The sequence below is a fragment of the Rathayibacter sp. AY1F9 genome, assembly GCF_002932155.1.
Lineage (GTDB): Bacteria > Actinomycetota > Actinomycetes > Actinomycetales > Microbacteriaceae > Rathayibacter.
On record NZ_PSVA01000004.1, the window covers coordinates 1 to 56,548 of the forward strand.

Genomic DNA, 56,548 nt, shown 5'->3' on the forward strand with positions numbered 1-56,548 from the left:
ATTGGCCTCTTTCGACCCTGTTTCGAGCAGGTTCTGAGAGGGCCCTCAACGGTAGAATTGGGGTGTCGGCGTCACGAGCTTGCCGCTACTCGATCGAGCAGATGCGGGCGCTGTCAGATGAGCAGCTGGTCCGTGAGCATGACGCGCACGCGGTGCACACAGTGGTAGGCACCGGCTACTACCTGGAGGAGCTGGAGCGACGGTCTCGAGATCGGGCGACAGAGGCGAGCAACAGACTTGCGGCCGACAGCGTGAAGCTGGCGCGCGCCACGTTCTGGCTGACGGTGGCGAGCACCATCGCCTCGGTCGCTGCTGTAGCGATTTCGGTGGTGGCGCTGGTGGTGTCCGGTAGCTGAGGGGCGGGCGACTGTCGGCGGTGGCACATATGGTGCGGCCATGCATGGTGTGAAGCGGATCGATCAGTGCCCGAGGTGCAACCAGTGGAGCGTCGAGGTGCGGCCGCCCCAGACATACGACGACCGCGGGATGGATCAGCGGAGGTGCGTCACCGTCGGCTGCGGGTGGAGCGAGGAGGCCGGCGAGGTCGTCAGCTAGACGCAGCTGCGCCCCCGTGCCGTAGTGACAGCGGGGGCGCAGTGTGTGCCGGGCTCGGCTCGGTGTGCGGTCGACGACCGAGCACGGCGTCTGGCGAGCTCGTGGCTCAGTCGGTGGGGTGCGGCCGGCGTCAATGCGAGGAGGCGGACGCCGGCCGCGGGGGAGTAGAAACCACCTCTGACCTACTCCCCGGTCTGTGGGGTCAGCGGCGGAGGCTGAGCTTCTCCTTCTCGGCGGCCGCGCGGGCCTTCACGGTCGCGGCGGTGTAGGCGCGGATGCCGTGCAGCTGCTGGTCGTACTCCGCCCGCGTCGGGACGATGAGGTGAGCGCCGTGCTCGATCAGCCACCGGAACTGCTCAGCAGCCGTGACGTGATCCAGCCACGGAGCGGTCTGCCGAGGCAGCTGCATGCCGACGTCGGTGCCGCTGCTGAGGTCGGCCCCGCCTGCGAGCCAGCAGTCGGGCCACACCTCGGCGTAGTTCGACACGACCCAGGACGCGGGGTAGAGCGAATGGACCGTGCCGAGCATCGCCGACGCGATCGCCGCGAGCTGCTCGTACCGACGAGCGAGCTGCCGAGCCCGCTTCCACTCGGCTTCTGCTCCCTCGCGGTCGTCGTCAGCGGAGCGGATGCCGAGGAGAGGCCCGTCGAACAGCCCACGTGCCTCCCCCTCCACCTCTCGAGCGAGCGCCGAAAGGCCGCGAGTGATACGACCCGCGTGCGTCCGATACCAGCTGTCCGCCTCCGCCGACAGGGTGCCCGAGATCTCCCGTCGCACCATCTCGCCCACCTCCGACACCTTCCGTGCGTCAGAGGCCAGCACAGCGGGCCGGAGAGCATCGTCGACGTTGGTGCCGTCCATGTACGCGCGGGCAGCAGTGACGACTGCTTCACCCGCCGATGGCACCGCGACCTTGTAGTCGAGGAAGCGGGCGGTGCGCTCGACGAGCTCGTCGTAGCCGGGCACCGTCCGGGCGACCTCGTGGAAGATGTCGTGCGATTGGAGCCCGTCGAGGGCGATCGGGGACTTGTACGGCTCGGTGACGATGAGGGTCGGATTGCTCACAGCTGGTTCTCCTTCTCGGTGACGGCGGGGGTGCGGCGGGCTGCTCGCTCGTCGGCTGCGAAGAGGCGGCGGTCCCGGTAGGTGTCGATGACCTGCTCCGCCTGATTCGGTCCTGACACCTCGGGCCGCTCGAACGCCGGCCCCTTCCTCTGCAGCTGCTCGGTCACCTCTCGGCGACGGTCGTTGATGGTGCTCATGGTCTTCCTCTCGTAGCTGGCTTCCTCTGTGTCTGCAGAGGTGAGCCGATAGGTGGTCTGCTCTTCATCTCGAAGAGAGAATCGCTAGCTCGACGTCGGTAGACGTTGAGCCTTCACTTGGGAGTTCTTCTAGGAGTTCTCTTGGGAGTTCATACGATCGGTCACCGTGACTACCCCCGGCGGTCAGGGTGACTACCCCCACCAGTCACCCTGACTACCCCGCCAGTCACGGTGACTACCCCTCGCAGATCTGGTCAGGGGTAGTCACCGTGACCACCCCTCCCTCTCGTCGAGCGTCTCGTCGTACTTGCCGTTGTGGTCGAAGGAGTTCGTCTCGGCCTCCCGCTCCCCCCAGTAGTCGAAGGTCGGCAGCCGGTACAGCAGTCCAACCTTCCGGCCGACGCTCGAGATGCGGGGCAGGACCTGAACCAGCCCGAGAGCCTCGAGCTCCTTCGTGTGCCGCTGGATCGACGACTCCGACAGGTGGGTCCGCTCGGCGATGTCGGAGCGTCCGGGCCACGCCTGCCCGCTCTTCGTGTTGAAACGGTCCGCGATGCACAGCAGCAGGTGGTGCGCGCCCGGACTCATCTCGGGGTAGGCCTTCGGCTGCCGCCAGGCCCACTTCATGGCCGTGCCGCTCATTCATCGCCGTCCTTCCGCTTGTAGCCGTGGAGCAGCGCGAGCAGGTCGTCGCAGGCCTGAACGGCAGCGTGAGCCGCAGTCTGAGCACGGCGCCACTCGATGATCGTGAGGACCAGGAGCAGCACCGTTGCGAACGACCCGATCGTGCGGCTGATGTCCATGGATAGGAGGATCGCTGCGATCAGCACGGCGGCTCCATCTCGTCGTGTCCCTCGTCGACGTGGTCCAGCGGAACGCTCTCGGGGTCCTCGGGGAGGATCTCGAACGCCCGCTTCCGCAACAACGCGACCAGCACCTCGAGTTCATCGGCGATGTGGACCAGACCCTCGCCGTTCGTCGTGATCTCGGTCGACGGGAACGACAGCACCGTCCCGGGTCCCTCCTCGTCGACGAAGTCCTGGCCGTAGACCACGTACTCGCCCATGAGCGACACGAGATCCCGGTCGGGGGCGTCGTGCCGGGTCGGGTTGAGGATCGTGCCGTCGGGCAGCAGGTCGTGGCCGGTGCACGCGTCGGGCTCGTAGACGGTGCAGGGGAACACCGAGGTCAACAAGCCGACGGCGACGCCGTTCTCGACGTTCATGATCTTGTAGAGCCCCAGGAACGTGACGATGTTCGCCCGTTCGTCGAGCCACAGCTTCCGGACATCGTCGGGCACGGGCCGGGTGGGGTCGCTGTCGCAGTCCCGCGTGCCGTCGGGGTACTCGAAGTAGGCGACGTAGCGGGTCTTCTCGGTGACCTTCCACGTGTCGTCGATCGGGAACTCGACGATCGGGTGCACGCCTTCCGGCATGACGGCGGTCTGGGGTACGGTCGTGTTGGACATGATGCGTTCCTCTTCCTGGCGGTTGGGGTGGGTGTCTTCGGGTCGGAGAGCCAGTAGTGATGGCGCTCCGACCCTTTCCCGTTGAGGGTGAGTATCTGGGTGGGTGGGCGGCGTTGTGGCCTCAGATCGGCTCACAGCGGCTCGCCCTTCGCGGGTTGCTCCTCCCGGCTGCGCATCCGCTCGAGGGTCTCGGTGAGATCTCGGACGAGCGCCGGGAGGAGCCGGAGTAACAAGGCGGCGGTGATGGTCTTGTTCCGGGTCAGCGCGACCGCCGAGACGGCCGTCGTCGTGCCCTCGATGAGGAGCTGAACGCGCATTTCGCCGAGCTTCGCGCCGGCCACTACGACGCCCTCGCGGTACTCGTGCGCTCGGAGGCGTCCAGCCACGCCTGTACGTCGGCCGGTCGGTACAGCACGGTCTTCGGGGTGGGCTTCAGGAACGTCGGTCCTCGTCCGGTGTACCGGAGCTGGCTGAGGGCGGCGACGCTGATCTGCGTCCACTCGCTCACCTGCTCGGGAGTCAGAAGACGCCTCTGCTCGGCGGAGACGTCAGGGTGGGTGATGGTCATGTGAACCTCTCTCGATCGTCGCTACACAATTTCACTGCCGTTGTGTCGTGAGTGACGGTACACGAAATCGGCCGTAGTGTGTAGCGCGTGCCTGCAGAGAACGAAATTCCCACAATCGGACGAACCGTCGCCAGGTACCGGAAGCTCGCGAAGCTCTCAGGTGAAGCCCTGGCTATCGCGGCTGGCGAGGGTCTGACGCGCTCGATCGTCGCCAACCTCGAGAACGGCCGGAAGCGCGACCTGACGGTCATGCAGTGGATCGCGATCGCGCGCGTCCTTGACGTTCCTCCGAGCGCGCTTCTCGTCGACTACGAGACTCCGAACGCCGCGCCAGACTTCGCCCTTCCTGCTCGGCGCGCGATGGTCTGGGATTCGCGCACGGGTATCGGCGCGGAACGAGACCAGCCCGTCGTGATGGCTGCCGCCCTAACTTGGCTGCATGGAGAGTCGCGAGGAGATGAGCGCGACCGGCCCGCGAGTGCTGCTTCCTACGGTCTGCTCCAGACGATCAACAGTTGGCGCCGCGCGCAGGCGCGCCTTGTCCGGACGGTTCTCGACATCCGGTCCGAACGCGAGAGTGGCGCGGAGGACGACGAACTCGCGGAGCTCTCTGAAATCTGTTCAGGCGAGGCGGATGGAGTGGCTGACTGGCTCCGCATCATGGAGCGGTACGGCGCCGACATCAGCGGGGAGATGAAGGCGCTCGGTCGCACGATGAGGCGCGCCGGAATCCCCTGGTCTGAACCGAACTGGGCGGAGCTCGAGCTGGACGTCTGATGGGCAGTGTCACCCCCTACGAGACCGCCGCGGGCAAGCGGTACCGGGTCCGCTACCGGAAGCCAGACCGGTCGCAGACCGACAAGCGCGGGTTCCGCACCAAGCGCGAGGCTGAGCTGTTCCTCGCATCCGTCGAGCTCGACAAGGTCCGCGGCGTCTACCTCGACCCGTCGAAGTCGCGCGTGACCGTCGCGGACTGGTTGGCGTCCTGGCTGGTCACCCGCACCGACCTCCGGGCGACGTCGCGGGAACGCGCCGAGGGCATCGTGCAAGGCCACATCGTGCCGGCGCTCGGCCGGTACCCGCTCGGAGAGCTCACTCACGGCACAGTCCAGGCGTGGGCGAGCCAGCTGCTCGCGACTCAGTCCCCCTCGAGCGTCCGGAAGATCGTGAACGTGCTCTCCGGGGCGCTGACGGCCGCACAGCGCGACGGGCGGATCCCGGCGAACCCCGCGCACGGGCTGAAGCTCCCGAAGGTCGTCGCCGCCGCGAAGGTCTACCTCTCGCACGACGAGGTCGCCCATCTCGCGGCCGCCGTCGACGCGATCGGCCGCGGCGCCGAGAGCGGCGCCCGGAACGGCTACGGGCTCCTCGTGCGCGTCCTCGCGTACTGCGGACTCCGCTGGGGCGAGCTGTCCGGCCTGCGCGTGCGCGACGTCGACCTGCGCCGCGGGCGGCTCGAGGTGTCGCACACCGTCGTCGAGGTCGGGGGAGTGCAGCACGAGTCGACCCCGAAGGACTACGAAGCGCGCTCAATCCCCGTGCCCGCGTCGATCGTTACGGAGCTGCGCGCGCACGTCGCCGGCCGCGCACCGGATGATCCGGTGTTCCCCGGAAGTCGCGGGAACGGGTGGCTGAGGGGCCGCGTGTTCCGCCGCGGGTGGCTCGACACAGCCGCGGATTCGATCGGCCGGCCAGGGCTCACACCTCACGAGCTGAGACACACCGCGGCGTCCCTCGCGATCAGCGCCGGCGCCAACGTGAAGGCCGTGCAGCGCATGCTCGGGCACGCCTCCGCGGCGGTCACCCTCGACGTCTACGCGGACCTGTTCGAGGACGACCTGGACGCCGTCTCAGCCGCCCTCGATCAGGCCATTCAGCAGGCGGTTGTGGGCAGAACGTGGGCAGAACTGGCGAACGAAGAAGGCCCGGAACCCGCTACTTCCGCGTGATTCCGGGCCTTTCGAGGTGGTGCCCCCAGTAGGATTCGAACCTACGCCCCTGCCTCCGGAGGGCAGTGCTCTATCCCCTGAGCTATGGGGGCCAGGAGTGCCTGACCACATTAGCACCCGGGCGGGGCGGGCCCCGACGCCGGGAGCGGTCCTCCCGCATGCCACGATGGAGCCATGCTGCGCACCGTCTCCGCCTCGCTGGATCTGCGTCTCAACGGCCCGACCGACCTGATCTTCCTGGTGGCGGCGACGCCCACGGGCGACTCGTTCGAGGACTCCTTCACCGTCCGGCTCGACGGGCAGGACGTGCCGGTGCGGGAGTTCCCGGCGCGGCACGGCGCCCGCGTGCACCGCGTCGCGGGGAACGAGGGCGACCTGCGGGTCGAGTACCGGGCGCGGGTCGCCGGGCACGGCGCTCCGGACGAGCCGAGCGAGCTCGAGCTCGTCGAGTACCTGCGGCCGAGCCGGTACGCCGAGGCGGACGTGCTCGGCGGGATAGCCCGGCGCGAATTCGGGCGGGCCCGGGGCTTCGAGGCGCTGACGGCCGTCGAGGAATGGGTGCACGGCCACCTGTCGTACGTCTACGGGTCGACGGTCGGCACCGGGGGAGCGGCGCAGGTCATCGAGAGCGGCCAGGGCGTGTGCCGGGACTTCGCGCACACGGTCGCCGGGCTGCTCCGCGCCCTCGACATCCCCGCCCGGGTGACGGCGGTCTACGCGCCGGGCCTCGAGCCGCGGGACTTCCACGCGGTCACGGAGGCCTGGGTGGGCGGCGCCTGGCACGTCGTGGACGCGACCCGGCTGGCTCCGCGCGGGTCGATGCTGCGCATCTCGTCCGGCCGGGACACGGCGGACACCGCGTTCCTCAGCAGCTACCTGACGGACCTGTGCCTGACCGGGATGAGCGTGGAGGCCGACTGCGACGCGGCGCTCGTCGACGACCACGTCTCGCCGGTGCGCCTGGGCTGACGCCGGGGCTCAGCCGGCGAGGACGCCGATCGCCGACCGCACGAGCGGCTCGGGGTCGCCCGGCTCGACGAAGGAGGCGCTGGACGCCTCGATCCAGTACTCGCCGACGAAGGCGTCCGCGACGCCCCGCCCCTCGGCCACCTGGTAGTAGCCCTCGATCTCCGGCGGCTTGCCGTAGGTGGGGACGGCCTTGCTGGTGGTGAAGAACTCGTTCTTGAGCGCCTCGATCACCGCGGGGTCGAGGTGGGCCACGGCCAGCTGCAGCTCGGCGCCCGAATCGTCGGACCATCCGCAGACCAGGCCGTCGTACTGGGCGATCTCCTCGGAGACGGCGGTGGTCCCGATGCCGTCGTCCGGGGAGAATCCGCCCCACAGGCCCGCGAGCGCCGAGGCCGGGACCAGCTGCTCGCAGGCGAGGGGGATCGGCGTGCCGCTGACGGCGCCGCTCGCGCTGGGCTCCGGGTCGGCCGCGGGGGAGCAGCCGGAGAGGGCCGCCGCGGCGAGGGCGACGAGGAGGAGGGCGGCGGGACGGCGCATGCGTCGCACCCTAGCAACGCCGCCCTGCCGAGCGGCCCCGCGGTGCAGGAGGGACGGGGGGCGCGGGCGCGGCGGCCGGTAGAATCGCTCCCCGTGACTCCCGAACAGCTCGCCGCCTCCCTGCACGCCCTCGTCCTCGACGCCGTGCAGCGACGGGGGAGCGATGCGGGCGTCGAGCTCTCGGACGTCGTGCTGGAGCGCCCGAAGAACCGCGACCACGGCGACTGGGCCTCGAACATCGCGATGAAGCTCGCGAAGCGGGTCGGCGCGAACCCGCGCGAGCTCGCCGCCGAGCTGGCCGAGGGGCTGGGCGCGGTCGAGGGCGTCGCCACGGTCGAGGTCGCCGGTCCCGGCTTCCTCAACGTCCGGCTCGAGGCCGCGGCCGCGGGTGCCCTGGCCGGCGCGATCGTCGAGGCGGGCGAGGCCTACGGCACCGGGTCCGCCTACGCCGGCGTCCGGATGAACCTCGAGTTCGTCTCCGCCAACCCCACCGGCCCCATCCACATCGGCGGGACGCGCTGGGCGGCGGTCGGCGACAGCCTGGCCCGGATGCTCCTCTCGCAGGGCGCCGAGGTGACCCGCGAGTACTACTTCAACGACCACGGCGCGCAGATCGACCGCTTCACGCGGAGCCTCCTCGCCGCCCACCGCGGCGAGCCGACCCCGGAGGACGGCTACGGCGGCGCCTACATCGGCGACATCGCCGAGCGCGTCGCGGCCGCCTACCCGGGCGACCTCGCCGTCCTGCCCGAGGAGGAGCTCGCCGAGACCTTCCGCTCGATCGGCGTCGAGCTGATGTTCGGCGAGATCAAGCAGAGCCTGCACGAGTTCGGCGTCGACTTCGACGTGTACTTCCACGAGAACTCCCTGCACGAGTCGCGCGCCGTCGACCGCGCGATCGAGCGCCTCCGCGAGCTCGGGCACATCTTCGAGGCGGACGGCGCCACCTGGCTGCGGACCACCTCGTTCGGCGACGACCGCGACCGCGTCATCATCAAGAGCGACGGGGAGGCGGCCTACATCGCGGGCGACCTCGCCTACTACCTCGACAAGCGCGAGCGCGGCTTCGATCGGGCGATCATCATGCTCGGCGCCGACCACCACGGCTACATCGGCCGGATGATGGCGATGTGCGCGGCGTTCGGCGACACCCCGGGCGTGAACCTCGAGATCCTGATCGGCCAGCTGGTCAACCTGCTCCGCGACGGCGAGGCGGTCCGGATGTCCAAGCGGGCGGGGACCGTCGTCACGATGGAGGACCTCACGGAGGCCGTCGGCGTGGACGCCGCGCGCTATTCGCTGGTGCGCTCCTCGGCCGACTCGACCCTCGACATCGACCTCGACCTGCTGACCAAGCGGAGCAACGACAACCCCGTCTACTACGTGCAGTACGCCCACGCGCGCACCCGCCAGGTCGCGGCGAAGGCCGCGGCGTCGGGCGTCCCCGTCGAGCCGTTCGCGCCCGAGACGCTGGTGCATCCGACCGAGTCGGCGCTGCTCGGCGGCCTGCAGGAGTTCCCGCGCATCGTGGCGCACGCCGCGGAGCTGCGCGAGCCGCACCGCGTCGCGCGGTACCTCGAGGAGGTCGCCGGCCTCTACCACCGCTGGTACGACAACTGCCGGGTCGTGCCGCAGGGCGAGGACCCGGTCGAGGCCGTGCACTCGACCCGGCTGCGCCTGAACGAGGCGACCGGGCAGGTGCTCCGCAACGGGCTCTCCCTGCTGGGCGTCACGGCCCCGGACCGGATGTGAGCGCGTCGGGGGCTGCGCCGCGGCGCCGGCGCGGGGGACGCGCGGCCGTGGTGGTCGTCGTGGTGCTGGTGCTGCTCGTGGTCGCGGCGGTGGTGGGCGACTCGCTCGCCCGCCGCGCCGTCGCGGACCGCGCCGCCGCGAGCCTCCGCGAGGCGCTCGCACTGCCCGCGGACCGGGCGGTGGACGTCGACGTCGCCGGCTGGGCCGTGCTCCCGCAGCTCGTCTCGGGGCGGCTGGACCGGCTCGACCTGCGCAGCTCGGACGTGACGTTCGGCGAGCTCGACGGCGACGTCGCTGCGACCCTGATCGGGGTGCCGGTGAGCGGCGTCGGAGCGGTCGAGTCCGGCAGCACCACGGTCGCGATCGACGCGGCCTCGGTCTCGCGGCTCGTCACCGAGCGCAGCACCGTTCCCGTCGACGAGGTGACCCTGGACGCTCCGCTCGTGCGCGTGACCGCCTCCGTCGAGGTGCTGGGCCTCCGGCTCGGCGCGGGCGTGGGGATGGAGCTCGCGGCCGTGGACGGCGCCATCCGGCTGACCCCGGCCGAGGTCTCCGCCGCCGGTGCGACCTTCTCGGCGACCGACTTCCGCGACCGCTTCGGCGCCGTCTCCGGCGACCTGCTCGCTCCGTCCTCCGTGTGCATCGCGGACTCGGTGCCGCGCGGACTGACGCTGACCGGAGTCGAGGTCGCCGACGAGTCGCTGAACGCGAGCTTCGCGCTCTCTCCGACGTTCCTCAGCGACCCCGCGGAGCAGGAACCGGGCACGTGCGCCTGAGCCCGCGCGGCGCCGCCGCCCCGGACCGGTAGGATCGGAGCCCTGTGCCGGCGTCTTCCGCGGGCCGAACACTGACATCGCTGGCTTCAGGGGTCAATCCGGACCCGCTCGCCCCGCAGTGACGCTCCCACTCTCTCCTGTGAGGTCTCACCCGTGGACACCGTCGACGCCCGCGCCCCCCGGCATCCGCTCGCGCCTGAGTGGCTGCACACGCCCGCCGACCCGAACGCCCTGGCCGACGGCGTGTGGCCGGACAGCGCCGAGCGCGGCGAGGACGGCGGGATCCGGATCGCCGGAGTGCCCGTCGCCGAGCTGGTGCGCGAGCACGGCACTCCTCTCTACGTGGTGGACGAGGCCGACGCCCGCCGCAGGGCCGTCGAGATGCGTGAGGTCTTCGCCCGCGAGCTCGGCCGGATCGGCACCGGCGTCACGGTCTACTACGCGGGCAAGGCGTTCCTCTCGACCGAGGTCGCCCGCTGGATGCGCGACGAGGGCCTGAACCTCGACCTCTCCAGCGGCGGCGAGATGGCAGTGGCCCTCGCCGCCGGGATCGAGCCCGAGCGCTTCGGCCTCCACGGCAACAACAAGTCGCTCCGCGAGATCGACAGGGCCGTCGAGGTGGGCGCGGGCACGATCGTGCTCGACAGCCTCGTCGAGATCGAGCGCGTCGCAGCCGCGGCCGAGCGGCACGGCCGCGTGCAGGCGGTGCGCCTCCGGGTCAACAGCGGAGTGCACGCGCACACCCACGAGTTCCTCGCCACGGCGCACGAGGACCAGAAGTTCGGCCTCGCACTCGCCGACTGCCCGGCCGCGGTCGCCCGCATCCGCTCCTTCTCCTCCCTGCGGTTCCTCGGGCTGCACTGCCACATCGGATCCCAGATCTTCGGCTCCGCCGGGTTCGCGGAGTCGGCGTCGCGCCTGCTCGACGTCCACGCGGCACTGCTCGCGGACGGGCCCGTGCCGGAGCTCAACCTCGGCGGCGGCTTCGGCATCGCGTACACCAGTGCCGACGACCCGACCCCGATCGCCGAGATCGCGGCCGCCGTCGCCGACGCGGTCGCCGAGCAGTGCTCCGCCCGCGGCGTCCCGGTGCCGCACATCGCGATCGAGCCCGGCCGCTCGCTGATCGGGCCCGCCGGCGTCACCCTCTACGAGGTGGGCACCGTGAAGGATGTGACGGTCGGCTCCGAGGGCTCGACCGCGGTCCGCCGCTACGTCAGCGTCGACGGCGGCATGAGCGACAACGCCCGTCCGGCGCTCTACGGCGCCGACTACACGGCGCGGATCGCCGACCGCTCCTCCTCGGCCGAGCCCGCCCTCGTGCGGGTGGCCGGGAAGCACTGCGAGTCGGGCGACATCGTCGTCCACGACGACTTCCTGCCCGCGGACGTGCGGCCGGGCGACCTGCTCGCCGTCGCCGCGACCGGCGCCTACTGCTGGTCGCTCGCCAGCAACTACAACTACCTCGGGCGCCCCCCGGTGATCGCCGTCCGCGACGGGCGCTCGCGCGTCCTCGTGCGCGGCGAGACCGAGGAGGACCTCCTCCGCCGCGACGCCGGCATCGAACGAAAGGCCACCTCCCGATGATCGAGTACCGCAGCCTCCGCGTCGCCCTGCTGGGCGCCGGGTCCGTCGGTGCCCAGGTGGCGCGCCTCCTGCTCGACCACGGCGACGAGCTCGCCCAGCGCGTGGGGGCGCCGCTGGAGCTCGTGGGCGTGGCCGTCAGGGACGTGGACGCGCCCCGCACCGCCGACATCCCGAAGCACCTGCTCACCACCGACGCCGAGTCGCTGATCCTGGGCGCCGACATCGTGGTCGAGCTGATCGGCGGGCTCGAGCCCGCCCGCAGCCACATCCTCACGGCGATCTCGTCGGGCGCGGACGTGATCACGGCCAACAAGGCGCTGCTCGCCGCCCACGGCAACGAGCTCTTCGAGGCCGCCGACCAGGTGGGCGCCCAGCTCAACTACGAGGCGGCCGTCGCCGGCGCGATCCCGATCATCCGGCCGCTGCGCGACAGCCTCGCCGGCGACCGGGTCCACCGCATCCTCGGCATCGTCAACGGCACGACCAACTACATCCTCGACCGGATGGACACCGAGCACGCGAGCCTCGAGGACGCGCTCGCCCGCGCGACCGAGCTCGGCTACGCCGAGTCCGACCCGACCGCCGACATCGAGGGCTACGACGCGGCGCAGAAGGCGGCGATCCTCGCCCGCCTCGCTTTCCACACCGACGTCCCGGTCACCCTGGTGCACCGCGAGGGCATCACCGGCATCACGAAGGCGCAGGTCGACCAGGCCCGCGACTCCGGCTACGTGATCAAGCTGCTCGCGATCTGCGAGCGGCTGACCGACGCCAAGACCGGCGTGGAGGGCGTGTCCGCGCGGGTCTACCCCGCGCTCGTGCACCGCTCCCACCCGCTCGCGGCCGTGCACGGGGCCAACAACGCGGTCTTCGTCGAGGCGGAGGCGGCCGGCGACCTGATGTTCTACGGCGCCGGCGCCGGCGGGATCGAGACGGCCTCCGCCGTCCTCGGCGACGTCGTGTCGGCCGCCCGCCGCCACGTCGTCGGCGGCCCCGGCCTGGTGACCAGCGCGAGCTCCGGGCTCGCGGTCCTCCCGATCGGCCACGTCACCACCCGGTACCAGGTCACCCTCGAGGTGCTCGACCGCCCCGGCGTGCTCGCGCAGATCGCGGGCGTCTTCGCCGATCACGGCGTCTCGGTCGAGACCCTGGTGCAGACCCCGCCCGGCGCCGACCCGCTGGAGGAGCAGGGCGGTGCGGAGCGGCGCGAGCCGACCGCTACCCTGGTCATCGGCACGCACGCCGCGGCGGAATCCGATCTGGCGGCCACCGTCACCGCCCTCCATTCCCATGGTTTCGTCGGCGCCGTGACGTCCGTTCTACGAGTTGAAGGAGCCTGAGATGGCCAAGCAGTGGCGCGGAGTCCTGCACGAGTACGCGGACCGCCTCGATGTCACCGAGGCGACCCCGGTCATCACTCTCGGCGAGGGCGGCACGCCGCTCATCCCCGCGGCGGCCCTCTCGGCGCGCACGGGCGCGAAGGTGTGGGTCAAGTACGAGGGCATGAACCCGACCGGCTCCTTCAAGGACCGCGGCATGACCATGGCGATCTCGAAGGCCGTCGAGCACGGCGCGAAGGCCGTCATCTGCGCCTCGACCGGCAACACCTCCGCGTCGGCCGCCGCCTACGCGACGCACGCCGGAATCACCGCGGCCGTCCTGGTGCCGGAGGGCAAGATCGCCCTGGGCAAGCTCAGCCAGGCGATCGCGCACAACGCGCAGCTGCTGCAGGTGCAGGGCAACTTCGACGACTGCCTCGACATCGCCCGCGACCTCGCGAAGAACTACCCGGTCCACCTGGTCAACTCGGTGAACCCGGACCGCATCGCCGGCCAGAAGACCGCGGCCTTCGAGGTCGTCGAGGTGCTGGGCGACGCGCCGGACTTCCACATCGTCCCGGTCGGCAACGCGGGCAACTACACCGCCTACTTCCGCGGCTACTCGGAGGAGCTGGAGCGCGGCGAGTCGACCCGCCTCCCGCGCATGTTCGGCTTCCAGGCCGAGGGCTCCGCTCCGATCGTGCACGGCGCCCCGGTCCGCCACCCCGAGACGATCGCCAGCGCGATCCGGATCGGCAACCCGGCCTCGTGGGAGCTCGCCCTGAACGCGCGCACCGTCAGCGACGGCTACTTCGGCGCGATCAGCGACGAGAAGATCCTCGAGGCGTACCGCATCCTCGCGGGCGAGGTCGGCGTCTTCGTCGAGCCGGCGTCGGCGATCAGCGTCGCGGGGCTCCTCGAGCGCGCCGAGGCCGGAGCGATCCCGAGGGACGCGACCGTCGTCCTGACGGTCACCGGCCACGGGCTCAAGGACCCGCAGTGGGCGCTCCGCACGGCCGACGGCGCGGACATCACGCCGACCGTCGTCCCGGTCGACACCGCCGCGATCGCGGATGTGCTGGGGCTGGCCGGCGCATGACCTCGGCGGTTCCCGTCGGCCGCACCGTCCACGTCAAGGTCCCCGCCACCTCGGCGAACCTGGGCCCCGGCTTCGACACGCTCGGCCTGGCGCTCTCGTTCTACGACGAGCTCGACGTGACGGCCGTCGCGGCCACGGGTGCGCGGGTCACCGTGCACGGGGTCGGCGAGGGAGAGGTGGCGACCGACGAGACGAACCTCGTCGTGCAGGCCATCGCGTACACGTTCGCCGACCAGCGGCAGGAGATGCCCGGCATCGAGGTGATCGCGCGCAACATCATCCCGCACGGCCGCGGGATGGGCTCGTCCGGCGCCGCGATCGTCTCCGGCATCATGGCCGCGAAGGGCCTGCTCGAGGGCGTCGTCGAGCTCGACTCGGACGACCTCCTCCGCATCGCCACCGAGATGGAGGGGCACCCCGACAACGTGGCGCCCGCGCTGTTCGGCGGCCTCACCATCGCATGGGTCGAGCCGCACGCCTCCGGCGCCGACGACTCGCCGCTGCGCCCGCGCTCCAAGAAGCTCATGGTCCACCGCGGCGTGTCCCCGGTCGTCTTCGTGCCCGAGCACACCATGTCGACGCGGCTGGCACGCTCGCTGCAGCCGCAGAGCGTGCCGCACGAGGACGCGGTGTTCAACGTCTCGCGCTCCTCGCTCCTGATCGCCGCTCTCATCCAGAGCCCGGAGCTGCTGTTCGCGGCGACCGAGGACAAGCTGCACCAGAACTACCGCGCGGCCGCCATGCCCGAGACCTCAGCGCTGATCGCGCTGCTGCGCTCGCACGGCTACGCGGCCGTCGTCTCGGGTGCCGGACCGAGCGTCCTGGTGCTCTGCAGCGACCCCGCACAGCGCCTCGCCGCCGCGGATCTGGTGGAGCGGGAGGCCCCCACGCCGTGGCGCGCGCACATGCTGGCCGTCGACTTCAAGGGTGCTACAGTGGGTACCGCATCCCGAGGAACCGCGTAACGAGCGGAATCTGTCCGACGGATCGTCCCGACAACCACGGCCATCACATCGTGTGAAGGGCGCCCCTGCTCCTCTTGCAGACCGGCGCCTGGTCTCCGGGCCCTCTCCTCGCTCTCTGCGGCAGTCGGTCCCGGCGGCCGAGAGCATCGCGTGGATCAGAACACGCGATGGCACCGCACGGTCGATGAGCTCTCCCGGTGAGCACTCGTTCCCGGGGGGAAGGAACCCTCTCCAGTGACAGACGTCAACACCCACGGCTCGACCGTGGACCTCACCGCCGACCTCTCCGGTCTGCGCGTCGCCGAGCTCCAGGCTCTCGCGACGCGGCTCGGCCTCGGCGGCGCCTCCAAGCTCCGCAAGGGCGAGCTGGTCCAGGCCATCTCGGACCTGCGCGCCGCCTCCGCCGAGGACGCGCCCGCCGCGATCGCCGACGCGGTCGGTCCGGACGACGCAGCGGTCGCCCCGGACGTCGACGCAACCGGCGTCGAGGCCGAGCCGGCCGATGTGGCCGAGCAGTCCGCTCCGCAGCCCGAGGCGCCGGCGGAGCTGCCGACGCCCGTCGAGAGCACCGAGGCCGACACGGCCGACGTCCTCGAGCAGGCCGCGCCCACCGTCGACGAGCCCTCCGCGACGGCCGCCGAGTCGGCCCCCGTCGAGCTCGAGCTCCCCGCGGCGGCCGAGCCGGTCGCCGAGCCCGCCGAGCGCGCGCCCCGCCGACGCAGCTCGCGCCGCGCCTCCAGCGGCACCGTCGCCGCCGGCGAGCACCTCAACATCCCCGGCGGGACCGGCGTCGAGTCGCTGATCCCCGACCTCCCCGTCATCGAGCAGGACCGCGACGCCGACCAGGCTGCGAAGCCCGTCATCGACATCGAGCTGCCCAACGGGCCGGAGTCGGACGACTCCTCCCGCGAGGGCGGCCAGCGCGAGCGCCGCGGACGCCGCCGCAGCCGCGGGGGCGCCTCCGAGCAGAGCGAGCAGGCCGAGCAGGCGCCCGCCGAGAACGACGCCGACTCCTCCGACTCCGGCGACCAGCAGGAGCAGCAGGGCGGCGACCAGCAGCAGAACGGCGACCAGCAGGGCACCGGCCGCGGTCGCAACCGCCGCAACCGGAACCGCAACCGCGGGGACGACCGCCAGAACGACGCTCAGCAGAGCCCCGCCTCGCAGTCCCAGCCGCAGAACGGTCAGGGCGCGCGCGCCGCGCAGTCCGAGGGCCAGCAGGCTCCTCAGCAGAACGGCTCCGGACAGCCCCAGAACGGCCAGCAGGCCGAGGGCGAGGACGGCCGCCGCAGCCGCTACCGCGACCGCAAGCGCCGCGGCGGAGCGATCGGCGACGACTTCGAGCCCGAGATCGGCGAGGACGACGTCCTCATCCCGGTCGCCGGCATCCTCGACGTCCTCGACAACTACGCCTTCGTGCGCACCACCGGGTACCTGCCCGGCGTCAGCGACGTCTACGTCTCCCTCGGCCAGGTCAAGAAGTACAACCTGCGCAAGGGCGACGCGGTCGTCGGCGCCATCCGCCAGCCCCGCGAGGGCGAGGGCGGCGGCCGCCAGAAGTACAACGCGATCGTCCGCGTCGACTCGATCAACGGCCAGACCGTCGAGGAGGCCGCTGCGCGCGTCGAGTTCCAGAAGCTCACGCCGCTCTACCCGACCGAGCGCCTGCGCCTCGAGACGGAGCCCGGCAAGCTGACCCAGCGGATCATCGACCTGGTCGCCCCGATCGGCAAGGGACAGCGCGGCCTGATCGTCGCGCCGCCCAAGGCCGGCAAGACCATCGTCCTGCAGCAGATCGCCAACGCGATCGTGCAGAACAACCCCGAGGTCCACCTGATGGTCGTCCTGGTCGACGAGCGTCCGGAGGAGGTCACCGACATGCAGCGCACCGTGCGCGGCGAGGTCGTCGCCTCCACCTTCGACCGCCCGGCCGAGGACCACACGACCGTCGCCGAGCTCGCGATCGAGCGCGCGAAGCGCCTGGTCGAGCTGGGCCACGACGTGGTCGTGCTGCTCGACTCCATAACCCGTCTCGGCCGCGCCTACAACGTGACCGCTCCTCCCTCGGGCCGCGTGCTCTCGGGCGGCGTGGACGCCTCGGCGCTGTACCCGCCGAAGAAGTTCTTCGGAGCGGCGCGCAACATCGAGAACGGCGGCTCGCTCACCATCCTCGCGACGGCGCTCATCGAGACCGGCTCGAAGATGGACGAGGTGATCTTCGAGGAGTTCAAGGGCACCGGCAACATGGAGCTCCGCCTCTCCCGTCACCTCGCCGACAAGCGGATCTTCCCCGCCGTCGACGTGAACGCCTCCGGCACGCGCCGCGAGGAGATGCTGCTCAGCGCCGACGAGGTCAAGATCACCTGGAAGCTGCGCCGCGCCCTCGCCGGGCTCGACCAGCAGCAGGCGCTCGAGATCATCCTGTCGCGCCTGAAGGAGACCTCGTCCAACGTCGAGTTCCTCATGCAGGTCTCGAAGTCGGCCGTCGGCCCGGCCACCGCCGGCCACGGCAACGGCCACCACTAGCGCCCCGACGTCCGCGGTCGCCCCTGTCACCGGGGGCGGCCGCGGACGTTTTCGCGTCCCCGGGCGATGAGCCCGACCCCGACCACCTCCGGAAGCCAGGACCCCATGTTCGAATCCGTCAGCGTCCTCCTCGCCGAGCACGAGGACCTGCAGACGCAGCTCTCCGACCCGGCACTCCACGCCGATGCCGCCCGCGCCAAGAAGGTCAACCGGCGCTACGCGGAGCTGAGCCAGATCAAGGCGGCCCACTCCGCCTGGATCCAGGCCGGCGAGGACCTCGAGGCCGCGCGCGAGCTCGCCCGCGAGGACGAGGCCTTCGCGGAGGAGGTCCCCGAGTTGGAGGAGTCGCTGCGGGTGGCGCAGGAGAAGCTGCGGCGCCTGCTCATCCCGCGCGACCCCGACGACGGCCGCGACGTCATCATGGAGATCAAGGGCGGCGAGGGCGGAGCCGAGAGCGCGCTGTTCGCGGCCGACCTCCTCCGGATGTACCTCCACTACGCCGAGGCGAAGGGCTGGAAGACGGAGATCCTCGACCGCGACGAGTCCGACCTCGGCGGCTACAAGAACGTGCAGGTCGCGATCAAGAGCAACGCCACCGATCCCTCGCAGGGCGTGTGGGCGCACCTCAAGTACGAGGGCGGCGTGCACCGGGTGCAGCGCGTCCCCGTGACCGAGTCGCAGGGGCGGATCCACACCTCGACCACGGGCGTGCTCGTGTTCCCCGAGGTGGACGCGCCCGAGGAGGTCGCGATCAATCAGAACGACCTGAAGATCGACGTCTACCGCTCCTCCGGTCCCGGCGGGCAGTCCGTCAACACGACCGACTCCGCCGTGCGGATCACCCACCTCCCGACCGGCATCGTCGTGTCGATGCAGAACGAGAAGAGCCAGCTGCAGAACCGCGAGGCGGGCATGCGCGTGCTCCGCGCTCGCATCCTGGCCCGCCAGCAGGAGGAGATCGCCGCGGCGGCCTCGGACGCGCGCAAGACGCAGATCCGCACGATGGACCGCTCCGAGCGCATCCGGACCTACAACTTCCCCGAGAACCGCATCGCCGACCACCGCACCGGCTACAAGGCGTACAACCTCGACGGCGTGATGAACGGCGCGCTCGACCCGGTGGTGGAGAGCGCCATCCAGGCCGACGAGGAGGCCCGCCTGGCCGACATCGGCTCCGAGGAGGCGTGACCCTCGTGACCACCGGTGTCGACGCGCGCACCCTCCTCGCGGACGCGGTCGCCCGCCTCGCCGCCGCCCGCGTCCCCACGCCGGACGTCGACGCGGAGCTGCTTCTCGGGCACCTGCTCGGGCTCGGCCGCGGCCGGCTGCAGGCGCGCCTCATCACGGGGTTGAGCGTCGACGAGGAGCACGCCGCGGCGTTCGCGAGCGCGATCGAGCGCCGGTCGGCTCGCGAGCCCCTGCAGCACATCACCGGGATCGCACCGTTCCGCTCGCTCGAGCTCGCGGTCGGACCCGGCGTGTTCGTCCCGCGCCCGGAGACCGAGGGCGTCGCGCAGATCGCGATCGACGCGCTCCGCGCGGTCGTCGACCCGGAGCCGATCGCCGTCGACCTCGGCACGGGCAGCGGAGCCCTGGCGCTCGCGCTCGCGCACGAGGTGCCGCACGCGCGCGTGATCGGGGTGGAGAACGCTCCCGAGGCGTTCATCTGGGCCCGTGGCAACCGCGAGCGGCTCGGGCTCGAGAACGCCCGCATCGTCTTCGACGACCTCGCCCGGGCGCTTCCCGAGCTGGACGGCACCGTCTCCGTCGTCGTCTCCAACCCGCCCTACATCCCGGCCGCCGCCGTCCCGCGCGACCCGGAGGTGCGCCTGTTCGACCCGCCCTCGGCGCTCTACGGCGGCGAGGACGGCCTGGACGTCGTCCGCTCGCTCTCGGCGACCGCCCTCCGCCTGCTCCGCTCCGGGGGAGTGCTGGTGATGGAGCACGGCGAGCTGCAGGGCGCCGAGATCCGCGCCCTGCTCACCGCCGACGGCTGGCGCGGAGCGACCACGCAGCGCGACCTCACCGGCCGCGACCGCGCGACGGTGGCGGTGCGCTGACGCGTCGCGGAGCTCTGCTAGCCTCAGCGGCGATCCGGTGGCCGCACCGGGCAGGCAGGCTCGGGAGGCTCGCATCGCCGCTGCACGCGATCGGCCGCGCCGTGGGCTCCGCCGCCCGCTGCTGATCGTCCTGGCCGTCGTGGTGGTCGCGGCCCTCGTCGTGGTCGCCGTGCGGCTCCTCGAGCGGAGCGACGGAACTGCTCCCGTGGCCTGCGCGCCGTCGTCCGCCTCCGCGTCGCCCGCGCCTGCCATCGGCTCGGTCGACGACTACCTGGGCGGCCGGTCCTACCTCCGCGGCGTGAACGTGTTCGACCTGCAGTCGCGCGTCGACGTCGGAGTCGACTGCACCGCCGGGAATCCGGCCGAGAGCTACGAGTTCCTGGCGGACCGCGGGCTCACCCTGGTCCGGCTCGCGGTGCCCTGGTCGCTCCTGCAGCCGCAGGCCGACGGGGAGAGCACCGACGACGCTCTGGCGAAGGGGCTCGATCCGGCGGCGGTCGCGCTGCTCCGGACCGAGATCGCCGCCATCGGCGCCGCCGGTATGCGGGCCGTGCTCGACCTGCACAACAACGGCACCTATCCGGCGAGCCAGGGCGATCTGCCCGAGGGGACCGTCTGGTTCGGATCCGGGCTCTCGGTATCCCAGGCGCAGCGGGTCTGGACCCTGCTCGCGGCGGAGTTCCAGGACGACGGACGCATCGCCGCCTACGACCTCTTCAACGAGGTGAAGCGGTCGCTGGTCCCCGTCGAGACCTACAAGGCCTACACGGAGGCCGTGGTGTCGGCCGTCCGGGGGACCGGCGATCGGCACACGATCTGGGTCGAGGGGATGCGGGAGGCGACGACGGGCACGGTCGCTGCGATCGCACCCGACGGGCCGTGGATCCAGGACCCGCTGGACCGGATCGTGTACTCGCAGCACTTCTACCCCGGCGGCACGGGCACGACCCTGCGCTCGGACAAGCAGGGCGGCACCGACGAGCAGGTCTTCGTGGCGGCGGTGACGACCTTCGGGCAGTGGTGCCGGCGGTACGGGGTGCACTGCTCGGTCGGGGAGGTCGGCTGGCCCAGCGATCAGAGCCTCTCTCTCACCGCGGGCGGCGCGGGCTCCTGGACGGACGTCGGCGAAGCCTTCTACACAGCACCGACTGGCTGTTCCCGCTGATCGAGAACGACGAGCCTCTGGTGGTGGTCGCCGTGGGCGGCACGCCGGAGTCCTCGGCCAAGGCGGCGGAGGCGGTCGCCGCCCGCACGTCCCGGATGACCTGGCTCGCGTACGACGGATTCGACCAGCAGTGGCACGGCATCGGCGAGGAGCGGCCGCTCGCCGAGTCGCTCGCCCGTGCCGATCTCGTCCTGGTCGGGATGGGCATGCCCCGCCAGGAGCGCTGGATCCTGGAGAACCGGGACCTCGCCCCGCGGGCGGCGTTCGCGAACGTGGGGGGCTGCCTCGACTACATCGCCGGCACGCAGGCGCTCGCCCCGCGGTGGATGGGCGCCCTGGGCGTGGAGTGGCTGTTCCGCCTGGCGCGCGACCCGCGCCGGCTCGCGGCCCGCTACCTCCTCGAGCCACTGCAGCTGCTCCGCATCGTCCTGTCCGGTCGGTCCCGCGCGAAGCGGACGCCCGGCCCGTGCGACTATCCGCGGCCCTCCGGCCGGGTGTCGACCGGAGTCGGTCCGCACTGATCCCCGCCGGCGGGCCGCCTCAGGCCTGAGCGGAGTACTTCTCCTCGGTGGCGGCCTTCGCGGGGCGCCACCAGTCCTCGTTGGCGCGGTACCAGTCGATGGTGGCGGCGAGTCCGGCGTCGAAGTCGGTATAGCGGGGGCGCCAGTCGAGTTCGGTGCGCAGGCGGGTGGAGTCGATGGCGTAGCGGAGGTCGTGTCCGGCGCGGTCGGTGACGTGGTCGAAGGCGTCCTCGGGTTGTCCGAAGGCGGTGAGGATGCGGGTGACGACGTCGAGGTTGCTCTTCTCGCCGTCGGCGCCGATGAGGTAGGTCTCGCCGATCTCGCCGCGGTCGATGATGGCCCAGACGCCGGTGTTGTGGTCGTCGACGTGGATCCAGTCTCGGACGTTGGCGCCGGTGCCGTAGAGCTTGGGGCGGATGCCGTCGATGGCGTTGGTGATCTGGCGGGGGATGAACTTCTCGACGTGCTGGTAGGGGCCGTAGTTGTTGGAGCAGTTGGAGATCGTGGCGCGCACGCCGAAGGAGCGCACCCAGGCGCGCACGAGGAGGTCGCTGGCGGCCTTGGTCGAGGAGTACGGGCTGGAGGGGTTGTACGGGGTGTGCTCGGTGAAGCGCGCGGGGTCCTCGAGCTCGAGGTCGCCGTACACCTCGTCCGTCGAGATGTGGTGGTACCGCACGTCGTGCGCGCGCACCGCCTGCAGGAGCGCGAAGGTGCCGATGACGTTCGTCGCGAGGAAGGGCGTCGGGTCGTGCAGGGAGTTGTCGTTGTGCGACTCCGCGGCGAAATGGACCACCAGATCCGCGTTGGCGACCAGCCGGTCCACCAGCTCGGCGTCGGCGACGTCGCCCTCGACCAGCCGCACTCGGTCGGCGACGGGGGCGAGGGAGTCGCGGCTGCCCGCGTAGGTGAGCTTGTCGAGCACTGTGATCCGCGCGTCGGGACGCTCGCGCAGGGTCAGGTGGACGAAGTTGCTGCCGATGAAGCCGGCACCGCCGGTGACGAGGATCCGCACGGGTTCTCCTGGAGGTCGGGAAGGTCGGGGGAGGCCGGGCTCAGCGGCCCGCGTTCACGCCTTCGAGGCTGAGCAGGCGGTGGAGGTAGGCGCCGTATCCGCTCTTGACCAGCGGTGCGGCGAGCTCGGCGAGGCGGGCGTCGTCGATCCAGGAGTTGCGCCAGGCGATCTCCTCGATGCAGCCGATCTTGAACCCCTGCCTCTGCTCGATCACGCGCACGAACTCCGTCGCCTCGATCATGGAATCGAAGGTCCCGGTGTCGAGCCAGGCCGTTCCCCGGTCGAGGACCTGGACGTTCAGCCGCCCCGCCTCGAGGTAGCGCTCGTTGATCGTCGAGATCTCGAGCTCGCCGCGGGCCGAGGGCGTGATCGTCTTCGCGATCGCCACGACGTCGTTGTCGTAGAAGTAGAGGCCGGGCACGGCGTAGTTGCTGCGCGGCTGCTCGGGCTTCTCCTCGATGGAGACGGCTCGGAAGTGCTCGTCGAACTCGACGACCCCGTAGGCGCGCGGGTCGGCGACCTGGTAGGCGAAGATGACGGCGCCCTCGATCGTGGTGTTCGCCGCGAGGGCGGTGCCCAGGGCGGTGCCGTGGAAGATGTTGTCGCCCAGGACCAGGGCGACCGACTCGTCGCCGATGAACTCCTCGCCGATCAGGAACGCCTGCGCGAGCCCGTCGGGGGAGGGCTGCACGGCGTACTCGATCCGCATGCCCAGGCTCGACCCGTCGCCCAGCAGGGCGCGGAACTGGTCGTTGTACTCGGGGGTCGTGATCACGAGGACCTCGTCGATCCCGGCCATCATCAGCGTCGACAGCGGGTAGTAGATCATCGGCTTGTCGTAGATCGGCATCAGCTGCTTCGAGATGCCCTTGGTGATCGGCCACAACCGCGACCCCGAACCACCCGCGAGGACGATGCCCCTCATCGGAGCAGCCCCGGGTGAGGAGCTGCGGCGGGGGTCCGCTGCACCGCCGAGGGGAGCGTGAAGATCTGCGGGGAGAGGGTCACGGAGCCGACTCTATCGGCGGCGCCGCGGTGCCTCCGCATGCCGGTGCGGCGGGCGCGGAACCCGTGGCGGGGACTGACGGTCGAGCGACCGCTGCCGACGCGATCCGACTCCGTGAGCGGCGCGCACGCCGCCCCCGCCTCCGTATCGCGCCTCCCACTCGGAGGCCGCCGGGCACGGGGATAACTTCTCCGACGTCCGCGGCTCCGCCTGCCGCGACGGAGAGAGGTACCGCCCTGTGCACGAGGTCATCGACCAGCGGGATTCCGCGCTCCTCCCGTCTCCCGGTCCCTGCCGCCGATCCCCCCTGACGGGGGGGAGTCCGCCCGTGCTGACCATCGGGATCGTCGCCCTCGACGCCTGGCACGCGGCTCCGCTCGAGCGCGCCTGGCGCCGCCAGGGGCACCGCGTGGTCGTGGTGACCGGTGACCCGGAGGGGTTCAGCGGGGCGGAGCTCCGCCCCAGCGTGCTCGCCCGCTTCCTCGAGCCCGCCCGCCGGAGGGGCGCCGGGTCCGTCGGGCTCGCCGTCGTCACGCGCCGGGCCCGCCGACTGCTCGCTCCGGAGCGGCCCGACCTCGTGGTGGCTCTCCCGGGGACGGCCGTGGAGCTCGCCGGGCTCGCTCCGACGACCGTCCTCCTGGCCGACGACCTCCCGGCACTCCCGCGCCTCCGGTTCGAGGAGGAGCGCCGCGGTGCTGTCGTCGTCACCCCGACGGAGCGGCTCGCGTCAGCCCTCGCGGGAACGGTCGTGCCCCTGGGCCTGCCCGACGCGTCGTTCCCGACGCCGTCCGCCCCCGACGGGCCCCTCCGCTTCGCCGCCGTGGGAGCCTCCGGTCTCGACCGGGGCACCGAGCGGCTCGATCTCCTCGCCCGGCTGGACGGCACCGAGTACGTCACCGTGATCGACGACGGCGGCGGCATCGCCGACGACCTCGCGTCGGGGCTGCGCTCCGTCGGCGAGCAGGACCGCGACGGCGTCGTCGAGGTGCTCCGCCACTCCCACGTGTACGCCCACCTGACGCCGACGACGACCGGCGCGGCCGCCGGACTCGACGCGCTGGCGAGCGGGCTGCCGGTCCTCGCGATCGAGTCGAGCGTCCTGGCCGATCTCTGCGCGGCGGGGGCGGGCGTGGTCCTCTCCGACGACGCGACGCGCGAGGACTACGAGGACGCCCTCCATCGGCTCCGGCGCGAGTGGACGGCTCTCTCCCGGGGGGCCGCCGAGCTCGCGCGGGAGCGCCCGTGGTCCGTCGCGGCCGAGGAGATCCTCGCCCTCGCGGAGGGACGCGTCCGTGTCGCCTGAACCGGTTCCTGCTGTCGGCGCCTCCGCCGACGCGATGCTGCCGAACGCCGTCGCCCTGCGCCTGGCCGCCGTGCTGGTGCAGTACACCCTGCGGACGCACGGCGTCCGCAACCTCGTGGTGAAGGGCGAGGGTCTGCACCGCCAGGGGATCCGCGCGCCGATGACGTCGGCCGACGTCGACCTCTGGGTCGACCCCGAGCGCTTCGACGAGGCTCTCGGGCTGCTCGCCTCGATGGGCTGGCGCCGCCGCGCCGAGGCTCTCAGCTGGACGCTCTTCGTCGACCACTCGATCACGCTCGTCCACCCCTCGTGGCCGTGCGACGTCGACGTCCACCGCTCCTTCCCGGGTGCCTTCGAGGAGGAGCGGATCGTCTTCGACCGCCTCTGGGCGGCCGCCGAGGATCTGCCGCTGAGCGACGAGACCCTGCGGATCCCCGGGCGCGCGCACCACCTCGTGCTGCACGCCCTGCACCAGCTGCGCAGCGCGCGCTCCGCCTCGGCGACCACGGCGCTGGCGGTTCTGAAGGCGCACGCCGCCGGCCTTCCGAGCGAGGAGCGCGAGGCGATCCGCGACGCGGCCGTCGAGCTCGGCGCGCAGACGCCGATGACGGAGCTCCTCACCTCCTGGGGAGTCCCCGCCGCGCCCGAGGAGCGCTACCGGCAGGCCCAGATTCTCTGGGACGTGCGCCGCAGCTCCGACCGGCACACCTTCGACTGGCTGCACGCCGTGGCGTCCGCTCCCTGGCGCCTGAAGGGAGGCCTGCTGGTGAGAGCCGCCTTCCCCACCCGCGCGGATCTCGAGGCGAGCCATCCTGAGGCGACGACGGTCCGGCGTCGGCTCCGGCTCCGGGGGGAGCGGACCCTGCGGGCGCTCCGAGGCCTCCCCTTCGCCCTCACCGGTTTCGCCCGGGTGGCGCTGAGCGGCCGCAGCGAGGAGCAGGGCCCGGCGTCCTCGTTCGAGGCGATCGCGGAGGCCACGGCGCCGGCGAGCGACCTCCCGGCCTCGTCCGATCCCGCGGCGAGCGCCGTGCATCCGGTGGAGGCCTCCGCCGAGGCGCAGGGGGGCAGCGCGCCGCCGGCCCAGCGCTTCGCCGTCGAGCGCACGGACGGTCAGGTCTACGTGCTCGACCTGTCCCGCCCGTCGGTGCCCCCGATCGTGCTCTCGCTGAGCGCCGCCTCGGTCTTCGAGGCCGTGATCAGGCAGCGCCGGCCCCGGGACGAGGTCGTCGACCTCCTCGCCGATCACTACGACGTCGACCCCGGGACGATGGGCCGCGACGTCGACGCCGTCCTGGCCGAACTCGACGTCCGCTTCCCGGGCGCGGTTCCCGACGGGGCGCTCTCATGAGGGCAGCCCGTTCCCGTTCCCTGCGGATCCTGCACGTCCTCGACTCCTTCGAGGACGGGGGCGCGCAGCGTGTGGCCCTCTCCCTGTGTGCGTGGAGCCGCGAGCACGGCTGCGAGACCGCCTACTGGGGGCGTCCCGGGCCGCTCAGCGACCGCGCCGCGCAGGAGTCGCCCGTCTTCGTGGTGCCGAGACCCGGACAGGGCTTCGCGGCCGATCTGCGCGAGCTCGCACTCGCCGTCCGCCGGTTCCGCCCGCACGTCCTGCACGCCCACCAGCGCCGCGAGGCTCTGCTGGCCCTCCTCGTCGGCGCCGCGCTCGGTGTCCCCGTGGTCGAGCACGCGCACACCGAGCTGCCCGGGATCGACAGGCGAGCGCTCTCCTTCCGCTCCCGGCGGGTGTTCGCCGTCTCCGCCTCAGTGGGGCGGATGGTCGTCGAGGGCTACGGCCGCCCGCAGGATCGCGTCGTGGTCACCGGCAACGCCCCGGCGAACGTCACCGCGGAGCCCGCGAGCGCGCCGGAACTCGCCGAGCCGGTCGTCCGCGTCCTCGGCATCGGGCGGCTCGCGGAGCAGAAGGACCCGGTCCGCTTCCTCGCGGCCGTCGAGGCCCTCGCCCGGGTCCGGCCCGTCACCGGCACCTGGCTCGGCGACGGTCCGATGCTGCCGGTGCTGCGCGAGCGCGCCCGGGGAGCCGGAGTGGTCGACTTCGCCGGTCCGTCGGCGGACGTGACCGGAGCGCTGGACGCGGCGCACCTCCTCCTGTCGACCTCGCGGTGGGAGGGGACTCCGCTCGTGATGCTGGAGGCGATGGCCCGCCGTCGCCCGGTCGTGGCGACCGACGTCGGCGGTGTGGGCGAGCTGCTCGCCGACGGTCGGGGCCTCCTGCTCCCCGCCGACGCCGACGGGGAGCGGATCGCCGAGCTCCTCGCCGCCGCTCTGGAGCGACCCGAGGGGCTCCTGATGCAGGCCGACCGCGCGAAGGCGTGGGTGGACGAGGCCGCCTCGCCCGACGCCGTCTTCGGACCCGTCGTCGCCGCCTACCGCGAGCTCGGGGGCCGACGGTGAGCGGGGGCGTGCACTCGGTGACCGTCGTGGCTCCCTGCTACAACGCGATCGCCCGGCTCGACGGCTTCCTCGCGCGGCTCGCACTCACTCTCGGACCGGGGACGCGGGTCGTCCTCGTCGACGACGCGTCCTCGGACGGCACGGCGGAGGTGCTCGAGAAGTGGGCCGAGGGACGCGAGGACGCCCGGGTCCTGCTCCTCGAGCAGAACGGCGGCGTCGCTGCCGCCCGGAACCGCGCCCTCGACGGCATCGACTCCGAGTTCGTCTGGTTCGTGGACGTCGACGACGAGTGGGACACGGAGATCCTTCGGACCCTCACCGCCGAGGCCGAGCGGACGGCGGCCGACGTCGTCGTCTGCCGGGCGCTCTACCGCACCCGGCAGTCGACCTCCGGACGTGTGATCGACGGCCTCGACCGGCGCGAACTGGTCTCGTCCGAACTCGCTCTCGAGCGGATGGCGTCCGGGCGCCTGCACGGCTTCCTCTGGAACAAGCTCTTCCGCCGCGCCGTCCTGCAGGAGGAGCTCTTCCCGCGCTTGAGCTCCCAGTCCGACTTCGTCGGCGTGCTGCGGGCCGTCCAGGCGGCGGAACGGGTGCTCTTCGTGCCGGAGATCCTCTACTCCTACGTCCACACGGCGTCCTCGATCACCCGTCGGCGCGACCCGGACCTCCGGAACCTCCTGGTCTGCGCCGAGGAGATGCGCGCGGCGCTCGCCCGCACGTTCGAGGAGGTGCCGCGCCCGCTGTCGGACTGGTTCACGACCTGGTTCTACGCCGTCCCCGTCGCACTCACCCCGATCCGCCAGAACTCCGACCCGGCGCTCGTCGAGACCGGAGTCCGGCTCGGATCGGAGGCGCTGCGGCACGTCCGTGTGCTCCGCTCCGCGCGGACGCCGCGGCTGCTCGTCCTGGGGCTGGTGCTCAAGCACGTCCCCGCCGCCTTCACGGCGCTCAGCCGGATCCTCTACGCCGTGCACGACTCCCGCCGCCGGCTCTCCGATCGGAGGAGCACCCGATGGACGACGTGACCGTCCCCGTGCAGGCGGCCGCGACCGGACCCTTCCGCACCTCCGCTCCGTTCCCTCCCTCCCGCACCGACCCCCGAGGAGCACCGGCATGACCTCCTACATCACCGGCCGCATCGAGCGGATGCCGGCCAGCATCACCACGCTCGACGAGGCGGCGGAGGCCGTGCTCGAGCTGTCCCGGAGCGGCCGCGACGAGCTGGTCGTCACGCCGAACACCGACCACTTCGTGCGCTGGAAGCACTCCGGCGAGTTCCGGCGGTACTACGGCCGGGCATCCCTCGTGGTGCTCGACGGGGCGCCTCTGGTCTGGCTGGCCCGCTCGTACGGTCACCGCACGGCGAGCCGCGTGACGGGCATCGACCTCTTCACCGAGGTCTGCCGTCGCGCGGCGCTCGAGGGCGCACCGATCGCTCTCATCGGCGGACGCCCCGGAGTCGGCGATCGCGCAGCCGCCGAGCTGCAGCAGCGCTTCGCCGGGCTGCAGGTGCCGGTCGTCGTCTCGCCGGAGCCGGCCGAGCTCGCGGACGACGCCTACCTCGCCCGCCTCTCCTCGACCCTGCGCGCGGCCGACGTCCGCATCGTCGCGCTCTGCCTCGGCTCCCCGAAGCAGGAGGAGGTCCGCGAGCGCCTGCTCGCCGTCGGCGGCACGGGAGCGGTGTGCCTCGGCGTCGGCGCCGCCGTGGACTTCCTCGCCAGCGAGATCCCGCGGGCGCCGCTCGTGGTGCAGCGCCTCGGCCTCGAGTGGGCGCACCGGCTCAGCCGGGAGCCCGGCAGGCTCTGGCGGCGCTATCTGGGCGACGCCGTGCGGGTGCTGCCGAGCGTGGTCGCGGCCCTCCGCTACCGGGTGCGCCGTGCCGTCCGCTGAGCACGCGGGAGTCGCCGCCGCCGCCGAGAGGCCGCTGGTCCTGGTCTGGAAGCGCGCGTGGCTGCAGGACTCCGAGACGTTCGTCCGCAATCAGATGCACGGACTCGAGCGCTGGCGCGCCCTCGGAGTGGGCCTCGAGCGCACCGGCTCGGGCGTCCTCCACGACCGCACGGACATCGTCCTGCACGATCCGATCACCCCTCGCGGGCGGCGGTCCCTCCTCCTGCGGTGGTTCGGAGTGTCACGACGGCTCGACGCGATCGTCGATGAGCACCGGCCCGCCCTCATCCACGCGCACTTCCTCATCGACGCCGTCTCCATCGCGCGGTACGCACGGAGGAGGCGCCTCCCGCTCGTCGTGACGGGGCACGGCTACGACGTGACCAGCTGCCGCTCGCGACCGGAGCTCCGCGCCTGCTCCGCCCCCTCGCCCGAGCTCACCGCGCCCTCGAGGCCCGCGCCGTCTTCCGCACCGCGCTCGCGGTGATCGGGGTCTCCCGCTTCATCACCGACGGGCTCCTGCGCCTGGGGGCGGACCCGCGGCGCACCGGAGTGGGCTACATCGGCGTCCCGACCTCCCGCCCCGAGGCCGCACCGGCTGCGGAGCGCGCGGGAATCGTCTTCGTCGGACGCCTCACCGACAAGAAGGGCGTTCCGGATCTGCTCGAGGCGGTCGCCGCCCTCCCCGGACCGATCCGCGACGTCCCCCTGACCGTCGTCGGCGACGGCCACCTGCGGGAGGCGCTCGTCGAGCAGGCGGCGCGGCTGGGCCTGCAGGTGACCTTCACCGGCTCCCTGCCCCCCGCCGAGGTCGCCCGCATCCTCGCCGGCGCCGCGGTCTTCTGCGCACCGTCGCGGACCGCGGCGACAGGCGACTCCGAGGGCTTCGGCATGGTCTTCCTCGAGGCCGCGCTCGCAGGCGTCCCTGTCGTCTCGTACCGCCACGGCGGCGTCCCGGAGGCGGTCCAGGACGGCGTCACCGGGCTGCTCGTCTCGGAGGGGGACGTGCCCGGCCTGACCGGGGCGCTCGCCGCCCTGCTCCGGGACCCGGACCGCGCGGAGCGGATGGGCGCGGAGGGGCGGGAGCGCGTGCTCGCCTCGTTCGACCTCGCCGAGCGGATCCGCGACCTCGAGGACCTCTACGACCGGGCGGCCGGCCGATCGATGCCGACGACGACGGACGGAGATCGCGGATGAGCCGCGCCGAGCACCGCGCCGACGATCCGCGACCGGGCCTCCGTCCGGCCTCCGCCGGGCGGGAGAGGTGAGCCTGCGCCGGAGCACCGTCGACGCGACCGCCTGGACGGCGGTCTCGTTCGCCGTCGCGCTCGTCGTGCAGCTCGGGCAGTTCGCGCTCCTGGCGAGACTGCTGGACCCCTCCGAGATGGGGATCATCGCGATCGTCGCCCTGCTCAACGCGTTCGTCGACATCTTCCTCGGCATGGGGGTCGCCCAGGCGATCATCCAGCGCCGGCGGGCGACCAGCTTCGAGCTCTCGTCGGTCTTCTGGCTCAACCTCTCCATCGGGCTCCTGGTCACCGTCGCCGTCCTCCTGGGCGCCGCACCGATCGCCTCCCTGCTCGGGTCCGCCGCCGCGGCGCCGGTCCTCAGCGTTGCCTCGCTCGTGTTCGTGGGCAGCGCAGCCGGGCAGGTGCCGAGAGCGGTGCTCGAGAAGGGGATCCGGTTCCGAGCGGTCGCCGTGTCCGAGACGATCGCTCTCGTCGGCGGCTTCGCCGTGACGGTCTGCCTCGCGGTCTCGGGCGCGGGGGCGCTCTCCTATGCGTGGGGGCTCGTCGCGACCGCGGCTCTGCGCTCCGTGCTCGCCCTCGTGCAGGCCCGCCGCTGGTTCCGGCTGCGGTTCCGGTTCCGGATCCGCGAGACCGCCCGCTTCCTCTCCTTCGGCGTCTTCCAGACCCTCGACGGCATCGTCAACTACCTGGGCTCGAACGCCGGCTCGCTCGCGATCGGCCGCCTGCTCGGACCGGCCCAGCTGGGCGGGTACACCCTGGGATACAACCTCGCCGTGAACCTCCCCGCGAGGGTCAACCCGATCGTGACGCGGGTGATGTTCCCGGTGTTCTCCTCGATCCAGCACGACCGTGAGCGCGTCGCGCGGAACCACCTCCGCGTCACCGCGGTGCTCAGCATGGCGAGCATCCCGCCGCTGATGCTGGTGGCGCTGCGCTCCGAGGAGATCGTGCGGCTGTTCTACGGACCCGGCTGGGGCTGGATCGCGGGCATGACGAGCGCACTGACGGTGGTGGGCGCGGTGCGGGCGATCGGCAATCCGGTCGGCTTCATCCTGATGGCGATGGACCGGGTGCGGTTCGGGCTGGTCGTGAACATCGTGAAGACCGCGATCACGGTCCCGATGATCGTCGGCGGGGGAGTGCTGTTCGGACTCGACGGCTTGATCGGCGGGCTGCTGCTCTCGAGCGCTCTCGGCTTCGCCGTCACCTGCGCCGTGCTGCGGGTGGTGCTCGGAGTGCGCCTCGGCGCGTTCCTGCGCGCGTGCGCCGCGGGGCCGCTGCTCGCCGCACCGATGGCGATCGTGCTGCTCCTGCTCCGCCTGCTCCCCGAGGGCGCGCCCCTGCGGCTGCTCCCGGTGGAGCTGGCGCTCGCGGGCCTTGTGCTGGGAGCGACCGCCCTCCTGGCGCCGGGGCGCGACATCGCCGAGGCGCGATCGCTCGTCCTGTCGCGACTGCCCGCCCGGCTCCGGCTCGGCTCCGCCGCCCCGGTCGAGGTCGCCGTGGTGCTGGCCGCCGAGGAGCGCTTCGACGGCAGCGGGGGAGCCGTGGCGACCTGGGTCCGCGAGACGGTGTCCCGGTCCTCGCTCCGGATCGCCGTGCACGCGCCGTGGTCGTCGGCGTCACCGGGCGTGGACGTCAGGCCCCATCGTCTGTACCGGCGGATCTACGCGGTTCAGCGGCGCGCGGCACTCCTCCTGGCGCATCGGCGCGACAGCGACCCGGGCGCCGAGCTGCGCCGGCTGTCCTTCGGCGGGCGCTTCTGGCTGCTGGTGCTCGCTCCGTCGCTGCGCCGTGTCCCGACGGTCTGGATCCACAACCGCCCCCGCTACGCCGTGCGCCTGCGCCGCCTGGGCTACCGGGGGCGGATCGTCGCACACCTGCACAACGACCTGCTCGATCACCTGCCACCCGATCCCGCCGCCGCCCGGCGCTACCTCGACGCGGTCGACGAGTGGATCTTCTGCAGCGAGTTCCTGCGCGCCCGGGCGGTCGACCGGTACGGCCTGATCGCCACAGCCGTCCTGTACAACGGGGTCGTCCCTCCGCCCGAGGTCCCGCCGGCGCCGCTCGGCGGTACTGCGGAGGCGGTCTTCGCCGGGAGGCTGGTGGCCGAGAAGGGAGCCCGCGAGGCCGTCGAGATCGTGAGGCGGATGCGGACCGAGCACGGCGCCGATCTGCGGCTGGTCATCGCCGGCGCATCGGGCCTCGGGGACGACGCGACGCCCACCCCGTACGTCCGAGCGCTCGACGAGGCTGTCGCCGCCCTGCCCGGCGTCGTGCGCCGGCTCCCGTTCCTCCGGCACGAGGACCTGCTGGAGCTGTTCGGCTCCTCGGCGCTCCTGCTCTACCCCTGCCGCTGGGACGAGCCGTTCGGGATGGTGGTGGTGGAGGCGCTCTCGCGGGGGATCCCCGTCTTGACGGTCGAGCGCGGAGGCCTCCCCGAGATCCTGCGCACCTCCGACGGAGTGGTCGACGGATCCGTCCTCGTCCCGCCGGGCACGGAGGAGGAGGTCGCGGACGCCGTCCTCGCGGAGCTCCCCGCCCTCATCCCCTCGCTGCGCGATCCCCGGCGACGCGCGGAGGTCGCTGCGGCGTCGCGGCGCCGAGCGGCGGACTTCGGCTGGCCGGGCATCGCCCGCCGCGCGGACGAGCTGCTGGCAGACCCCCGTGGCTGAGGCGCGGGGCCGCCGCGCGCACGCGGATCGACGTTCCGCGCCAAGCCCGTCGAGGCTCGTGCCGCGCGATTAGTGTCGGCGCGACATGCCACCTGCATCCCCTCTCCCGCCCGCGTCCGCCGACGCCACCGCCTCTCCCGTGCTGCTCGATCCGCCTCCCGCCCCGGACCGGCGCCCGCGGACGACCCTTCCGCCGCGAGAGGTCGGCCCGTCGTCCCGGAATCGGCGCGCCGCTCCTCCGCTCCGCCAGACGGAGGCCGCCACCAGCACCTCCGCGGAACGGCTCTGACATGGGCCGCCACGCCGACGACGCCCTCCTCCGCCGCCCGACCGCCTCTCGTCCCTCCGTCATCGCCGCGACCCGCGTCACCGACGCTCCGGAGACCCGCGGGCGGCCGTCGCGCGCGCCGGCGGATCCCGCTCAGCGGCGGCACGAGCGGATCGTCCTCGTCTTCCTCGCGGTGCTCCTGGCGCTGAGCGTCGTGCAGCTCTACACCCTGGGCCCCGTCACCGCTCCGGTCGCCTGGAGCCTGCTCTTCCTCCCGTACTCCGTGGCGCGGCTGCGCGGCGGGCGGATCGACCGGTTCGTGGTCGTGGTCCTCCTCGTGATCGCCGGCACCCTCTTCGCGCTCACCTACTCCGGAGCACGCGCGGCCGCGCTGCGCGACGTGGTCTCCGTCGTCTCCTTCCTCACTCCGTACCTGGCCGTCCGCGGGCTCGGCGACGGCGCCTGGCGTGTCGTCGGCCGCGCCCTCAACTGGGCGGCGCCCGTGTTCCTCCTCCAGGTGACGCTCACGATCCTCTTCCAGCTCGATCCCGTGCAGGAGACCGCCTACCTCCGGTGGCCGGAAGCGGTGCTGTTCTCCGACATCTACGTGCGGGACATCTTCACGACGTCCTTCAACAACGTCCTGCAGGAGAAGTCGGGAGGGTTCTTCCTCAACGGCAACATCGCCTCGATGTACATGGCCACGACCGGCGCGCTGGCCTTCGCCGTCTGGAGACGGCAGCGGGGGAGTCTCCTCCTGCTCGTCGCCGTCGCCGGGCTGGTCGGCGCCCTCTTCACGCTGTCCAAGACCGCGATCGTCCTCGCGATCGTCCTGCCCCTGCTGGTCGCCGCGATCCGCGGACTCAAGGGACGCAGCCTCGGTCCGGTCGCCTGGATGATCACCATCCCCTCCGGGATCACGGCCGTGTACGCCGTCGCCGTGTCCTTCCCGCAGCTGGCGGAGGCGGGCGTGCTCACGCTCGGGGCCCGCGGCGACTTCCTGCGCCTGGCTGCGAGCGCGTTCCCCGACAACTGGCTGCTGGGGCTGGGGTACGGCGGATGGCAGGAGCTGTGGCTGGCGCGCGGGTCGCAGTTCACCCAGCACAGCGAGCCGCGCCCGCCCCACAACCTCCTCGTCACCGCGTGGACCAACGGCGGGCTCCTGATCGCGCTCCCCGTCCTCGCGTTCCTCCTCCTCGCCACCGTCGCCGTCGTGCGCCTGCTCCTCCGGGTCGCCCGGAACGAGGCCGTCGCCGTCGGGGCGCTCGCCGTCGCCGTCCTCTGGACGTTCCTGCACGGGATGGCCGACAACACCACCTGGTTCGGCGATCAGCACTCGCTCGCGACGCTCGCCGTCTCCGTGGCGCTCGTGGGCGTCCTGTCGGCGGAGGCGCCCGCCACGCCGGGCCGAGTGCCTCACGGAAGCGCTCCGGCGGCCTCGGCCGGCGCGGGTCGGGCGCCGCTGCGACGGCCGCCGAGCCCCGGCCTCGGGCGGCGCTGACGCGACCGCCGCGCCGCAGCCGGTCCGGACACGGACCGCGCCGGTATCATCGACCCGTTATGGCACGCATCTACGACTGCTCCGTCGACACGGACCTCCTGACCGGCACCCGTCTCGCGCGGACGGCCATCGGCCGCGGCGAGCTCGTGGTGATCCCCACCGACACCGTCTACGGCGTCGCGGCCAACGCGTTCGACGCCGCCGCGGTCCAGCGCCTGCTCGACGCGAAGGGACGGACGAGGCAGTCGCCGCCGCCCGTCCTGATCGGGGACGTGGCCGCCCTCGACGCCCTCGCCGAGAATGTGCCGGAGGCGGTGCGCGACCTCGCGCGCGAGTTCTGGCCCGGCGGGCTCACCATCGTCCTGCACGCCCAGCCCTCACTGGTCTGGGACCTGGGCGAGACGCGCGGGACCGTGGCGCTGCGCATGCCGGACAACCCGGTGACGATCGAGCTCCTCGCCGAGACCGGCCCGCTGGCGGTCTCCTCCGCCAATCGCACGGGGCAGCCCTCGGCCACGACCGCACAGGAGGCGTTCGACCAGCTCGGCGACTCCGTCGACGTCTATCTCGACGCCGGCGCCGCCGGATCGCGCTACAGCGACCGCCCCGCGGGCGCCAGCGAGTCCTCGACGATCGTCGACGCGACAGCGCTGAGCTTCGAGGGCGGCACCCTGCGCATCCTGCGCCAGGGCGTCGTGTCGGCCGAGCGGATCCGCGAGGTCGTCGGAGACCTGTTGCCGGATCCGGACGCGCCTCGTGCCGAGACGTCGGAGCCCGACCCCTCCACGGCCGGCGCGGCGCAGGCCGGGGACCAGCAGGAGCCCGCCGAGACCGCGACCGGCAGCGACCCGTACGCCTTCGAGCGGACCCCGACCGCGCGCCCCGACTGGGCCTCCGGCGCCCGCCTGCAGGACGACTCCGCGCCCGGCGACTCCGCGCCCGTCGATTCCGCCGATGCGCCGGACACGGGCTCGTCGAGCACGAACGCGCCGACGCCCAACACCGGCACCGGCGCCGCCCGCACCGACTCCGCTCCGGGTGAGTAACCGGTGATCACCTTCGCCCTCGTCTCGCTCGCGGTCGCGCTCGTGACCGGAGCGCTGTCGTGGGTCATCTGGAAGCTGAGCCTGAAGTACCGGCTCTACCCGAAGATCCGCGTCAGGGACATGCACACGCGGCCGACCCCCCGCCTGGGCGGCATCGCGATGTTCCTCGGGATCCTCGTCGGCTTCGGCATCGCCTCCCAGCTGCCCTACTTCCGGCTGGTGTTCGCCAATCCCGAGCCGATCCTCGCGATCCTCGGCGCGAGCCTGCTCATCGTCCTCATCGGCGTCGCCGACGACATCTGGGACCTGGACTGGACCACGAAGCTGGCCGGTCAGCTGATCGCCGCCGGCCTGATCGCCTGGAAGGGCGTGCAGATCGTCTCCCTGCCGATCGGCGGCCTGACCGTCGGCTCGCCGTGGATGTCGCTGATCATCACCGTGCTCGCGATCGTCCTGGTCACCAACGCTCTCAACTTCATCGACGGCCTCGACGGCCTCGTGGCGGGCGTCGCCCTGATCGCCAACGGGGTCTTCTTCCTCTACAGCTACCTGCTGGTGCAGCAGACCTCGCCCACCGACTACTTCAACCTGGCCTCGCTCATCGCGGTCCTGCTCGTCGGCGCCTGCGCCGGATTCCTCCCCATCAACTGGCGTCCGGCGCGGATGTTCATGGGCGACAGCGGCGCACTGCTGATCGGGATGCTGATGGCCACCTCCGCGATCGCGGTCACCGGCCAGATCGACCCGGCCCAGCTCGCGGCGAAGGAGCTCCTGCCCGCGTTCATCCCGATCATCCTGCCGTTCGCGATACTCGTGGTGCCGCTGATGGACTTCGGCCTCGCTGTGATCAGGCGCCTGCGCGCGGGAAAGTCGCCGTTCAGCGCCGACCGGAAGCACCTGCACCACCGCCTGCTCGACATGGGGCACTCCCACCTGCACGCCGTGCTGATCTTCTACGCGTGGACCGCCGTCGTCGCCGTCAGCTGCCTGCTGATGTTCGTGGTCGACGTGCTGTGGGTCCCGCTCGTCTTCCTCAAAGTCGGTCTGCTGGTCTGCACCGTCGTCACGCTCGCCCCGCTCAGCCGCCGCAAGCGGCTCGAGGCGGCGGCGCAGTCCGCGGAGGCCTCACCCGTCCTCGACCCCCTCGACCGCGCGTCCTCGACGGAGCTGCTCCGTCCGCCGGCCGGACTCCCGATCGACCGGGACACGACAGCGCCGACCACGGCGCGGAAGGAAGCATCATGACCGGAGCCTCCCCGGCCACCCCCCGTCCGCAGCCCGCGTCCGTCCCCGTCCTGCGCCGCGCGCTGGTCGTGGGCGGCCTCTTCGTGCTCGCCCTGGCCGTTCTCGGCACCGTCGTCGGCGGGATCGCCGCCGGGGGAGAGGGCGCGATCGGAGCCCTCCTCGGCGCGATCGTCGGCGGCGTGATGGTGCTCCTCACCGCCGCGAGCATCCTCGTCGCCAACCGCCTCGACATCGGCGGGTTCTTCGCCGTCGTCCTCGGCACGTGGCTCGCCAAGTTCGTGCTGTTCGTGATCGCCGCCCTGGTCCTGCGCGATCAGCCGTGGCTGAACAGCACCGCGATGTTCGTCACGATCATCGTCGCCGTCCTGGGGTCCCTGGTGATCGACGTCCTCGTCGTCTCGCGCTCGCGCATGCCGAACGTCAGCGACATCGCTCGATGAGGACGAGCCGAACGGTTCCTGAGAGGACCACGATTCGGCTCTCAGGCCGTTCTGTTGCTACAGTAGGGACGAATCCCGCAGGCGAACGTGTCCTCAGATCGTCTCATCGTTGATGGCGGTCGTCGAGCACGATCGCCGTCCGAGCGGAAAACCCCACCTTTCGTCGTCGCGAGAGCGTTGCGTCCGAATGATTCGATTCGGTCGGCTGCAACGTGCCACGCCCCGAATTCCAGGAGCTAGCGCTGTTTGCTAACGCTGTGACCCTGTTGGTCTCGTCCTCGACCGGTGAGAGTGACTTCCACACCCCGTCGATCTCCGAGTTCTTCCCGCCCGGTTTCCTCTTCGAGGGAACCCCTTTCGAGATCAACCGCGTCATGCTGGTCCGCTTCATCGCGGTCATCGCACTGATGCTGTTCTTCTGGCTCGGGACGCGCAAGCTGCGCCTCGTCCCCGGCCGCTTCCAGAACGTCGTCGAGCTCGCGTTCGACTTCGTCCGCGTCACCATCGCCAAGGACATCCTCGGCGAGAAGGACGCGCGCCGGTTTCTCCCGATCCTCGTGACGATCTTCTTCGCGATCATCTCGATGAACCTGACCGGCATCGTCCCGTTCCTGAACATCGCGGGGACCTCCGTGGTGGGCATGCCGCTCTTCCTCGGCCTGGTCGCCTACGTGACGTTCATCTACGCGGGCATCAAGGACCGGGGGATGGGCTTCTTCAAGAACGCCCTGTTCCCGCCCGGAGCGCCGTTCCTGATCTACTTCATCCTCACGCCGATCGAGCTGCTGCAGACGTTCATCATCCGTCCGCTCTCGCTCGCACTGCGGCTCGTGATGAACATGATCGTCGGCCACCTCCTGCTGGTGCTGTGCTTCTCGGCCACGCAGTTCTTTCTCTTCAGCTCCCAGATCGACCCGGGCTTCAAGCTCTTCGGCGTCGTGACCTTCGCCTTCGGCGGTGCGTTCACGCTCTTCGAGCTCCTCGTCGCCGTGCTGCAGGCCTACATCTTCACCCTCCTCGCTGCGGTCTACATCCAGTTGGCCGTCGCCGAGGAGCACTGACCCCACTACTCACGGGCTCCCGCCCGTTCTCACGATCACCCCACTGAAAGGACCCACTCGTGGACTCAGTCACCGTTCTCGCCGAACTCACCGGCAACATCGCGACGGTCGGTTACGGCCTCGCAGCGATCGGCCCCGGCATCGGTGTCGGCATCGTCGCGGGCAAGACCGTCGAGGCCATGGCGCGCCAGCCCGAGATGGCCGGCCGCCTCCAGACCACGATGTTCCTCGGCATCGCGTTCACCGAGGTGCTCGCGCTCATCGGCCTCGCCACCTACTTCATCTTCGCGGCGTAGTCGTGTTCAGCACCGCTGTGAACATCGCTGCGGAAGAAGGTGACGTCCCCGCGGTCATTCTGATCCCGGAGTTCTACGACTTCTTCTGGTCGGGGGTGATCTTCCTCATCCTGCTGTTCTTCTTCTGGAGGCTGGTCCTGCCGCGCCTGCAGAAGATGCTCGACGCGCGCTCCGCCGCGATCGAGGGGAACATCGCGAAGGCCGACGAGGCCCAGCGACAGGCCGAGGCCGCCCTCGAGAAGTACACCGCTCAGCTGGCCGAGGCCCGCGCCGAGGCCGGAGTGATCCGTGAGAAGGCGAACGCCGACGGCAACGCGATCGTGGCGGCGAAGAAGGAGCAGGCGCAGGTCGAGGCCGAGCGCATCCTCCACAACGCGCACGCCCAGATCGAGGCGGACCGTCAGGCCGCCGTGGTCTCGCTCCGCTCCGAAGTCGGAACCCTCGCCATCGACCTCGCCTCCGGCGTGATCGGCGAGAGCCTCAACGACGACGCGAAGGCGTCCGCGATCGTGGACCGCTTCCTCGCCGACCTCGAGGCCTCGGAGAAGGCGAACAACTGATGGGTAGCGCGTCCAGGCAGGCACTCGCATCGGCGAAGGCGGAGCTCTCCGCCCTCGCCGGTCAGGCGTCCCTCGACACGGCCCAGCAGCTCTTCGAGGCCGCACGGGTCATCGACGGCCAGGCGCAGCTGCGCGCGGCCCTCGCCGACCCGAGCGCCGACTCGAGCAGCAAGCAGGCTCTCGTCGCCCGCGTGTTCGGTCCCTTTGGCGAGCCGGCCAAGCGCCTGCTCACCGTGATCGTCGGTTACCGCTGGTCGAGCCCGAGCGACATGGTCGCCGGGGTCGAGGAGGTCGGGGTCCGCGCGATCGCGTCCTCCGCTCCGGAGGGCGTCAACCTCGAGAAGGAGCTCCACTCCTTCGGCGAGGTCGTCGCCTCCGACGCCCAGCTCGAGCTCGCGCTCGGCAGCAAGCTCGCCGCCGCCGACTCGAAGGTCGCGCTCGTGCAGCGCCTCCTCGAGGGCAAGGCCGCGGCCGAGACGCTGGCGATCCTCCGGCAGCTGATCGCGCACCCGCGCGGTCGCCGCATCCCGGAGCTCGTCCGCTTCGCAGCAAGCGTGGTCGCCGACCAGGGCGGGTTCATCCTCGCCACGGTCTCGGTCGCCGCACCGATCGCCCCCGAGCAGCTCGACCGGCTCCGCTCGGCGCTCACGCGCCAGTACAGCCGACCGGTCTCCGTCAACGTCGTGGTCGATCCCTCCCTCCTGGGCGGGATGCGCCTGCACGTCGGCGACGAGGTCATCGACGGAACCGTCTCCGCACGGCTGTCCGACCTGAAGCTCCAGCTCGCGTCCTGACGGGCGCACGTATCCTCAGAGGGCACTGCCCTCGACCCCCGCACCATCCAGGTCAGGCCCCGACGACCTCTTCGGCTCGCACGGACCCAACGAATAGGAATTCCCATGGCAGATATCACCATCAGCCCGGATGAGATCCGCGACGCGCTGAAGGACTTCGTCTCGTCGTACGAGCCGGGCAAGGCCTCCACCACCGAGGTCGGCTACGTCATCGACGCCGCCGACGGCATCGCCCACGTCGAGGGCCTCCCCGGCGTCATGGCCAACGAGCTCATCCGCTTCTCCAACGGCGTCCTGGGCCTGGCCCAGAACCTCGACGAGAACGAGATCGGCGTCGTCGTCCTCGGCGAGTTCTCCGGCATCGAGGAGGGCATGGAGGTCACCCGCACCGGCGAGGTCCTCTCGGTCCCCGTCGGCGACGGCTACCTCGGGCGCGTCGTCGACCCGCTCGGCAACCCGATCGACGGACTCGGCGAGATCGCCTCCGAGGGCCGCCGCGCCCTCGAGCTCCAGGCTCCCGGCGTCATGTCGCGCAAGTCGGTCCACGAGCCGCTGCAGACCGGCATCAAGGCCATCGACGCGATGATCCCGGTCGGCCGCGGCCAGCGCCAGCTCATCATCGGGGACCGCCAGACCGGCAAGACGGCCATCGCGATCGACACGATCATCAACCAGAAGGCCAACTGGGAGTCGGGCGACACGAACAAGCAGGTCCGCTGCATCTACGTCGCGATCGGCCAGAAGGGCTCGACCATCGCCTCGGTGAAGGGCGCGCTCGAGGACGCCGGAGCGATGGAGTACACGACCATCGTCGCGTCCCCGGCCTCCGACCCCGCCGGCTTCAAGTACCTCGCCCCCTACACCGGCTCGGCCATCGGCCAGCACTGGATGTACGGCGGCAAGCACGTCCTGATCATCTTCGACGACCTGTCGAAGCAGGCCGAGGCCTACCGCGCCGTGTCGCTCCTCCTGCGCCGCCCGCCGGGACGCGAGGCGTACCCGGGTGACGTCTTCTACCTGCACTCCCGTCTGCTGGAGCGCTGCGCGAAGCTGTCCGACGAGCTCGGCGCCGGCTCGATGACCGGTCTCCCGATCATCGAGACCAAGGCCAACGACGTCTCGGCCTACATCCCGACCAACGTGATCTCGATCACCGACGGCCAGATCTTCCTCCAGTCCGACCTCTTCAACGCCAACCAGCGTCCCGCGGTCGACGTGGGCATCTCGGTCTCGCGGGTCGGCGGCGACGCGCAGGTCAAGTCGATCAAGAAGGTCTCCGGCACGCTGAAGCTCGAGCTGGCGCAGTACCGCTCGCTCGAGGCCTTCGCGATGTTCGCCTCCGACCTCGACGCCGCCTCGCGCCGTCAGCTCGCCCGCGGCGCCCGCCTGACCGAGCTGCTCAAGCAGCCGCAGTACTCGCCGTACCCCGTCGAGGAGCAGGTCGTCTCGATCTGGGCCGGAACGAACGGCAAGCTCGACGAGGTCCCGGTCCCCGACGTGCTGCGCTTCGAGCGCGAGCTCCTGGACTACCTGGGCCGCAACACCCAGGTGCTGAACACCCTCCGCGACACCAACGTGCTCTCCGACGACACCGTCGCCGAGCTCAACCGTGCCGTCGACGGCTTCAAGCTGGAGTTCCAGACCGGTGAGGGCAAGCCGCTCGCCTCGGTCGGGCGCGAGGAGCACCAGGCCATCGCGGCCGACGAGGTCGGCCAGGAGAAGATCGTCAAGGGCCGTCGCTGACCAGCGGCACCCCGTCGATTCGCCACTTTTAGGACAACAGGAGACACATGGGAGCGCAACTCCGGGTCTACCGGTCGAAGATCCGCTCGGCCCAGACGACCAAGAAGATCACTCGGGCCATGGAGCTGATCTCGGCCTCGCGCATCCAGAAGGCGCAGAACCGCGTCGCTGCCGCGGCGCCGTACTCGAACGCGATCACGCGCGCCGTGTCCGCTGTCGCGACCTACTCGAACGTGGAGCACCCGCTCACGACCGAGCGCGAGAAGCTGGACACGGCCGCGATCGTGATCTTCACCTCCGACCGCGGCCTCGCCGGCGCGTTCTCCTCGAGCGTGCTCAAGGAGGCCGAGGAGCTGGCCGCGCTGCTGCGCAGCGAGGGCAAGGAGGTCGTCTTCTACCTGGTCGGCCGCAAGGCGAACGCGTACTTCTCGTTCCGGAAGCGGGCCAGCGTCCGCGTCTGGACGGGCGGCACCGACCAGCCCGTGTTCGAGACGGCGAAGGAGATCGCGGACGCGGTCGTCGAGTCGTACAACCTCGATGACGAGGAGGGCGGCGTGGACGAGATCCACCTCGTCTACAACCGCTTCGTCAGCATGGTCACCCAGCAGCCGACCGTCGTCCGGCTGCTGCCGCTCGAGGTCGTCGAGGGCGCCGAGGAGCAGAACAGCGAGCTGTACCCGCTCTACGAGTTCGAGCCCGACCCCGAGACGGTCCTCGACCGCCTCCTACCCGTGTACGTCGAGAGCCGCATCTTCAACGCGATGCTGCAGTCGGCGGCCTCGGAGCACGCGGCACGCCAGAAGGCCATGAAGTCGGCGAGCGACAACGCGGACACGCTGATCAAGACCTACACGCGTCTCGCCAACAACGCCCGCCAGACCGAGATCACGCAGCAGATCGCCGAGATCGTCGGCGGCGCCGACGCCCTGTCCTCCTCCAAGTAAGAGGGCTCCGCTCCACACAGTTTCGACTCCGCCCTCCGGGAGCGGTGAGACCACAGAAGGAAGTAGCAATGACACTGACCGCACCTGAGGCGGCGACCGGGACGTCGGGCGGGGCCATCGGCCGCATCGCCCGCGTCACCGGCCCCGTCGTTGACATCGAGTTCCCCCACGACGCGATCCCCGAGGTCTACAACGCGCTCTACACGCACGTCGAGGTCGAGGGCGTCTCGAGCAAGCTGACCTTCGAGGTCGCGCAGCACCTGGGCGACGACCTCGTCCGGGCCATCTCCCTGAACCCCACCGACGGACTCGTCCGCGGCCAGGAGGTCCACGACACCGGCCTGCCGATCTCGGTCCCGGTCGGCGACGTGACCAAGGGCAAGGTCTTCAACGTGATCGGCGAGGTGCTCAACGCCGACGCCGACGGGAAGATCAACGGCGAGTCGTTCGAGATCACCGAGCGCTGGCCCATCCACCGCAAGCCCCCGCAGTTCGATCAGCTCGAGTCCAAGACCGAGCTGTTCGAGACCGGCATCAAGGTCATCGACCTGCTCACTCCGTACGTGCAGGGCGGCAAGATCGGCCTGTTCGGCGGCGCGGGCGTCGGCAAGACCGTCCTCATCCAGGAGATGATCCAGCGCGTCGCGCAGGACCACGGTGGAGTGTCCGTGTTCGCCGGCGTCGGCGAGCGCACCCGTGAGGGCAACGACCTCATCGCCGAGATGGAGGAGGCGGGCGTCTTCGACAAGACCGCGCTCGTCTTCGGCCAGATGGACGAGCCGCCGGGAACGCGTCTGCGCGTCGCCCTGTCGGCACTGACCATGGCGGAGTACTTCCGCGATGTGCAGAAGCAGGACGTGCTGCTCTTCATCGACAACATCTTCCGCTTCACGCAGGCCGGCTCGGAGGTGTCGACCCTCCTGGGCCGCATGCCCTCCGCGGTGGGCTACCAGCCGAACCTCGCCGACGAGATGGGTGTGCTCCAGGAGCGCATCACCTCGACGCGCGGACACTCGATCACCTCGCTGCAGGCGATCTACGTCCCCGCCGACGACTACACGGACCCGGCGCCGGCGACCACCTTCGCCCACCTCGACGCGACCACCGAGCTCTCCCGTGAGATCGCGTCGAAGGGCCTCTACCCGGCCGTCGACCCGCTCACGTCCACCTCGCGCATCCTCGACCCCCGCTACCTGGGCGCCGACCACTACCGCGTGGCGACGAACGTGAAGCAGATCCTGCAGAAGAACAAGGAGCTGCAGGAGATCATCGCGATCCTCGGTGTCGACGAGCTGTCGGAGGAGGACAAGATCACGGTGTCGCGTGCGCGCCGGATCCAGCAGTTCCTCTCGCAGAACACCTACATGGCGAAGAAGTTCACCGGTGTCGAGGGATCGACCGTCCCGCTGAAGGACACGATCGAGTCGTTCGACGCGATCACCAAGGGCGAGTTCGACCACGTGGCCGAGCAGGCGTTCTTCAACGTCGGCTCGATCTCGGACGTCGAGGAGAAGTGGACCCAGATCCAGAAGGAGAACGGCTGATCATGGCCGGGACCCTGAAGGTCAGCGTCGTGTCCGCGAACGCCGAGGTGTGGTCCGGAGAGGCGAAGCAGCTCACGGCTCGCACGGTCGAGGGCGAGATCGGCATCCTCGCCGGCCACGAGCCGATGCTCGCGACCCTCGCCACCGGCGAGGTGCGCGTCACGGCCCTGGACGGCACGCGTCTCACCGCGCAGGCCGACGACGGCTTCCTGTCCGTCGAGAACGACGTGGCGACCGTGGTCGCCCGTCAGGCATCGCTGGTCTAGTACACCGCCGCTCACCGCGGCTCGGAGGGGCCGGACGATCATCGCGATCGTCCGGCCCCTTCGTCGTGCCGCCCGTCCCTCTTCTCCGAAGGAGTCCTGTGCACGTCCTGCTGCCACCGTCCGAGACGAAGCGCGACGGCGGCGACGAGCCGTTCGTGCTCGAGTCGCTCGCCTTCCCCGAGCTCCACGCGAAGCGGCGCGAGCTGGCGGAGGCGCTGATCGCGCTGGCCGGGGACCCCGAGCTCTCTGCCAGGGCGCTGAAGCTCGGTCCGCGTCAGTTCGGCGAGATCGATCGCAACGCGGGGCTCGCGACCGCGGCAGGTCTCCCCGCGGTCGACCGCTTCGACGGGGTGCTGTTCGATGCGCTCGACGCGCGCAGCCTCGATTCCGGTGCACGGGAGGTGCTCGGTCGGACGGCGATCGTGCAGTCCGCGCTCTGGGGGCCGATCCGCGCCCTCGACCTGATCCCTGCATACCGTCTGTCCCACGACTCCCGTGTGCCGGGCAGACCGCTCAAGCGGTGGTGGGCGGCGGAGGCCGGGCGGGTGCTGAGCGCGCTCGACGGGCTCGTCCTCGATCTGCGGAGTGAGGCGTACGCGGCGCTCGGACCGGTCCCTGCGGGCGAGGGGCGGTTCTTCGTCCGCGTCCGCTCGCGCGGGGCCGACGGCGTCCTCCGGTCGCTGAACCACTTCAACAAGCAGGGCAAGGGACGCTTCGTCAGGGCGCTGGCGGAGGACCGGGTGGCGACGGAGTCGCTCGGCGAGCTCTCGGCGTGGGCGGCCGGGCGCGGGTTCCTGCTCGCCGAGAACCGGCACACGGGAGAGCTCGACCTCGTCGTGCCGGAGTCGTAGGCGTCAGCGTCGGCGCCAGCAGCCGGTGAGGTGGTCGTCGACGACTCCGGCCGACTGCATCAGCGCGTACGCGGTGGTCGGTCCGACGAAGCGGAGCCCAGCGGCCTTCAGCGCTCGCGCGAGCGCCGTCGACCCGGGCGTCGTCGCAGGGACGTCGGCGGCTCGGACCACCCGGTCCTCGACGTCCGGATCGTGGAAGGACCACACGAGCTGGTCGAGCGCGCCCTCGCCTCTCTGCTCCAGGAGCGCGAGCACGGCCCGGGCGTTGTCCCGGGTGGCGATGATCTTCGCGCGGTTCCGGATGATGCCGCTGTCCTCCATCAGCCGCTCGACATCGGTGTCGTCGTACCGGGCGACGCGGGCCGGATCGAAGCCGTCGAAGGCCTCGCGGAACCTCGGCCGCTTGCGGAGGATCGTGATCCAGGAGAGGCCGGACTGGAACGCCTCGAGGGAGATCTTCTCGAACAGCGGGCGATCTCCGTGCAGCGGGGTGCCCCATTCCTCGTCGTGGTAGCGGCGGTACTCCGGATCCGCGCCGCTCCAGGCGCAGCGGACCAGGCCGTCCTCTCCCTCGACGAGTCCGTCGGCCGTGCTCATCGGTGGGGGATCCCCTCGTGATCGAGAAGCCAGGCTTTCGTGGCGACGCCCTCGCCCGCGCTGAAGCCGGTGATCCGTCCGTCGCTCGCGAGGACGCGGTGGCAGCCCACGATGATCGGCACCGGGTTCGCACCTACCGCTCCGCCGATCGGCCGGCCCGCCCGGGGGCGACCGGCGGCCGTGCCCAGTGCGCCGTAGGAGGTGATCTCCCCGAAGCCCAGAGCCTGGAGCCGCTGCCAGATCTCGAGCTGGAAGGGCGTGCCGCGCAGAGCGACCGGCAGATCGAAAGAGCGGCGGGTCCCGTCGAAGTACTCGTCCAGCTGCTCGACGGCCCGCAGGAGCACCGGGAGGTCCGACTCCGGGAGGTGCTCGTGCGGGAGCAGACCGGCCTGCTCGATGGCGAGCGAGACGATCGCATCGCCGTCGCTGCCCACTTCGATGCGGCCGAGGGGGCTCGTCGTCCGTCGGACGTGAAGGGGAGTCGTTCTCATGCGTCGAGAGTATCCGCGAGACTCCCCACCGACCGGCGGGAATCGGACACCGGTGCAGAACTCGGCCGATCGGTCCCTGTGGAGGGATTCCTGGGGGCCGGAGGGCGCCATCCGTGCGCCGGCGATTCGGTGTCGATGGGACCTCTCCCTCCACAGGCGGCGATCTCGAGATCCTTCCGATGATCCCGAGGGCCGTCGCTCCCGGCGGGTGCGAGGGTCGGCAGGATCGCAGCATGACCTCCTCAGCGATCTTCCTCCACCCCGCTCCCGCTTCGCGTGTCCCGGCCTCACCCGACGACGCCGCCCTGTTCCACGCCGCTCACGGGTCCCGGCGGGGTGCGGCCGAGGCGAGCCTCGTGCTCGTCCCGTTCCGGGCCGGCGCGCCGAGCGGCTCGCTCCGCTTCGAGCTGTCGGGGGCGGATCCGTCCCTGATCGCGCGGGCCAGCCTCGGTGCGCTCGGCCGGTTCGGGCGGGTGCAGCGAGCACTCGCGCTGGTGCATCCCGGCGAGGCGGGTCCGGAGTCGTGCGAGGGACTCGTCGCCGCCCTCGAGGAGCGTGCGCGCCGGCTCCCCGGCCTCGCCCTCCGCGTCGCCGTGCTCCCGTCGTCCGGCCGCGACGACGGGCTCGAGGCCGGCGACCGGGACGACCCGCGAGCGGTGGCCGCCGCGGTCGACCGTCTCCTCGACCGCCACCCGCGGGCCGAACTGCCCGACGTGCTGTTGCACGGCGTCGACGACCTCGTCCGGCGAGCTCTCACCGGTCCCGATCCCGAGGTCCGGCCTGCGGGCCTGGCTGCGCTCGTCGTGGCCGTGCAGCGCAGCCGCGGTGCGGACCGCGTGCTGCGGTCGGCGCGGAGCGGTGACCCCGGCGCGGCGGGAGCGCTCGCCCCGCTGCTCCGCCGTGCCGCCGTCGTCGCACCCGCGAGCGAGCGAGCCGGAGTGCTCGTCCTCCTCGCGCGGATCCTGGCCGGTGAGGGCCGTGCCGACGAGGCCGGACGGCTCGCCGACGAGGCCGTCGCTCTCGATCCGCACCACGCAGGTGCGCGCCGGGTCGCGGCCGCACTCGCCGCCGATCGGCGGGAGCGCGCCGCGTGAGGTCGCTAGAGCCGCGACCAGGCCTCGGTGAGAACGCTCCGGAGGATCTGCTCGATCTCGTCGAACTCGCGCGGGCCGATGGTGAGCGGCGGTGCGAGCTGCACGACGGGATCGCCTCGGTCGTCCGCCCGGCAGTACAGCCCCGCGTCGAAGAGCCCCTTCGAGAGGAATCCGCGCAGCAGCCGCTCCGACTCGTCCTCGTCGAACGTCTCCTTCGTCGCCTTGTCCTTCACCAGCTCGATGCCGAAGAAGTAGCCGTCGCCCCGGACGTCGCCGACGATCGGCAGGTCGAGCAGCTTCTCGAGCGTGGACCGGAAGACGGGCGAGTTCTCTCGCACGCGCTCGTTCAGGCCCTCCTCCTCGAAAATGTCGAGGTTCTCGAGCGCGACCGCGGCCGAGACGGGGTGGCCGCCGAAGGTGTAGCCGTGCGGGAAGACGACCTGACCGTGGCGGAAGGGCTCGTAGATCCGATCGCTGACGATCGTCGCGCCGATGGGGGAGTAGCCGCTGGTCATCCCCTTCGCGCAGGTGATCATGTCCGGCACGTAGCCGTACTCGTCGCAGGCGAACATGTGCCCGATACGGCCGAACGCGCAGATCACCTCATCGGACACCAGCAGCACGTCGTGCTTGTCGCAGATCTCGCGGACCCTCTGGAAGTACCCGGGAGGGGGCGGGAAGCAGCCGCCCGAGTTCTGCACGGGTTCCAGGAACACGGCGGCCACCGTGTCCGGCCCCTCGAACTCGATCATCTCCTCGATGCGGTTCGCCGCCCACAGGCCGAACGCCTCCAGGTCGTCGCCGTGCTCGGGAGCCCGGTAGAAGTTGGTGTTGGGGACACGGAAGCCGCCCGGCACCAGCGGTTCGAACATCGACTTCATCCCGGGGATGCCCGTGATCGCGAGCGCTCCCTGGGGAGTGCCGTGATACGCGACCGAGCGCGAGACGACCTTGTGCTTGCCCGGCTTGCCCTGCAGCTTCCAGTAGTGCTTGGCGAGCTTGAACGCCGTCTCCACCGCCTCGCCGCCGCCGGTCGAGAAGAAGACCCGGTTCAGGTCGCCCGGCGCGTGGTCGGCGAGCCGGTCGGCCAGCTCGATCGCCGAGGGGGTCGCGTAGGACCAGAGCGGGAAGAAGGAGAGCTCGGACGCCTGCTTCGCCGCGGCCTCCGCCAGTCGGCGCCGCCCGTGTCCCGCATTGACGACGAAGAGGCCGGACAGGCCGTCGAAGTACTTGCGCCCGGTGCTGTCCCAGATGTGGTGTCCCTCGCCGCGCGTGATGATCGGCACGCCCGCGCCCGAGTCCATCGTCGACTGACGGGTGAAGTGCATCCAGAGGTGGTCCTTCGCCTTCTTCTGCAGGGAGGCGTCGTCGGTCCCCCCAGGCGCGTCGGTCCCGCGGACGGGATCGCCCGACTCGAGGCCGGAGGTCGAGAAGGCTGTCTCGGTGGTCATCTTTTACCGCGTTCCCCAGTTGTAGAACTGCTTGTGGAGCTTCAGATAGACGAAGGTCTCGGTCGAGAGCACGCCGGGAAGCGACCGGATCTCCTGGTTGAGCAGGGCGATCAGATCGTCGTCGTTCTCGCACACGACCTCGGCGAGGATGTCGAAGGAGCCGGCCGTCAGCACGACGTAGTCGACGGCGGGGATGGAGGCGAGCCGGTCCGCGACGTCGCGGGTGTCGCCGGTGACGCGTACACCGATCATCGCCTGGCGGTAGAAGCCGAGCTGCATCGGATCCGTCACCGCGACGATCTGCATGACGCCCGACTCGGTGAGCTTCTGCACCCGCTGCCGGACGGCCGCCTCGCTCAGGCCCACGGCCTTGCCGATCTCGGCGTACGAGCGCCGACCGTCGGCCTGCAGCTGCTCGATGATCGCCTTCGACACCTCGTCGAGCTGGACAGGACGCTGAGAGGGCGGGCGAGACGGGGCCATGCGGCGATTCTGGCAGTCCACGGATGCCCGGGCAAGTGGATCCGCACGTCGGAGCTCGATCCGGCATCGGATCCGGTGGTCGGAGCGTCGACCCGTCTGCGCGACGGACATCGGGCGACAGCGATGGCGGCCGGCTCGGCGGAGGGCCGTCAGCGACTACCATCGGGAGGCGGCCGGGCACCCCTGGCGCCGGCGGTCACGGGCCGTCGGACCGGACGGCCGCGGGCCACGGGGATGCGAGGAGCAGCGATGACGCAGATCGGCCGCAGCCGCGCGTCCGTCACCGTCCCCGTCTCCGCCTGGAGCTCCGACGCACCCTCGGCCGAAGTCACCCTCGGCTGGGCCGCGCGCACCGAGACCGGCCACGTGCGCAGCGCGAACGAGGACAGCTACCTCGCTAAGAGCCCGCTCTTCGCTGTCGCCGACGGGATGGGCGGGCACGCGGCAGGAGAGGTCGCCAGCGACGCGGTCGTGTCGCGCCTGTCCACCGCGGCGCTCGGCGCGACCGTCGGAGCGGAGGAGATCGACCGGGCGCTTCGGGAGGCGGTCGGGGACATCGCCCGGCAGTCGCACACGGCCGACGTCGGCACCGGGACCACGGTCACCGGGATCGCGCTCACGGTGGTCGGAGGAGAGCCCTACTGGTCCGTCTTCAACATCGGCGACTCGCGCGTGTACCTGAGCGTCGCCGGGACCCTCGTGCAGCTCACCGTGGACCACTCCATCGTCCAGGAGCTGGTCGACGCGGGCCTGATCTCCCGCGACGAGGCCGACGTGCATCCGCACAGCAACGTGATCACCCGCGCGGTCGGCTTCCACGAGGCGCCCGTCCCCGACTACCGGCTCGTGCCCGTCCTCGCCGGATCGCGTCTGCTGATCTGCTCGGACGGACTCACGAAGGAGCTGACCGATGCCGGCGTCGGCCACCTGCTCAGCGGCACCGGCTCCGCTCAGGAGGCGGCCGACGCCCTGGTCGACGCCGCGCTGGACAACGGCGGGCGCGACAACGTCACCGTGATCGTCGTCGACGTCCTCGCGGTCACCGGCGACGAGGAGGCCGGCGCACCGGTCTGACGAGCAGCGCCCCGGCACGGGGCGGCCGCGGTCGTGGTGCCGCCGGACCGCCCGCACGCGCCGAACGGCCGTACGACGGTCCGGCGCCTGCCGGTTCGCGTCGGGTTCGGCCGGCTCGGGGCTCCCCGCGCCGGCGCTGGGTACGATGGTGAGCGGAAGGGCGTTCTCGGTGATCTGCAGCACGTGTGGCTCCAACCTCGCTCCCGGGGCGATCCTCTGCGGCGAGTGCGGTTCGTCGGTGGCGGCGCATGCCACGACGGGTGCGTCCCGCCCCTCGTCCTCCGGCGACACGACGGTCCTCGACCCGTCCCGCCGTGCCTGGCTGCCGGGCCTGGCCCCCGGCCGGCACCGGCGTCCCGCCCCCGGCGCACCGATGGCGCCGCCCTCGCAGGGGCTCGTGCGCCTCAGCTTCGCGACCGGGCAGCACGCGATCGTGACCGGCAACGGCCTGATCGGACGCCAGCCGCTCCCGGACCCCAACGAGACGTTCCGGCACATCCTCGCGATCCCGGATCCGTCGCGATCCCTCTCCAAGACCCACCTCGAGTTCGGCTTCGACGAGGGCGGGCTCTGGGTCAGGGACCGCTGGTCGGCCAACGGGTCCGTGCTGGTCGCGCCTACCCAGGCGCCGCTCCCGCTCGAGGCCGGCCGCCGCTACCGCGCGAAGCTCGGCAGCCGGATCCTGCTCTCCTCGGTCGAGATGGCGGTCGAGCGCGTCGACGGGTCCGCCGGCGGCTCGGGACGCCCGCCCCTCACCCGCTGACGGCACGGCCTCCGGGGACCGAATCGGCGGTCGACACGGCCTCCGGGTGCGGAATTCGTGACGATCATGTTTCCGGATGAGCGTTCTCCTCCGTTCGCCGTGACAGGCGGATGAGCGCTGTGCCAGTATTTCCCCACGTTCGGCCCTCGAGGCACGAGCCCCGACGCAGTCAGGAGCCCCCGCCATGACCCGTCCCCTCCCGAGGGATCCCGTCCTCCGCCGGGCCGTCGCCGCGGCACGCTCGCACGAGCGCGAGCGCCGGGCGGTCCTCTCGCGTCGGGCGGTCCTCGGCGGGATCGGCCTCGGAGCGGGTGCCCTCGCCCTGGCCGCCTGCGCCCCGCAGACCCGTGCCGCTCCGACCGCCGCCGCCGACGGATCGGCCGGCGACCCGCGCCTGGTGTGGGACAACTGGCCCGCCTACATGGACGAGGACGACGACGGGAACCACCCCACGCTCCAGGGCTTCGAGGAGCAGACGGGCATCGCGGTGACCTACAACGTCGCCGTCGACGACAACAACTCGTACTACGGCAAGGTGAAGGATCAGCTCGCGCTCGGGCAGTACATCGGCGCCGACACGGTCTGCCTGACGGAGTGGATGGTCTCGCGCCTGGTCCGCCGCGGCTACGTGCAGGAGCTCGACCACGCGAACATCCCGAACATCGCCAACCTCACCCCCTCGCTGGCGAACCCCGACTTCGATCCGGGCCGCCGGCTCTCCCTCCCGTACCAGGCGGGGTTCTCGGGCATCTGCTGGAACAGGGAGAAGCTGCCGAAGGGCCTCTCGAGCATCGAAGATCTGTGGGATCCGTCGCTCCGCGGCCGCGTCGGCGTGCTGAGCGAGATGCGCGACACGATCGGGCTCATCATGCTCGCTCAGGGGACGGACATCGCCGGCTCCTGGGGCGACGATGAGTACATGAACGCGATCGACGTCTTCCGCGAGCAGGTCGACGCCGGACAGATCCGCAACATCAAGGGGAACGCGTACCTCAACGACCTGCAGAACGAGGACACCCTCGCGGCGATCTGCTGGTCCGGCGACATCACCCTGATCAACGCCGAGGCCGGCGACAAGTGGGAGTTCGCCTTCCCCGACTCGGGCGGCGCGCTCTGGAACGACACCTTCGTGGTCCCGATGGGCTCCGAGCGCAAGGCCAACGCCGAGGCCCTGATGAACTACTACTACGAGCCCGAGGTCGCCGCCGAGGTGGCCGCCTGGGTCAACTACATCACCCCCGTGGATGGAGCGAAGGACGTCATGGAGAGCATCGATCCGGAGCTGGCCGAGAACCAGCTGATCTTCCCCGACGAGGACACGCTCGCGCAGGCGCACGTGTTCCGGACCCTGACCGCCGCGGAGGAGAAGGAGTACCAGGCCGAGTTCCAGAAGGTGCTCCTGGGCATCTGATGGCGATCGGGACCTTCGCCGAGAGCGGCGCCGACCTCCAGCTGGTCGGGATCAGCAAGCAGTACCCGGGCTTCACGGCCATCGACTCCCTGGACCTCACCATCCCGGCGGGCTCCTTCTTCGCCCTGCTGGGCCCCTCGGGCTGCGGCAAGACGACGACGCTGCGCCTGGTCGCCGGGCTCGAGGAGCCCTCCGCCGGCCGGATCCTCATCGGCGGGCGGGACGTCACCGAGACGAAGACGTACCAGCGGCCCGTCAACACCGTGTTCCAGTCGTACGCGCTGTTCCCGCACATGTCGATCCTCGAGAACGTCGCCTTCGGCCTGAAGCGGCGGAGGATCGCCGACCCCGTCGGCAAGGCGCACGAGGCGCTCCGTCTGGTCGAGCTCGACCACCTCGCCCAGCGCCGCCCCGCGCAGCTCTCCGGTGGTCAGCAGCAGCGGGTCGCCCTCGCGCGCGCCCTCGTCAACCGGCCCGCCCTGCTCCTGCTCGACGAGCCGCTCGGCGCCCTCGATCTCAAGCTCCGCCGGCAGATGCAGCTGGAGCTCAAGTCCATCCAGGAGGAGGTGGGCCTCACCTTCCTCCACGTCACGCACGACCAGGAGGAGGCCATGACGATGGCCGACACCGTCGCGGTGATGAACAAGGGCAGGATCGAGCAGATGGGCGCGCCGGAGGAGCTCTACGAGCTCCCGCGCACCGCGTTCGTCGCGAACTTCCTCGGCCAGTCCAACCTCTTCACGGGCGAGGTGGTCGGCAGCACCGACCGCGCACTCACCGTCGACGCGGGCGGGCACCGGATCGTCGTGCCCGTCGCCCGCTGCGCCCGCACGAGCGGGGAGATCACGGTCGGCGTCCGCCCCGAGAAGCTCCTGCTGCTGACGCAGGAGCCGCCGGCGGACTCCGGCCGGAACGTGCTCGGGCCCGGTCGCGTGGTCGACGTCTCCTTCAGCGGGGTCAGCACCCAGTACACGATCCGGATGCCGGGCCTGGGCCCGGTGGTCGTCTTCGCGCAGAACATGGTCTTCGGGCCGGTCGTCGGCGAGGGAGCGGAGGTGTGGGTCGGCTTCAGCACCGAGCACGGCTTCGGACTCGCGGACGAACCGGGCTCGGTCCCGCGCTTCGAGGCGGACGACTCCACCAGCGCCATCGCCGTGCAGCGCCGGGGGCTCCTGGCCGGTCGCAGCGGGGGAGCGTAGGCATGGCCTTCGCCGCCTTCGCCACGGGGCAGGCGGATCCTCAGGACGCTCCGGTCCGCCGGCGGTCGACGATCGCGCTGGTCCTGCTGCTGCCGGGCATCGCCTACATGCTGCTGTTCTTCCTGGCACCGCTGATCTCGCTCGTGCTCACCTCGTTCCAGGCCGAGGTGCCGGACGGGGACATCGGCGAGTACGCCCCCGGGTTCGCCTGGCAGAACTACCTCGTGGTGATGGGCGACTACTGGCCGCACGTGCTCCGCTCCTTCGGCTACGCGCTGATCGCGACGGTGCTCGCGCTGGTGATCAGCTACCCGCTGGCCTACTTCATCGGAGTGAAGGCGCGGCCCTGGCCGCTGCTGCAGAACCTGCTCCTCACGCTGGTGATCGCGCCCTTCTTCATCAGCTTCCTGCTCCGGACGCTGGCGTGGAAGCAGATCCTCGCGGACGAGAGCCCGCTCGTGCAGGCGCTCAAGGCCGTGGCGGTCCTGCCGAGCGACGGCCACCTCACGGGGACGCCGCTCGCCGTGATCTTCGGCATCACCTACAACTTCATCCCGTTCATGACGCTGCCGCTGTACACGACGCTCGAGCGCCTCGACGTGCGCTTCCTGGAGGCCGGGTCGGATCTCTACGCGCACCCCGCCTCCGTGTTCTGGAGCGTGACCGTCCCCCTGTCGATGCCGGGCATCGTCTCGGGCACGCTGCTGACGTTCATCCCCGCGGCGGGCGACTACATCAACGCGAGCCGGGACTTCCTCGGCTCGTCGCAGACCTCGATGGTGGGCAACGCGATCGAGGCGAACTTCCTCACGCTCGAGAACTACCCGGCGGCCGCCGCGCTCTCGATCGTGCTGATGGCCGTGATCCTGGTCATCGTCGGCTTCTACGTGAAGCGCAGTGGAACGGAGGACCTCCTGTGACCGCGACGGCCGACCGTCCGCTCGCGAGCGCCCAGGAGGCGCTCGGCGCGCCGCCCCCCGCCCCGATCCGGGGCCGCCGCCGCTTCCGGGGCCTCGGGCTCGGCGTCTACACGGCGCTGGCGCTGCTCTTCCTGCTCATCCCTATCGGGTACACCTTCGTCTTCTCCTTCAACGACTCGGGGAAGAGCAACCTCGCCTGGCGCGGGTTCACCCTCGACAAGTGGGTGTCGGCCTGGACCAGCGAGGAGGTGATGACCGCCTTCGGGAACAGCCTGCTGGTCGGTGTGATCGCCACCGTGCTGGCCACTGCGCTCGGCACCATGATCGCCATCGCGCTCGTGCGGTTCCGCTTCCGGTTCCGGTCGGCGATCAGCCTGCTGCTGTTCCTCCCCATGGCGACTCCGGAGGTGGTGCTCGGAGCCGGCCTCGCCGCGCAGTTCCTCAGCGTGGGCGCCGAGAAGGGGCTGGTCACGATCGTGCTGGCGCACACGATGTTCTGCATCAGCTTCGTCGTGGTCACCGTGAAGGCGCGGGTGGCGAGCCTGGACCCGAAGCTGGAGGAGGCGGGACGCGACCTCTACGCGTCGCCGAACCAGGTCTTCTGGCGGATCACCTTCCCGCTGCTGCTGCCCGGCATCCTCGCCGCGGCGCTGCTCTCGTTCGCGCTGAGCTTCGACGACTTCATCATCACGAACTTCAACTCCGGATCGGTCACCACGTTCCCGAAGTACATCTACATCGCGGCGGCGCGCGGCATCCCGGCGGAGGCGAACGTCATCGCATCGGCGGTGTTCGTCCTCGCGATCCTCGTGGTGGTGATCACGCAGGTCTCCGCGGCGGCCCGGGCGAAGCGCCTCGCGCGCGAGCAGTAGCTCAGGGCGTGCCGGGACGTGCGGTCAGACGTAGGAGGCGCGGATCGCGCCGACCGGGCGCCCGCCGCCCGACACGACCGGGTTCAGCCGCACCAGCACGTCGTTCGCCGCGGTCCGGTCCACCGCGTCCGCCTCGACCAGGAGCTTCAGTGCGACCACGGTCGCGGCGCGGAGGCTCCCGTCGAGGATCTTCAGGGCGACGGTGGTGCCGTCGGGCGAGGCCATCACGAGCACGCCCTCGGCGCCGAGCTTGGCGACCAGGCCCAGGCGCTCGATCACGACGGTGTTGTCCCGGCCCGGGCCGTCGATCGCCCACGCGTTCTCGAGGATCGCGGCCGTGAGGACGCCGGCCTGGCGGTAGAGGCCGAACGGTGAGGCGGGGGAGGAGGACACGATCCGCGAGACGCCCTTCGCCAGCGCGGTCAGAGGAAGGGCGTGCACGGGAGCTCCGCAGCCGTCGATCCCCGAGGCCACGACGCGCTCGCCGGTGAGGCGCTCGATCGTGTCGACGATGTGCTGCTGCAGCGGGTGCGTCCGCTCGAGGTAGTCCTCGGTGCTCCAGCCGTTCTGCACGCAGGCCAGCAGCATCGCCGCGTGCTTGCCCGAGCAGTTCATGTAGAGCGGGTCCGGAGTCGCGCCCGCCCGCAGCAGCTGAGCGCGGGTCCCGGAGTCGCCGGGCCAGTCGGCCGGGCACTGCAGGGCGGTGTGGTCCAGGCCGGCGCGGAAGAGCAGGTTCTGCACCAGCGCCACGTGCTGGGGGATGCCGGCGTGGCTCGCGGTGGCGATGACCGCCTCCGCGCCGTTCAGCTCGACTCCGGCGGTCATCACCGCGAGGGCCTGGAACGGCTTGAGGCAGGAGCGGGGGAAGACGGGAGCCGTCGGGGTGCCGAGGCTGCGGGCGACGCGGCCCTCGGAGTCGAGGAGGACGGCGGAGCCGGCGTGGCGCGACTCGACGAACCCGGATCGCTCGACGACGGCCAGCTCGACGGACTCGGCGACGGTGA

At 71.4% G+C, this 56,548-nt stretch carries 57 protein-coding genes, 1 tRNA gene and 1 pseudogene (1 of these 59 cut by a window edge); 43 read left to right on the forward strand and 16 right to left on the reverse strand.

The genetic code is table 11. The features are described from left to right. Positions 1–356 (forward strand): hypothetical protein (locus C5C37_RS04050; RefSeq protein WP_219814460.1); only part of this gene is annotated, 356 nt, incomplete at its 5' end. Positions 357–757: 401 nt separating this feature from the next. On the opposite strand, the gene C5C37_RS04055 is transcribed toward C5C37_RS04050, so the two are convergent. The 7 genes from C5C37_RS04055 to C5C37_RS04085 form a co-directional block, all read right to left on the reverse strand. Beyond that, positions 758–1,621, reverse strand: coding sequence for a hypothetical protein (locus C5C37_RS04055; protein WP_104338507.1), 864 nt, complete (start codon positions 1,619–1,621; stop codon positions 758–760). Then, positions 1,618–1,818: a hypothetical protein gene (locus C5C37_RS04060; protein WP_104338508.1), complete on the reverse strand. Its 201-nt coding sequence runs from the start codon at positions 1,816–1,818 to the stop codon at positions 1,618–1,620. Before C5C37_RS04060 ends, C5C37_RS04055 begins: the two co-directional genes overlap by 4 nt. 264 nt (positions 1,819–2,082) lie before the next feature. Further along, positions 2,083–2,460, reverse strand: coding sequence for a helix-turn-helix domain-containing protein (locus C5C37_RS04065; RefSeq protein ID WP_104338509.1), 378 nt, complete (start codon positions 2,458–2,460; stop codon positions 2,083–2,085). Further along, positions 2,457–2,621, reverse strand: a complete 165-nt coding sequence (locus C5C37_RS17395; protein ID WP_181127366.1) for a hypothetical protein — start codon at positions 2,619–2,621, stop codon at positions 2,457–2,459. Before C5C37_RS17395 ends, C5C37_RS04065 begins: the two co-directional genes overlap by 4 nt. Positions 2,622–2,641: 20 nt before the next feature. Next, entirely contained in the window at positions 2,642–3,286 is a 645-nt protein-coding gene (locus tag C5C37_RS04075) for a hypothetical protein (protein WP_104338511.1), read from the reverse strand. A 131-nt stretch (positions 3,287–3,417) separates the two neighbouring features. Further along, positions 3,418–3,603: a hypothetical protein gene (locus C5C37_RS04080; protein ID WP_146085181.1), complete on the reverse strand. Its 186-nt coding sequence runs from the start codon at positions 3,601–3,603 to the stop codon at positions 3,418–3,420. 23 nt (positions 3,604–3,626) lie between these two features. Beyond that, positions 3,627–3,854, reverse strand: a complete 228-nt coding sequence (locus C5C37_RS04085) for an AlpA family transcriptional regulator (RefSeq protein ID WP_104338513.1) — start codon at positions 3,852–3,854, stop codon at positions 3,627–3,629. An 87-nt stretch (positions 3,855–3,941) separates the two neighbouring features. On the opposite strand from C5C37_RS04085, the gene C5C37_RS04090 reads away from it, so the two are divergent. Together C5C37_RS04090 and C5C37_RS04095 are read left to right on the forward strand one after the other, a co-directional pair. Further along, entirely contained in the window at positions 3,942–4,631 is a 690-nt protein-coding gene (locus tag C5C37_RS04090; protein WP_104338514.1) for a helix-turn-helix domain-containing protein, read from the forward strand. After that, a complete protein-coding gene (locus tag C5C37_RS04095) occupies positions 4,631–5,803 on the forward strand; it encodes a tyrosine-type recombinase/integrase (RefSeq protein ID WP_104338515.1) in 1,173 nt (390 codons plus the stop codon). The genes C5C37_RS04090 and C5C37_RS04095 overlap by 1 nt, the downstream gene beginning before the upstream one ends. Positions 5,804–5,820: 17 nt before the next feature. On the opposite strand, the gene C5C37_RS04100 is transcribed toward C5C37_RS04095, so the two are convergent. Then, a tRNA-Arg gene (locus C5C37_RS04100) sits at positions 5,821–5,895 on the reverse strand. A gap of 82 nt (positions 5,896–5,977) precedes the next feature. Here C5C37_RS04100 and C5C37_RS04105 point away from each other — a divergent pair. After that, complete coding sequence (locus tag C5C37_RS04105) at positions 5,978–6,772, forward strand: transglutaminase family protein (protein ID WP_104268467.1); 795 nt, start codon at positions 5,978–5,980, stop codon at positions 6,770–6,772. 9 nt (positions 6,773–6,781) lie between these two features. Here the strand turns inward: C5C37_RS04105 and C5C37_RS04110 are convergent, their stop codons facing one another. Further along, the gene (locus C5C37_RS04110) at positions 6,782–7,309 is read right to left on the reverse strand and encodes a hypothetical protein (RefSeq protein ID WP_104237561.1); all 528 of its coding nucleotides are present in this window, start codon (positions 7,307–7,309) and stop codon (positions 6,782–6,784) included. Between the two features lie 93 nt (positions 7,310–7,402). Between C5C37_RS04110 and argS the strand changes: the two genes are divergently transcribed. The 11 genes from argS to C5C37_RS04165 all read left to right on the forward strand — a co-directional run bounded on the left by argS (position 7,403) and on the right by C5C37_RS04165 (position 21,079). Continuing rightward, a complete protein-coding gene (gene argS / locus C5C37_RS04115; RefSeq protein ID WP_104222999.1) occupies positions 7,403–9,061 on the forward strand; it encodes an arginine--tRNA ligase in 1,659 nt (552 codons plus the stop codon). 47 nt (positions 9,062–9,108) lie between these two features. Next, on the forward strand, positions 9,109–9,837 hold the full coding sequence (locus tag C5C37_RS04120; RefSeq protein ID WP_104262485.1) for an LmeA family phospholipid-binding protein: 729 nt from the start codon (positions 9,109–9,111) through the stop codon (positions 9,835–9,837). A gap of 153 nt (positions 9,838–9,990) precedes the next feature. Beyond that, positions 9,991–11,424 (forward strand): diaminopimelate decarboxylase, encoded by a 1,434-nt coding sequence (gene lysA / locus C5C37_RS04125; RefSeq protein WP_104338516.1) that lies wholly within the window; start codon positions 9,991–9,993, stop codon positions 11,422–11,424. Then, positions 11,421–12,764, forward strand: a complete 1,344-nt coding sequence (locus C5C37_RS04130; protein WP_104223002.1) for a homoserine dehydrogenase — start codon at positions 11,421–11,423, stop codon at positions 12,762–12,764. Before lysA ends, C5C37_RS04130 begins: the two co-directional genes overlap by 4 nt. Before the next feature lies 1 nt (position 12,765). Beyond that, positions 12,766–13,842: a threonine synthase gene (thrC, locus tag C5C37_RS04135; protein ID WP_104260117.1), complete on the forward strand. Its 1,077-nt coding sequence runs from the start codon at positions 12,766–12,768 to the stop codon at positions 13,840–13,842. Next, the gene (gene thrB / locus C5C37_RS04140; protein WP_104223004.1) at positions 13,839–14,807 is read left to right on the forward strand and encodes a homoserine kinase; all 969 of its coding nucleotides are present in this window, start codon (positions 13,839–13,841) and stop codon (positions 14,805–14,807) included. The genes thrC and thrB overlap by 4 nt, the downstream gene beginning before the upstream one ends. Before the next feature lie 234 nt (positions 14,808–15,041). Beyond that, on the forward strand, positions 15,042–17,333 hold the full coding sequence (rho, locus tag C5C37_RS04145; RefSeq protein WP_104246597.1) for a transcription termination factor Rho: 2,292 nt from the start codon (positions 15,042–15,044) through the stop codon (positions 17,331–17,333). Between the two features lie 105 nt (positions 17,334–17,438). Further along, positions 17,439–18,521, forward strand: coding sequence for a peptide chain release factor 1 (gene prfA, locus C5C37_RS04150; protein WP_104232724.1), 1,083 nt, complete (start codon positions 17,439–17,441; stop codon positions 18,519–18,521). After that, on the forward strand, positions 18,518–19,393 hold the full coding sequence (prmC, locus tag C5C37_RS04155) for a peptide chain release factor N(5)-glutamine methyltransferase (RefSeq protein WP_104237567.1): 876 nt from the start codon (positions 18,518–18,520) through the stop codon (positions 19,391–19,393). Before prfA ends, prmC begins: the two co-directional genes overlap by 4 nt. A 37-nt stretch (positions 19,394–19,430) precedes the next feature. Next, on the forward strand, positions 19,431–20,558 hold the full coding sequence (locus C5C37_RS17710; RefSeq protein ID WP_104338517.1) for a glycoside hydrolase family 5 protein: 1,128 nt from the start codon (positions 19,431–19,433) through the stop codon (positions 20,556–20,558). A 20-nt stretch (positions 20,559–20,578) separates the two neighbouring features. Further along, entirely contained in the window at positions 20,579–21,079 is a 501-nt protein-coding gene (locus tag C5C37_RS04165) for a WecB/TagA/CpsF family glycosyltransferase (protein ID WP_219814461.1), read from the forward strand. A gap of 19 nt (positions 21,080–21,098) precedes the next feature. Here the strand turns inward: C5C37_RS04165 and rfbB are convergent, their stop codons facing one another. Both rfbB and rfbA read right to left on the reverse strand, forming a co-directional pair. After that, positions 21,099–22,091, reverse strand: a complete 993-nt coding sequence (gene rfbB, locus C5C37_RS04170) for a dTDP-glucose 4,6-dehydratase (RefSeq protein WP_104338519.1) — start codon at positions 22,089–22,091, stop codon at positions 21,099–21,101. A gap of 40 nt (positions 22,092–22,131) precedes the next feature. Beyond that, the gene (gene rfbA / locus C5C37_RS04175) at positions 22,132–23,016 is read right to left on the reverse strand and encodes a glucose-1-phosphate thymidylyltransferase RfbA (RefSeq protein WP_104223010.1); all 885 of its coding nucleotides are present in this window, start codon (positions 23,014–23,016) and stop codon (positions 22,132–22,134) included. Positions 23,017–23,425: 409 nt separating this feature from the next. Between rfbA and C5C37_RS04180 the strand changes: the two genes are divergently transcribed. The 21 genes and pseudogenes from C5C37_RS04180 (at position 23,426) to C5C37_RS04280 (ending at position 45,189) form a co-directional block, all read left to right on the forward strand. Further along, on the forward strand, positions 23,426–24,400 hold the full coding sequence (locus tag C5C37_RS04180) for a hypothetical protein (RefSeq protein WP_104268474.1): 975 nt from the start codon (positions 23,426–23,428) through the stop codon (positions 24,398–24,400). Then, positions 24,390–25,748, forward strand: coding sequence for a PqqD family peptide modification chaperone (locus C5C37_RS04185; RefSeq protein ID WP_146085182.1), 1,359 nt, complete (start codon positions 24,390–24,392; stop codon positions 25,746–25,748). Before C5C37_RS04180 ends, C5C37_RS04185 begins: the two co-directional genes overlap by 11 nt. Next, the gene (locus C5C37_RS04190; protein ID WP_104260109.1) at positions 25,745–26,812 is read left to right on the forward strand and encodes a glycosyltransferase family 4 protein; all 1,068 of its coding nucleotides are present in this window, start codon (positions 25,745–25,747) and stop codon (positions 26,810–26,812) included. Before C5C37_RS04185 ends, C5C37_RS04190 begins: the two co-directional genes overlap by 4 nt. 8 nt (positions 26,813–26,820) lie before the next feature. Further along, the gene (locus C5C37_RS04195; RefSeq protein ID WP_181127367.1) at positions 26,821–27,840 is read left to right on the forward strand and encodes a glycosyltransferase family 2 protein; all 1,020 of its coding nucleotides are present in this window, start codon (positions 26,821–26,823) and stop codon (positions 27,838–27,840) included. 88 nt (positions 27,841–27,928) lie between these two features. Further along, positions 27,929–28,705: a WecB/TagA/CpsF family glycosyltransferase gene (locus C5C37_RS04200; RefSeq protein ID WP_104319111.1), complete on the forward strand. Its 777-nt coding sequence runs from the start codon at positions 27,929–27,931 to the stop codon at positions 28,703–28,705. Continuing rightward, positions 28,692–29,192: a glycosyltransferase gene (locus tag C5C37_RS04205; RefSeq protein ID WP_104338522.1), complete on the forward strand. Its 501-nt coding sequence runs from the start codon at positions 28,692–28,694 to the stop codon at positions 29,190–29,192. Before C5C37_RS04200 ends, C5C37_RS04205 begins: the two co-directional genes overlap by 14 nt. Next, complete coding sequence (locus tag C5C37_RS04210; RefSeq protein WP_104338523.1) at positions 29,189–29,902, forward strand: glycosyltransferase; 714 nt, start codon at positions 29,189–29,191, stop codon at positions 29,900–29,902. Before C5C37_RS04205 ends, C5C37_RS04210 begins: the two co-directional genes overlap by 4 nt. Positions 29,903–29,969: 67 nt before the next feature. After that, positions 29,970–32,630 (forward strand): MOP flippase family protein, encoded by a 2,661-nt coding sequence (locus tag C5C37_RS04215; protein WP_104338524.1) that lies wholly within the window; start codon positions 29,970–29,972, stop codon positions 32,628–32,630. 290 nt (positions 32,631–32,920) lie between these two features. Further along, entirely contained in the window at positions 32,921–34,399 is a 1,479-nt protein-coding gene (locus C5C37_RS04220) for an O-antigen ligase (protein WP_104272661.1), read from the forward strand. Positions 34,400–34,458: 59 nt separating this feature from the next. After that, positions 34,459–35,148, forward strand: a pseudogene (locus C5C37_RS04225) (L-threonylcarbamoyladenylate synthase); the annotation flags it as partial. Positions 35,149–35,448: 300 nt separating this feature from the next. Beyond that, positions 35,449–36,690 carry an MraY family glycosyltransferase gene (locus C5C37_RS04230; protein ID WP_181127368.1) on the forward strand — a complete coding sequence of 414 codons (1,242 nt, stop codon included), beginning with the start codon at positions 35,449–35,451 and terminating at the stop codon, positions 36,688–36,690. Continuing rightward, positions 36,687–37,130, forward strand: coding sequence for a hypothetical protein (locus C5C37_RS04235; RefSeq protein ID WP_104223021.1), 444 nt, complete (start codon positions 36,687–36,689; stop codon positions 37,128–37,130). Before C5C37_RS04230 ends, C5C37_RS04235 begins: the two co-directional genes overlap by 4 nt. A gap of 257 nt (positions 37,131–37,387) precedes the next feature. After that, entirely contained in the window at positions 37,388–38,191 is an 804-nt protein-coding gene (gene atpB / locus C5C37_RS04240; protein WP_068254016.1) for a F0F1 ATP synthase subunit A, read from the forward strand. A 59-nt stretch (positions 38,192–38,250) separates the two neighbouring features. Continuing rightward, complete coding sequence (locus tag C5C37_RS04245) at positions 38,251–38,487, forward strand: ATP synthase F0 subunit C (protein WP_055794702.1); 237 nt, start codon at positions 38,251–38,253, stop codon at positions 38,485–38,487. 2 nt (positions 38,488–38,489) lie between these two features. Then, entirely contained in the window at positions 38,490–39,047 is a 558-nt protein-coding gene (locus C5C37_RS04250; protein WP_244229449.1) for a F0F1 ATP synthase subunit B, read from the forward strand. Further along, positions 39,047–39,841: a F0F1 ATP synthase subunit delta gene (locus C5C37_RS04255; RefSeq protein WP_104338525.1), complete on the forward strand. Its 795-nt coding sequence runs from the start codon at positions 39,047–39,049 to the stop codon at positions 39,839–39,841. The genes C5C37_RS04250 and C5C37_RS04255 overlap by 1 nt, the downstream gene beginning before the upstream one ends. A gap of 105 nt (positions 39,842–39,946) precedes the next feature. Next, the gene (atpA, locus tag C5C37_RS04260) at positions 39,947–41,584 is read left to right on the forward strand and encodes a F0F1 ATP synthase subunit alpha (RefSeq protein WP_104223023.1); all 1,638 of its coding nucleotides are present in this window, start codon (positions 39,947–39,949) and stop codon (positions 41,582–41,584) included. Positions 41,585–41,631: 47 nt separating this feature from the next. Then, entirely contained in the window at positions 41,632–42,528 is an 897-nt protein-coding gene (locus C5C37_RS04265) for a F0F1 ATP synthase subunit gamma (protein WP_104223024.1), read from the forward strand. A 68-nt stretch (positions 42,529–42,596) separates the two neighbouring features. After that, on the forward strand, positions 42,597–44,072 hold the full coding sequence (atpD, locus tag C5C37_RS04270; protein ID WP_104223025.1) for a F0F1 ATP synthase subunit beta: 1,476 nt from the start codon (positions 42,597–42,599) through the stop codon (positions 44,070–44,072). A 2-nt stretch (positions 44,073–44,074) separates the two neighbouring features. Continuing rightward, on the forward strand, positions 44,075–44,338 hold the full coding sequence (locus tag C5C37_RS04275; protein WP_104338526.1) for a F0F1 ATP synthase subunit epsilon: 264 nt from the start codon (positions 44,075–44,077) through the stop codon (positions 44,336–44,338). A 98-nt stretch (positions 44,339–44,436) separates the two neighbouring features. Beyond that, positions 44,437–45,189, forward strand: a complete 753-nt coding sequence (locus C5C37_RS04280) for a YaaA family protein (protein ID WP_104223027.1) — start codon at positions 44,437–44,439, stop codon at positions 45,187–45,189. A gap of 3 nt (positions 45,190–45,192) precedes the next feature. Here C5C37_RS04280 and C5C37_RS04285 read toward each other — a convergent pair whose 3' ends face one another. After that, complete coding sequence (locus C5C37_RS04285) at positions 45,193–45,786, reverse strand: DNA-3-methyladenine glycosylase I (protein WP_104333011.1); 594 nt, start codon at positions 45,784–45,786, stop codon at positions 45,193–45,195. Further along, the gene (locus C5C37_RS04290) at positions 45,783–46,277 is read right to left on the reverse strand and encodes a methylated-DNA--[protein]-cysteine S-methyltransferase (RefSeq protein WP_104223029.1); all 495 of its coding nucleotides are present in this window, start codon (positions 46,275–46,277) and stop codon (positions 45,783–45,785) included. The genes C5C37_RS04285 and C5C37_RS04290 overlap by 4 nt, the downstream gene beginning before the upstream one ends. 233 nt (positions 46,278–46,510) lie before the next feature. On the opposite strand from C5C37_RS04290, the gene C5C37_RS04295 reads away from it, so the two are divergent. After that, positions 46,511–47,371, forward strand: a complete 861-nt coding sequence (locus tag C5C37_RS04295; RefSeq protein WP_104333012.1) for a hypothetical protein — start codon at positions 46,511–46,513, stop codon at positions 47,369–47,371. 5 nt (positions 47,372–47,376) lie between these two features. Here the strand turns inward: C5C37_RS04295 and C5C37_RS04300 are convergent, their stop codons facing one another. Together C5C37_RS04300 and C5C37_RS04305 are read right to left on the reverse strand one after the other, a co-directional pair. Then, entirely contained in the window at positions 47,377–48,822 is a 1,446-nt protein-coding gene (locus C5C37_RS04300) for an aspartate aminotransferase family protein (protein WP_104262499.1), read from the reverse strand. 3 nt (positions 48,823–48,825) lie between these two features. Then, positions 48,826–49,305 carry an Lrp/AsnC family transcriptional regulator gene (locus C5C37_RS04305; RefSeq protein ID WP_104223032.1) on the reverse strand — a complete coding sequence of 160 codons (480 nt, stop codon included), beginning with the start codon at positions 49,303–49,305 and terminating at the stop codon, positions 48,826–48,828. 249 nt (positions 49,306–49,554) lie between these two features. Between C5C37_RS04305 and C5C37_RS04310 the strand changes: the two genes are divergently transcribed. The 6 genes from C5C37_RS04310 (at position 49,555) to C5C37_RS04335 (ending at position 55,544) form a co-directional block, all read left to right on the forward strand. Continuing rightward, complete coding sequence (locus C5C37_RS04310; protein WP_104225583.1) at positions 49,555–50,379, forward strand: PP2C family serine/threonine-protein phosphatase; 825 nt, start codon at positions 49,555–49,557, stop codon at positions 50,377–50,379. Positions 50,380–50,617: 238 nt separating this feature from the next. Next, positions 50,618–51,142: a hypothetical protein gene (locus C5C37_RS04315; protein ID WP_104223034.1), complete on the forward strand. Its 525-nt coding sequence runs from the start codon at positions 50,618–50,620 to the stop codon at positions 51,140–51,142. A 184-nt stretch (positions 51,143–51,326) separates the two neighbouring features. Next, the gene (locus C5C37_RS04320; RefSeq protein WP_104223035.1) at positions 51,327–52,553 is read left to right on the forward strand and encodes a PotD/PotF family extracellular solute-binding protein; all 1,227 of its coding nucleotides are present in this window, start codon (positions 51,327–51,329) and stop codon (positions 52,551–52,553) included. Further along, positions 52,553–53,752, forward strand: a complete 1,200-nt coding sequence (locus tag C5C37_RS04325; protein ID WP_104223036.1) for an ABC transporter ATP-binding protein — start codon at positions 52,553–52,555, stop codon at positions 53,750–53,752. Before C5C37_RS04320 ends, C5C37_RS04325 begins: the two co-directional genes overlap by 1 nt. A 2-nt stretch (positions 53,753–53,754) precedes the next feature. Continuing rightward, positions 53,755–54,672 (forward strand): ABC transporter permease, encoded by a 918-nt coding sequence (locus C5C37_RS04330; RefSeq protein ID WP_104246578.1) that lies wholly within the window; start codon positions 53,755–53,757, stop codon positions 54,670–54,672. 65 nt (positions 54,673–54,737) lie between these two features. Then, entirely contained in the window at positions 54,738–55,544 is an 807-nt protein-coding gene (locus tag C5C37_RS04335) for an ABC transporter permease (RefSeq protein ID WP_181027101.1), read from the forward strand. 24 nt (positions 55,545–55,568) lie between these two features. Here the strand turns inward: C5C37_RS04335 and C5C37_RS04340 are convergent, their stop codons facing one another. Further along, positions 55,569–56,548: the 3' portion of an asparaginase gene (locus C5C37_RS04340; protein ID WP_104223039.1), read on the reverse strand. Its footprint extends 16 nt past the window's final position; 980 of the gene's 996 nt are visible here — the last part of the coding sequence; its start codon lies beyond the right edge, outside the window; the stop codon is at positions 55,569–55,571.

Coding starts and splice junctions, on each gene's coding strand:
- C5C37_RS04275 (WP_104338526.1), top strand. CDS start 44,075: ATGGCCGGGACCCTGAAGGTCAGCGTCGTGTCCGCGAACGCCGAGGTG.
- C5C37_RS04255 (WP_104338525.1), top strand. CDS start 39,047: ATGGGTAGCGCGTCCAGGCAGGCACTCGCATCGGCGAAGGCGGAGCTC.
- C5C37_RS04310 (WP_104225583.1), top strand. CDS start 49,555: ATGACGCAGATCGGCCGCAGCCGCGCGTCCGTCACCGTCCCCGTCTCC.
- C5C37_RS04065 (WP_104338509.1), bottom strand. CDS start 2,460: ATGAGCGGCACGGCCATGAAGTGGGCCTGGCGGCAGCCGAAGGCCTAC.
- C5C37_RS04295 (WP_104333012.1), top strand. CDS start 46,511: ATGACCTCCTCAGCGATCTTCCTCCACCCCGCTCCCGCTTCGCGTGTC.
- C5C37_RS04080 (WP_146085181.1), bottom strand. CDS start 3,603: ATGCGCGTTCAGCTCCTCATCGAGGGCACGACGACGGCCGTCTCGGCG.
- rfbA (WP_104223010.1), bottom strand. CDS start 23,016: ATGAGGGGCATCGTCCTCGCGGGTGGTTCGGGGTCGCGGTTGTGGCCG.
- atpD (WP_104223025.1), top strand. CDS start 42,597: ATGACACTGACCGCACCTGAGGCGGCGACCGGGACGTCGGGCGGGGCC.
- atpA (WP_104223023.1), top strand. CDS start 39,947: ATGGCAGATATCACCATCAGCCCGGATGAGATCCGCGACGCGCTGAAG.
- C5C37_RS04075 (WP_104338511.1), bottom strand. CDS start 3,286: ATGTCCAACACGACCGTACCCCAGACCGCCGTCATGCCGGAAGGCGTG.
- C5C37_RS04330 (WP_104246578.1), top strand. CDS start 53,755: ATGGCCTTCGCCGCCTTCGCCACGGGGCAGGCGGATCCTCAGGACGCT.
- C5C37_RS04290 (WP_104223029.1), bottom strand. CDS start 46,277: ATGAGAACGACTCCCCTTCACGTCCGACGGACGACGAGCCCCCTCGGC.
- C5C37_RS04060 (WP_104338508.1), bottom strand. CDS start 1,818: ATGAGCACCATCAACGACCGTCGCCGAGAGGTGACCGAGCAGCTGCAG.
- C5C37_RS04085 (WP_104338513.1), bottom strand. CDS start 3,854: ATGACCATCACCCACCCTGACGTCTCCGCCGAGCAGAGGCGTCTTCTG.
- C5C37_RS04300 (WP_104262499.1), bottom strand. CDS start 48,822: ATGACCACCGAGACAGCCTTCTCGACCTCCGGCCTCGAGTCGGGCGAT.
- C5C37_RS17395 (WP_181127366.1), bottom strand. CDS start 2,621: ATGGACATCAGCCGCACGATCGGGTCGTTCGCAACGGTGCTGCTCCTG.
- C5C37_RS04285 (WP_104333011.1), bottom strand. CDS start 45,786: ATGAGCACGGCCGACGGACTCGTCGAGGGAGAGGACGGCCTGGTCCGC.
- C5C37_RS04095 (WP_104338515.1), top strand. CDS start 4,631: ATGGGCAGTGTCACCCCCTACGAGACCGCCGCGGGCAAGCGGTACCGG.
- C5C37_RS04220 (WP_104272661.1), top strand. CDS start 32,921: ATGGGCCGCCACGCCGACGACGCCCTCCTCCGCCGCCCGACCGCCTCT.
- thrB (WP_104223004.1), top strand. CDS start 13,839: ATGACCTCGGCGGTTCCCGTCGGCCGCACCGTCCACGTCAAGGTCCCC.
- C5C37_RS04110 (WP_104237561.1), bottom strand. CDS start 7,309: ATGCGCCGTCCCGCCGCCCTCCTCCTCGTCGCCCTCGCCGCGGCGGCC.
- thrC (WP_104260117.1), top strand. CDS start 12,766: ATGGCCAAGCAGTGGCGCGGAGTCCTGCACGAGTACGCGGACCGCCTC.
- C5C37_RS04235 (WP_104223021.1), top strand. CDS start 36,687: ATGACCGGAGCCTCCCCGGCCACCCCCCGTCCGCAGCCCGCGTCCGTC.
- prfA (WP_104232724.1), top strand. CDS start 17,439: ATGTTCGAATCCGTCAGCGTCCTCCTCGCCGAGCACGAGGACCTGCAG.
- C5C37_RS04105 (WP_104268467.1), top strand. CDS start 5,978: ATGCTGCGCACCGTCTCCGCCTCGCTGGATCTGCGTCTCAACGGCCCG.
- C5C37_RS04130 (WP_104223002.1), top strand. CDS start 11,421: ATGATCGAGTACCGCAGCCTCCGCGTCGCCCTGCTGGGCGCCGGGTCC.
- C5C37_RS04200 (WP_104319111.1), top strand. CDS start 27,929: ATGACCTCCTACATCACCGGCCGCATCGAGCGGATGCCGGCCAGCATC.
- C5C37_RS04305 (WP_104223032.1), bottom strand. CDS start 49,305: ATGGCCCCGTCTCGCCCGCCCTCTCAGCGTCCTGTCCAGCTCGACGAG.
- C5C37_RS04320 (WP_104223035.1), top strand. CDS start 51,327: ATGACCCGTCCCCTCCCGAGGGATCCCGTCCTCCGCCGGGCCGTCGCC.
- C5C37_RS04190 (WP_104260109.1), top strand. CDS start 25,745: ATGAGGGCAGCCCGTTCCCGTTCCCTGCGGATCCTGCACGTCCTCGAC.
- C5C37_RS04325 (WP_104223036.1), top strand. CDS start 52,553: ATGGCGATCGGGACCTTCGCCGAGAGCGGCGCCGACCTCCAGCTGGTC.
- C5C37_RS04265 (WP_104223024.1), top strand. CDS start 41,632: ATGGGAGCGCAACTCCGGGTCTACCGGTCGAAGATCCGCTCGGCCCAG.